A 54795-nucleotide genomic window follows, 5' to 3' on the forward strand; every position below is an offset into this window, starting at 1 on the left:
TTGAGGCCGATAATATAGTGAACCCGGGCCAGCGAACTGTCGCCGAATTGCGGATAGAAGGCCGACAAACGCCCGCCAAAAGCCTCGCGTATCAGCTCGCCGGCCTGTTCGCGGACCTTCGAATTGTAACGGTCGCGCGGGACAAACAGCAGGGCAGAAACGAAACGGTCGAACTGATCGCGACGGATGAAAAGCTTCGTTCGCGGCCGATCGTGCAGGTGCAGGATGCCGAGCGAGATTTCCAGCAGATCATTCTCGTCCATCTGGAAGAGTTCATCGCGCGGGAAGTTCTCGACGGTATTTCGCAGCTTCTTGGCCGAGTGGGTACCCGGCGTCTTGCCGGCCCGTTCAAGCACGCGCCGCACCTTGCGACGGATCAGCGGGACCGCGCTGGCAGACTGGTCATAGGCTTCAGCGGTGAACAGGCCGACAAAGCGAGCCTCGCCAATGACGGCACCGTCCTCGCGGTACCGCTTCACGCCGATATAATCCATGTAGACGCGACGATGGACGCGCGACTTCATGTTGGCCTTGGCGACGATGATCGGGCTGGGTTCGCGCAGGAATGTCTCGATGGCCGGCGTCAGAACGGCCGGTTCGGAAGCCTTGCGCAGGACATGGCGATCCGGGTCCCGCAAAACGCCGCGGCCGGTTTCCGGCCGCACGCGCGGATGGCGTTGGGCCATAGAGCCGCCATCATCGACCTCGAAGTCGTAGACCCGGCAGCCGAGGAAAGCGAAATGATCGTCTCGCAGCCAGCGCAGGAATTCCATCGCTTCGGCCAGCTCGTCCGGTGCGGCATGGGTGCGGGCCGCCGAGAGGTGGGCAATGGCCTCATCCATCTGGGCGCGCATGTCGGTCCAGTCCTCGACAGCAACACGAACATCGTCGAGCGTCGCAGTGACGCCCTCGATCAGCGTACGCCGGGACAGCTCGTCGAGGGGCGGCAGGTGGACCTGGATCATGGATTCGGCGAGGCAGCGCCCGCCTTCGCCGACCCGGTCACCGGCATTGTCGCGACGGACCTGCACGATCGGGTGGAACATGGCGATGATGTCGTGACCCTGCGCCCCGACCTCGCCCATCACCGAGTCGACGATGAAAGGTCGGTCGCGGCCGATGATTTCGAGCACGTCGCGCGGCAGGTCAGAGCCGTCGACCCGGGTCGCCGTTCGCATCCGCACCAGGATGTCGTCACCCGGCCGGCTGTCGCCAAACTGCCAGAAATCAACGCTCAGTGCGGCGAGGTCGCACGGGCCAACCCGTTCGAGATCCTCGGCCAGCGCATCATCATAGATTTGTGAGAAGAAGGAATTTCCGGGCTCACCGCATTCGGCGCCGAAAAGCTCGAGCCAGCGCTTTCGCGCCGCCTCCATGAAATCTGCGCGGCTGTAAGCGTGCGCGACTCCGACGACCGCCCCCATGTGGCGCTCCCTGGACTGTTATGTTTGTGATCCGACCCTAGTCCTGTTTGAAATGCGTGCAACCCGCCTACGCCGTTGAAAACGCAAACATGCCATTCTTTTTCTCAAGTCTTGAAAAGGTAGCGATAACGGCGCCGCCGGGTAGGGACAGGGGAACCCGGCGGCGCCTGGCAGACCTCATAGGCAGGCTGGGGGGACGCACATTGAGGCCTGATCTTCGCGAGCGGCCACCGGCAGGCGGGAATGGGGGGACACCACGCCGACCGGTTTGCCGCTACGACTTCCATGTAGAAAGCCCGTCCGGGATTTAAAGCCCGGGACGGGCTGATTTCACATGAATTCGCACCGGGTGCGGCAAAATCACCCAGATGTGATCGGGAGTACGGTAACCGGCGGCGCAATCAAGCGGTCGTTGCCTCGACCGGCCAGTCACGCGTCAGACTCTGCCAATCCATCAATGGCGCCATGCGGGCGACAAGGTCGAAGGCCATCGCCCGCGTCTCGCCGACATCCCGGGGCTCTACCGCAAGGGCCCCGACAGCGTCGGGCACCACGGTGATCGCCTTGTCGCGATTGGCATCGTCAAAAACGGTCGCGAGGATCGAGAAGGGCGCAGAGAAACCGACAAGCAGGGCGGTCGACCCGGCGCTGCGCGCCAGCACCTGGTGAAAATACGGGTCCGAGAAGGCGGACAGGCCGCGACGCTGGAAGACCGCTTCCTGGGCCGTCGGGCGAAGTCCGTCGATCGGCGCGCGGCCAGCGGCCGACCCCTCGCCCTGGAACTGGCAATGGCAGACCCGCCAGCCCGATTGACGCGCATGACGCAACAGCTCGCGAATGCGATCGAGGACAACGCGGTTCTCCGGATCGATCTTGCCATTGGGACCGGTGACCTGGTCGCGCTGGCAGTCCAGCAGGACCAGGCAGGGATCAGAGAAGCTCATGCGGCCTCCTCAGGCTTGCGGGCATCTTCGTCCTCTTGCATGCGCGCAAGCGAAAGGTCAAACGGGCCGGGCCGATCCCAGTCGCCATCCGGGCGGATCACCATCATCGGGTCGGCATCCATCGTGATCGCATTGGCCGGCGGCACGAGATCGCGCTCGATCTCGACATATTTATAGTCCGAGAAGCCGAATTCCGGACGATCGGCGCGAATCCGGAAGCCATGCGTCCGCCAGTATTTCACCCGGTTGAGCTGGGCATGCCCCAGCATTTTCCTGTAGCCGCGCCGCGCCGCATAGCGTTGCGCCTCCTGCATCAAAACCCGCATCACCCCGAAGCGGCGGTACTGGCGAAGGACAGCGGCACGCTCGACCTTGGCGAAACCAGCAAAGAAGCGCAGCCGCAGCACGCCGACCGGCTCGCGGCCCCGCCAGGCGATGAGGTGAGAGGCGCCAACAAAGTCATTGCCGTCATATTCCTCGGCAAACGGTGCGAACTGTTCGCCCAGATAAATTACGCCGCGCAGTGTCATCGCCATCACGACATGGTCGAGTGAACGGGCGATGGTCACTTCAAGACTATCGGGTATCGCGTTTTTCACGAGCGGGACTCCCATTCACCGAGGACTGTGCGCTTGAGCAGCATGTCGCCAAGCTTCTGCGGAAAGCCGGTGCTGCCATAGAGCGGGTTTTCGCCGTCCGGATAGGAACAGATTTCGAAATTCAATTTCCGCATCAGGGCTTTGCCCTCGGTTGTGCGAGCTCGAGCATAGACCCGGACATCGGAGTAGAAGCCGCGCCAGCCGACGAGCAGGGCGCGCAGGGCGGCGGCCTGGGCATGCGGCGTTCGGCCAGCCAGACCCCAGGACAGCAGGGCGGCGGCCCGCTCCCCGGTGCCACAGACCCACTCGCGACGTGCATTTGCAAAGCCGAATTCGCCCCGAAGCAAGGCGGAAACGCCGGAATCGCTCAGCGGGATTGAAGCAACGAAACCGTCAGGTCGGCCATTCCATCGGCGCATATGGAGCGATCTGCGGGTCCATTCCTGCACACGGCCAATATCCGTGGCGCTTGCGATCTCGCCATCAATCAGCTCATTGGCCAAGGCGTGAAACTCGTCGATTTCGGTCAGCTTTACAGGCTTGAAGTCCAAGGAACCAAAGGCTTGGTCGAGACGTTCGAGCGGAAACTCGAACCCTGTTTCTGTCGAGCCGAACCGCAGCTCACTGCCCACCATTACGCACACTCCGCCCTGTAGTTAATTCTTCGTTAACACCGGCGAGCTAGCTGTTCTTCTGCAAAGTTGGAATATAGGGTAGTCAGAACTTGGATAACGACCTTCGGCGGAACGTGTTCGACTGGGATGATCTGCAGATCTTCCATGCGGTCGCCACCACCGGCTCGATGAGTGCGGCGGCAACTGTGCTCGGCTGCCAGCAATCGACCGTGTCGAAACGCATGCGGCAGCTGGAAAGTCGCCTGTCCGCACAGCTGATCGAGCGACGCGCCGATGGCGTCGTCCTGACCCGGGCCGGCTCTGCAGCGCTTGACTATGCCGTCACCATGCAGCGCTCGGCCCAGCGTCTGGAGACCGAGCTCGCCGGCATGGACCGCAGCCTCGCCGGACAGGTGTCCCTGCGCGTACCGGACGGGCTCGCGACCTATTGGCTCGCTCGCCACATCCCTGAATTTCAACGGGTAAATCCGGAGGTCGTGCTCAAACTCATCAATGACCGCTCGGCCGCAGCGAGCGATACGGCCGCCGCGCTGAGCCTGACTTTCACACCGGACAAGTCGATGGATACCGAGGCCCGCGCCCTGGGCAGCGTTCACTACATGCCGATGGCTTCGCGCGAATTCATCGCCACCTATGGCGCGCCGCGCTCGCTGGAGGACGTTCTGACACTGCGCTTTCTGCGCCTCGAACAATATGATCCATCACTCCACCTATGGCAGCGAAAGGCCACGGCGACTGATGAGGTTGTAAGATATTCATTCACCGCGGATATCAGTTCGGTGTTATTTGAAACCATACGTCATGGCGGTGGTATTGCCATGGCCCCGACCTACTTGGCGTCCTTGTACCCGGACGAACTGGTTGTTCTTGACTATGACTTCCATCAAGACGTCCGGTTCTGGCTCAAGAACTCGCCTGGCAGCCTTGGAATAACCAGAATAAAGTGCGTTGCTGACTGGATTGCCGAACTGTTCAACCGTAGACTCCATCCTTGGTTCCGCGAAGAGTTCTGCCATCCGAGCGAGTTTTGCGACGTGGAAGTCATCAAACCACAGACGTGAGGACGCAATGAGTGCACGAGGCCCAACCAGTATTGATCAGCATGTAGGGGCCAGATTGCGCCTGCGGCGCAGCCTGCTCGAAATGAGTCAGTCTGAACTGGGCGAGAAGCTCGGTGTTACCTTCCAGCAAGTCCAGAAGTATGAGCGTGGCACCAACCGGATCGGCGCCAGCCGCCTGTTCCATGTTGCCAAAGTCATGGAAGTGCCGGTCGCCTATTTCTTCGAAGGGCTCGAAGAAGACGGCTCATCTGAACTCAAGGGCGGCGATTCCGACACGCTCTATGATTTCATCGCCAGCCCCGACGGCCTGGCCCTGGCGTCAGCCTTCTCCGGCATCAAGGACCAGACGGTCCGTCGCCGTGTGATCGACCTGCTGCGTTCGCTCGCTGTCTGAAGATCCAGCGCCCGGCCGACCGTGCCGGGCGCTGTCCTCAGGTGAGGGCAGCGCGATTTCTGATGCCGCGATGAACGCAATCGCCGGAAAATGGCCTTGACCGCGCCCCGTGATCGCCCCCGTGACGCGCGATTATGTCTCCTCAACGCAGAGGAGGCCGACATGACGATCCGCCCGCAAAAACCGACCCGCCCGATGATCCAGGCGCCCGCAGCCCTGCGGATCGGGCTGCCCCATCTCCTGTTCAGCCGACGCAAGCCACTGCCCGCCATCGATGTGCGGCACGAGACCTATGTCCGCCTGCGCGAGCTCAAACTGTCCTAGAGCGCCGGATGATGTCCGCTCGGCTCGTCACGGACCGGGCAGACAGGACTACTGGACAAGGAAGAGAATGGAGCGGGCGATGAGATTCGAACTCACGACATTCACCTTGGCAAGGTGACGCTCTACCCCTGAGCTACGCCCGCTCACGATTTGCGGGGCATGGCCCCGCCGGGGAGCGGGGTATATCGCGCAAAGCTTGGAAGATTGCAAGCGTCTGTTTCCGTCCTCTTGCACATGGGCTGCAGCCGCGCTTCAACAGGGGCATGACAGCCAACCGGACAGATCTCCTCGCGCGCCTCGATGCTCTGGGCATTGCGCACAAGACCTATGAGCACGCGCCAATCTTCACCGTGGCCGAAGGCGACGGCATGAAGGACGATATGCCCGGCGGCCACAGCAAGAATCTTTTCCTCAAGGACAAGAAGGGCCAGCTCGTCCTGATATCGGCCCTGGCCGAAACCACCATACGGATCAACCGCCTGCACGGCGCGATCGGCTGTGGGCGCCTGTCCTTCGGCAATCCCGACCTGCTGTTCGAGACCCTGGGCGTACGGCCGGGATCGGTGACCGCCTTCGCCTTGATGAATGACCCGGACGGAAAGGTCCGTTTCATCCTCGACGCCGCGCTGCTGCAGCACGAGATCGTCAACTTCCACCCGCTGAGCAATGACGCGACGACTGCCTTGCGCGCCGATGACCTTGTCCGCTTCGCGCGCGACACCGGCCACGAGCCGCTCATTCTCGATCTCGCCGCGCTTGCTGCAGCAGAGGATGCGGCGCAGTGACCGCTTGCATCGCGCTCCGCCAGGGGCCACTTAGACTCTCCCAAACACGATATCTGGCAATGACAAGGAATCCGGCATGACCCTGATCAGCGGCGCCAACGGACAGGACACCCAGGCGAACGATCTGGTTCGCGACAGCTCCGACCAGACCTTCATGCAGGACGTGATCGAACCGTCGCGCGAAGTCCCCGTCCTGGTGGATTTCTGGGCACCCTGGTGCGGCCCGTGCCGCCAGCTCGGCCCGATGATCGAAAAGACGGTGCTCGCGGCAGGCGGGGCCGTCCGCCTGGTCAAGATCAATATCGACGAGAATCCCGGCGTCGCGCAGCAATTGCGCGTGCAATCCATTCCGGCCGTCTTCGCCTTCAGGAATGGTCAGCCGGTTGACGGTTTCACCGGGGCGCTGCCGGAAAGCCAGATCAAGGATTTCATCGCCCGCATTTCCGGCAAGGGTCCCGGCGAAGCTGAAGTTCGCGCGCTCATCGAGCGCGGGCTCGCCGCTATCGAGTCGGGCGATCTCAACGGGGCCTCGCAGGACTTTGCCACGGTGATCCAGGCCGACCCCGGCCATCCCGGCGCGATGGCCGGCCTGTGCCGGATCTGGCTGAAGGCAGGCGATGTTGAGAAAGCGAAACAGATTCTCGCACAGATCCCCCAGGATCGGGCGGATGATCCGGCCGTCGATGGTGCCCGTGCCGCCCTGGAACTGGCGACGGGTGTCCCGGCAGACGACGCGGCAACCGCCGCTCTGCGCCAGGCCGTTGCCGCCGATGCCAGCAATCTTGAAGCCCGCTTTGAGCTTGCCGAAGCGCTGGTCGCTGCCGGAGACCACAAGGGAGCGGTCGATCAGCTGATCGCCATTACGGCGCTTGATCGTGAATGGAATGATCAGGCTGCCCGAACCCTGTTGCTGAAAGTCTTTGACGCGGCCGGACCCGCGTCTGACATCACGCGCGACGGACGCCGTCGGCTGTCCGCCATCCTGTTTTCCTGAGGCGCAACACCATGAGCGATACCGAAATCCGTGACGTCGACCCGAAGCTGCTGGAAATCCTGGTCTGCCCGGTGACGCGCGAAACCCTGCACTATGACCGCGACGCCCACGAACTGATCTCCAAGGGTGCCGGCCTGGCCTATCCGGTCCGCGATGGCATCCCGATCATGCTGCCGGAAGAAGCCCGGCAAATCGAGGATTGACCATGTCCCGCCCCTGGCCCGAAAAACTCGACTTCTCCAGTCGCGACAAGGCCTTGCACGCCCGTTTTGACGATGGCTGCGCCTTCACCATCCCCTATGAGACGCTGCGGGTCGAAAGCCCCAGCGCCGAGGTCCAGGGCCATGGTCCGGGCCAGAAAAAACTGATCACCGGCAAGCAGAATGTCGACATCACGAAGGCCGAACCGGTCGGCCGCTATGCCGTCCGCCTCACCTTTGATGACGGGCATGACAGCGGCATCTTCACCTGGGACTATCTCTACGCGCTTGGCGAAGCAGCCCGCTGAGCCTCTGGCGACTGGCATGCAGCGCGCGGTTCCAGGGCCCATGCGCCGAGGCCATGGCGGCCGGCAGACAGGACAAGATGACCGCACATGGCTAGGCTGGCTTCAAATCACATCGGAGCTCGTCATCATGCCTGTTTTCAAAGTTCGCAGCCTGCCGCTTGCCGCACTCGGCCTCGCCTTCACAACGCCCGCCCTCGCCGGTCCGGATGATTTCGGTCCCGGCCCCCTGATCCCGGAATACGGCCAGATCGCCCGTGTCGACACGACGACAGCCTTGCCCGACGGGCTCACCTTGCAGATTGCATTTGACACCGCAACACGGTCGGAGACGGACAGCCTCAACCGCACCCTCACCAGCGCGGCCCGCCTGCTCAACATGCACGTCGCCAATGGCGTCGCAGCCGGTGACATCCGCATCGCCGTCGTCATCCATGGCGGCGCCGTGCACGACGTCACCGCGGCGTCCGCCGGCCCCAACGCCGAGCTGGTAGCGGCCCTGCAGACGCAGGGTGTCCGTGTGATCGTCTGCGGCCAGAGCGCGGCCTATCTGGATGTCGACCGCGAGGACTTGCTGGCCGGTGTCGAAATGGCCCTGTCGGCCATGACCGCCCATGCCCTGCTGCAACAGGGTGGCTACACGCTCAATCCGTTCTGAGCCTGCCTGCTTCAGGCGGCGTCGAGACGACGGCCTTTCAGGAGGCGTGGCGGATCGCCGGTTTCGCCGCCCGCCTGACGCATGAAGAAGCGGCGGGCCGGGCCGATCCTGTTGACCAGCGACAGGCCGAGACCGCGGAGCTGGCGGATCGGTTCGATATCGTTTGAAAACAGGCGGTTGAACATGTCCGTCCCCGCTGCCAGCGAGGCACTGTCAAATTTCCGCCAGTCCTCATAGCGCCGCAGGGTGATCAAGGCGCCGATATCGAGACCAACACGTTTGGCTTCACCGGTCACTTCCGCGAGGGCCGCCGCATCGCGGATACCCAGATTGAATCCCTGACCCGCGAGCGGGTGGATGCCGCGGGCGGCATCGCCGACAAAGGCAATCCGCTCATCGCAGAAACGCTCGGCATAACGCAGCCCCAGCGGGTAGGCGAAGCGCGGCCCCTCGGCGCGGACATCCCCGAGGAAATCACCGAACCGGTTCTCGAGTTCTTCCTGGAAGACCGCTTCCGGCGCCGCCTTGAGGGCATCGGCGATCGCATCCGGTTCGGTCCAGACGAGGGAGGCCCGATTGTCAGGAAGTGGCAGGATGGCAAAGGGCCCGGACAGCAGAAAATACTCATAGGCGACGCCATGATGCGGCTCGGCATGGCGCACTGTCGCCACCAGACCCTTCTGGCCGTACTGCCAGCCGGCGGTACGGATGGCGGCCCGCCGGCGAAGCCGGGAGAATTTGCCGTCGCAGGCGACCAGCAGCTGGCCGGACAGGATGCGGCCATCTTCGAGGAACAGGTCCACCCCGTCGCCGCGTGTCTCATATCGATCGGCGCGGGCTGGCGCGATAACCGTTATGCCGCGCCGCGTCCGGATGGCCTGGATGAGGGCATGCCGGGAATGCCGGTTCTCGGCCATCCAGCCCAAGGGCTCGCCATCCTCGCCCTCGGAGATCTCGCGGCGATCGAAATGCAGCGTGTGCGGACCGGGACCGCCCGGCTTGTCGCCGCCATAGGGGCGACCATCACAGACCAGGATATGCTCGATGCGCTGGGTGAAGGGCTTGAGGTGCTCGGCCACACCCAGCGCCTCGAACATGCGCCACGAAGTGTAGGCCAGCGCCGAAGCCCGGCCATCAAAGGTCGGGGCCAGCTGGTCGTCAATTTCCAGCGCGTCCACGAGCGCAACACTGAGACCGGCCTGGTCCATCGCGAGGGCGAGCGTCATTCCGGCCAGACCGCCGCCGGCGATCACAACATCGCCATCAAAATATGCTGTCTTGTTCATGGCTGCAGAATAGGCGCTTTGATGCGGGTGAAAAGCGGCCAGAGCGTCGCAGTGCCGTTAACCTTTGTTTACCGACCGGGAAGACTTGCAGCGTTAGGAAGTGAGTATGAGCCGCAAACCCTCGACCCGCAAAGCCAAGGCGCCCGCATCCGCGCCCAGACCGACACCGCGCTGGCGGCTGCGTCTGGCTGACCTTGTCTTCGGCAGCATGATGCTGGTTGCCGGCGCCTTTCTTATGCTCGCCCTGCTGTCACACAATGTGCTCGACCCGAGCTGGAACGTGGCATCCGACGGCGAAATCGGGAACTGGATGGGTCGCCCGGGCGCCTCGGTCAGCGATGCCTTCCTGCAGGCACTCGGCTGGGCCGCTGGCGGACCGGCCATCGCGCTGGTGATCTGGGGCGGCATCCTGGTCTGGCGCACGCCGGACATGCGCGGCGGATCGGTTGCCGTCTTCCGGTGGATTTTCGCCGCGCTTGGAACCACCGGCTTTGCCGCAGCCGTGGCATCCCTCCCCGTCCCGCAGGCCTGGCCGCTGGCGCCTGGCCTTGGCGGCGTGATCGGCGACGCTGCGCTTGGCGCGTTGGCCGCACTGCCGGCGCGCCTCGACCTGCCGGCGCCAGCCGCGATTGCGGCCGGGTTTGCCCTGCTTCTGTCGATCGCCGGAATCTTTTTCACCTTCGGCCTGCGTGCCCGGGACCTCAGCGCAGCGGTCGATGCCGGCGGTCTGGCCTGGGCGACGCTGCGGGTCTGGATCGACCAGATTCGGGGTCAGCTCGGTGGCTGGGGTGAGGGCCGCCGCGAAGACCCCGATGAGGACGCCGCCGAAGACGCGGGCATTGCCCGCAATGAGCCGGTACTGAAACGGGCCATGCGCGCTGCCGACAGCGATCCCGTTCAGGCAGCCGACCGCGACAGCGAGCTTGATGGTCCAGGTTACAATCCATCGGTGAAAGTTGCTCCATCGCGCAAGTCCAGGGCCTCCGACCGCGATGTCCGCGAAGCCCAGGGCGCACTCCCCTTCGCCCGCAGCGAAGGCTTCAAGCTGCCGCGCCTCGACCTGCTGGCCAAGCCGGCGGTTCGCAATGACGCGATTGACGAGCTGGCGCTGCGTCAGAATGCCGAATTACTACAGGGTGTCCTGTCGGATTTCGGGGTCAAGGGCGAGATCGTCCAGGTTCGACCCGGCCCGGTGGTCACGCTTTATGAATTCGAACCGGCGCCCGGCGTGAAATCCTCACGCGTGATAAATCTGGCCGACGATATCGCCCGCTCGATGAGCACGATGGCCGCCCGGGTTGCTGTCGTGCCGGGGCGCAATGCGATCGGCATCGAACTGCCCAATCCCAAACGCGAGACGGTCTTCCTTCGCGCCCTTTTCAACTCCAAGGCCTTCGAGGATGCCAAGGCCGAACTTCCCTTTGCCCTCGGTGAGACCATTGGCGGCGAGCCCTTCGTGGCCGACCTCGCCCGCATGCCGCACCTCCTGATCGCCGGCACTACCGGCTCGGGCAAGTCGGTCGGCATCAATGCCATGATCCTGTCCCTGCTCTACCGGCTGCCGCCGGAGGATTGCCGGATGATCATGATCGACCCGAAAATGCTGGAACTCTCGGTCTATGACGGCATTCCCCACCTGCTGAGCCCGGTGGTCACCGATCCCAAGAAAGCCGTAGTCGCCCTGAAATGGGCGGTCCGGGAGATGGAAAGCCGCTATCTGCGCATGTCCAAGGTCGGCGTCCGCAATGTCGCCGGTTTCAATGAACGCGTGGCGGAAGCCCTGGCATCCGGCGACGAACTCTCGCGCACGGTCCAGACCGGCTATGACAAGGAGACAGGCGAACCGGTCTTCGAGACGGAAACGATTACCGCCGAAAAAATGCCCTATATCGTCGTCGTCATCGACGAGATGGCCGACCTGATGATGGTCGCCGGCAAGGAAATCGAAGGCGCCGTCCAGCGCTTGGCGCAGATGGCTCGGGCTGCGGGCATTCACCTTGTCACGGCAACCCAGCGCCCGTCAGTCGATGTCATTACCGGTACGATCAAGGCCAATTTCCCGACCCGGATCTCCTATTCAGTCACCTCGAAGATCGACAGCCGCACCATTCTGGGCGAGCAGGGAGCGGAACAGCTTCTGGGCATGGGCGATCTGCTTTACATGGCCTCCGGCGGACGGGTGCGCCGTCTGCACGGCCCCTTTGTGTCGGACAAGGAAGTCGAGGACGTCGCTGCCTTCCTCAAGCGCCAGGGCGCACCGGAATATCTCGAAGCGGTAACGGCGGGCGGTGAGGACGATGAGGGCGGGCTGCCGGGCATGGAAGATGGCGAGGGCAGCGGCGATGCCCTGTTCGACCAGGCCGTGGCCCTGGTTGCCCGCGATCGCAAGGCTTCAACCTCCTATATCCAGCGCCGGCTGCAGATCGGCTATAACCGCGCCGCGACCCTGATCGAGCGGCTCGAGGAAGAAGGCATGATCGGCCCTGCTGATCATGCCGGCCGGCGCGAGATCTATCTGCCCGAGCCCGGCGAGGGCTGACCGGGCACCGGCTTCCGGCTCACCTGATCGTGACTGGCCGTGCTGTCTCCTGCCTGCAAGTTTCTCGCGGCCCGGGGGGCTTGAATTCGGGGAGATCCATGAGAGAGATTGTATTGGCCGCCGGGCTTGTATTGGCAGGGTCCACTGCCCAGGCGCAGGACGTACCGCAGGCGACCGCCCTCTGGCGCAGCGAGAATTTTGCCCGCCCGGAAGCGGTCCACGTCCCGCCGGGCAGTGACTGGGCCTATATCGGCAACCAGTCCGGAGACGGTGAGGAAACAGACCCGCCGGGACAGGGCTATGTCTCCCGCCTCAATCTGGTGACCGGTGAATGGCAGGCCCGCTGGGCAGCCGGATTTGATGATCCGCTGGGCATCGTCTCACAGGGTGATCGTCTCTACATGATCGATGCGGGCCGGCATGTGGTCATGCTCGACCTGGAAAGCGGCATCGAACTCGGTCGCTGGACGATCAGCCAGGACAATGTCTTTCTCAATGACATCGCGATCGAGCCGGATGGCCGCCTCTGGGTGACCGATACGCGCGGCGGTGCGCTGTTTGATCTTGTCGGAGGTCGCTGGCGGCAATTGTTCGAAGGCGAGCCCTTCACCGGCGCCAATGGTGTCGAATATGCCGATGGCTGGATCTATGTTGTCTGCTCCGGCGGCGAGGGCAATCTGATCCGGATTCATCCCGACACGCTTGAAACAACACTACTGCTCGAGGACGAGGGTTCGCTCGACGGCGTCGTGACTGACGGTCGGGGCGGACTGGTGCTGAGCGATTTGCGCGGCCGATTGCTGCACTGGTCGGAAGCAGGCGGCGTGACCGTGCTGGACGGATTTGAGGGCGAGGACATCATGCTCAACTCGATCGGCGGCACACCGGACGGACGGTTCATTTTCGCGCCGCACTGGCGCAGTTCGCAATTGTCGGCCTATGAGATCAGCTACCCGCCATCACCGGGCGGCTGATAAGCCGGCTGCAAGCTGATACAATGATGAACATGAGGGTCTTGCTCATGCCGCAATCCCGGGCCAGCTTGGTGGCATGATCACTCTGCTTGCCACCCTCGCCCTGTTTCAGGCGACCGACCCTGCACCTGCCAGCGAACCGCCTGTCACAGAGCCTGTGGCCACGGCCGAAGCTGCCGCAGCGGTTGAACTCGACCGCGAGCGGGTCCTGTCAGGCATCAATGACTATCTCAACTCGGTCGACACACTGCGTTCGCGCTTCATCCAGATCGCGCCGGACGGATCCATGGCGGAGGGCAATCTGGCGCTCGCCCGGCCGGGCCGACTGCGCCTCGATTATGATGATCCCAATCCGCTGCGCATTATCGCAGACGGAACCACAGTTGCCGTCGAGGACCAGGCGCTTGAGACGGTGGACCGGATTCCGCTGCGATCAACCCCGCTCTGGTGGCTTCTCAAGCCGGAAATCGACATCGCCGAAGATGCTGCCATCGTCTCGATGGAGCGGGAATTCGGCTTTCTCTACCTCACCCTGCGCGACCCGTCCGAAGAGATGGAGGGCGAGATCATGTTCGTTTTCGCCGAGCCAAGCTATGAATTGCGCGAGTGGTATGTCACGGATGCACTTGGGGAAATTACCCGAGTCACGCTCTCCGGTGTTCAATCCGGCGAAGCACTTAGCCCGCGTCTGTTTGTGATCCCAGAGCCGGAGAGCCGGCGCGATTCCCGGCGCGGCCGCTAAAAGGTTGCGGCTTTTTGGACACACGCAATTTCTTTCTCATTTTTTATTTGTAAAAGACTGGACGCTGTGGCGTTATTGTAACGCTGACTGAGAGGCAATGGATCGGCGTCGTCCCCCCGCTTGCGGATCCTTATCTCAGTCGCGCCGGATTGATCCCCTCCCGGCGCTGCGCTCTTACAGACAAGCGCATGGCTTTGCGCCCGGTCTCCTCCCCCTCGAGACCGGGCGCAATTCGTTTTGCCCCCTGGCCACCGCGACCCGTTCCCCGCTTCTCGCATCTACACCCCTGTTGCGCGGCGGGATTGAAGGTTAAATACGGTCCATGCAGTTCCACGATGACCCCGACGACGCGGACATTCCGCGCCTGCTCGAAGAAATCCCGCTTCTCTACAAGGCCAAGGCCTTCGCGGAGAGTCTCAATTCAAATTCCTGGTTTGCCCGTCTCGGTGAACCGCTGGATGAGCGCGAGCTATTCCTCGCCCGCGCCTATCTTGACGGGCTGGGCTTTCCCGACGCCGAACCAGCGGCTCTGTCAGACTGGGACGAAGCCGCCGGTGCCGCTGAAACCCTCGACCGCGACCCGGTCAGTTGGGAAGCCGAGGAAATGTTGCGTACCGGCCTGGTTTCCCGGGTCCTGGAACGCCTCGATGAAGAGGCGGTGCACGCCGCCCTGTCCATGGTCGCGCAGAAGACCGGTGACAGCGCTCGCGACATTGTCGAGGACGCCGCCTCGATGGATGATGTCGAAGACATGACCCTTGTAAATGCCGCGGCTGGCGCCCTTGCCCAAGCCGCCAATGGCGCCGCCCTGGTCATCCTTGCGGAGGCCGAGGCCGATGACCCGCCCCACCCTTTCCTCGCGCGCTGGCGGCTATTTGCCCGCGGGCGCTGGCCTGTCGGCCTCGCCGGCTCGACCTACAACATTCTGTGATCCCAACTCAGATCCCAATTTGAAAGACCGTCATGCCGCTTACAATTGCCAGCTGGAACATCAACTCCGTGCGCCTGCGCGCTGTGCCGCTCGTCTCGGACTGGGTGCGTGAAGCCGATCCGGATGTGCTTTGCCTGCAGGAAATCAAGTGCCTGGAGGAGCAATTCCCGGAAGACGCCTTCCGCGAGATGGGGTTCCGGCATTTCCACATTCGCGGTCAGAAGGGCATGCATGGCGTGGCTGTCGCGTCAAAATACCCGCTTGAGGATCTCGGCGACGCCGGACTCTGCCCGCGCGGCGAAGCGCGCCACCAGCGAGTGGGTGTGGAAGGCCTCGAGCTCCACAATTTCTATATTCCCGCCGGCGGCGACGAGCCGGATCCGGCGGTCAATCCGCGCTTTGCCCACAAGCTGGAATTCCTCGACCGGATCGAGGCCTATTTCGCCGGCCGCGCGGCGGAAAATGCGCCGATAATCCTGGTCGGTGATTTCAACATCGCCCCCTATGAGCACGATGTGTGGTCACACAAACAACTGCTGAAAGTGGTCTCGCACACACCGGTCGAGGTGGACGCGCTCGAACGCATTCGCCTGGCCGGCCAGTTTTCGGATGTGGCCCGCGAGCTCATCCCCATGGATGAGAAAATCTACACCTGGTGGAGCTATCGGGCGAAGGACTGGCGGGCGGCGAATCGCGGTCGTCGCCTGGACCATATCTGGGCCTCACCTGCCGCCCGCACGCGCGCCCTGGCCGGCGGCCGCGACGCCTTCCGCGTCTGGGAAGACGAGCGCAGCCGTGACAAGCCGTCAGATCACGCGCCGGTAGTGCTGACGCTTGGTGATTAGAGGCGTTCGCCCTGGCCCGAACTGCCGCTAGTCAGTTCTGCAGCCGGTAGCCACCGCTTTCGGTGACCAGCAGGCGAGCATGGGCAGGATCGGGCTCAATCTTCTGGCGCAGCCGGTAGATATGGGTCTCCAGCGTGTGCGTGGTCACGGCCGGATTATAGCCCCAGACCTCGTGCAGCAGCTCGTCGCGCGGAACCGGCTTGCCACCGGCGCGATAGAGATATTTCAGAATATTGGTCTCTTTCTCGGTGAGCCGGATCTTTTTCTCGTCCGCGGTCAAAAGCAGCTTCATCGCCGGGCGGAATTCGTAGGGTCCGACCTGGAAGACCGCATCCTCACTTTGCTCGTGACTGCGCAGATGCGCCCGCACACGCGCCAGCAGGACCGAGAACTTGAAGGGCTTTGTGACATAGTCATTGGCGCCGGACTCAAGACCAAGGATCTGGTCGGCATCGGTATCCTGACCTGTCAGCATGACAATCGGGGCGGTGATACCGTTCTTGCGCATCAGGCGACAGGTTTCACGCCCGTCCATGTCCGGCAGGTCGACATCAAGCAGAATGAGGTCAGCCCGTTCATTGCGGGCGATCGTCATTCCGCCGCCGGCGGTTTCGGCGGACAGGGTCCGGAATTCCTCGTGCAAGGCGAATTGCTCGGCCAGGGCTTCCCGGAGATCTTCGTCATCATCGACGATGAGGATGGTTTTTTGCGCGTTCATGCGTTGATCATGCCCATTTCGTTTCACAAGGCAATTCCTGCCGGGTGGCAGTTTTTGCCCGGCAGTTTTTGCTGGTTGGTGGAAAATTGTCCTGCGGCGACTTGGCTGACATCTGGTCCCGAAATTGCTTGGTTAATCGCAGGTCCGCATTTGCGGACAATCCTCCGTGGTGGGGGAGGCGAAGTGGACGCCTGCGCACTCGCTTGTGCTGGATGTCCCTCGCCGACCACCGCGTTTTCAGATACGTTTTTCGAATGGAATGGCAAGTCAGCCGGAATGGCAGCCTCGTGCTGGAAAGCTGCACAGTACGCGCAGCGCTCGGTCGTTCGGGAGTCACGAAGGCGTCAAACAAGCGTGAGGGCGACGGGGCGACGCCACTCGGACAGTATCCGCTGCGCCGTGTACTCTATCGCGCAGACAGGGTAGCGCAGCCCCAAACCAGCCTGCCATGCCGGGCGCTGCGCCGGGATGACGGCTGGTGTGATGCCCCGGATGATCCTGCCTACAACCGACCGGTCCGCCTGCCCTACCCGGCCTCACATGAGGTCCTGTGGCGCGAGGACGGGCTGTACGACATCATTCTTGTGATCGGTCACAATGACGACCCGCCCGAGCCCGGTGCAGGCTCGGCGATTTTCCTGCACTGCAAACGCGATGATTATGCGCCAACCGAAGGGTGTGTGGCCCTCGACGCGGGCGATGTCCGCAGCCTGCTCGCCACGGCCCGCCCCGGCGATCTGCTCCGGATCGACTAGTCGATCCGCGGTCCGAAAAAGCCCGTCCCGACCCGGATCGAGGTCGCCCCCAGACCAATAGCGACCGGGTAGTCGGCACTCATGCCCATCGACAACTCGGCAACGCCGCTATCGGCAGCCAGTTTGGCAAGCAGGGCAAAATGCAATCCGGCCGGCTGTTCAGCTGGCGGGATGCACATCAGCCCGTCAATCGCAAAGCCATACTGGTTTCGCATGCGCGCCACGAAATCCGGCACGTCGGCGGCGGCGATGCCCGCCTTTTGCGGCTCATCGCCGGTATTGACCTGGACCAGCAGGCGCGGCGTCCGGTTTTGCCGGTCCATTTCCTTGCGCAGGCTGGCGGCAAGCTTCTCGCGATCAAGGGTTTCGATAACATCGAACAAGGCGACAGCCTCGGCCGCCTTATTGGTCTGCAACGGACCGATGAGGCGAAGCTCAAGATCCGGATAGGCTTCACGACGCGCCTGCCAGTGCGCCTGGGCTTCCTGGACGCGGTTTTCTCCGAATACCCGCTGTCCGGCCGCAAGGGCAGCCTCGAGCCGCTCTTCGGGCTGGCGTTTCGAGACCGCGACCAGTTTGATGGCCTCAGCTGGTCGCCCGCATTCACGTGCGAGCGTGCGTATTTCGGCGAGCAGGGCGCTACGGCGGTCGGCGATATCAAGGGAAACAGTCATGACGTCGCCCTACGATGCAGTGACCAGATTGGCAAGCATGGCTGCGCGCGTCCGGGGCCGGGCGTGGACATCTCTGCCGCCTCTGCTGGCGCTGACCGATCCCGATCGGCAACCGGATCCGGTCGCGCTCGCCGAGTTGTTACCGCCGGGCAGCGGGCTTGTCTTTCGGCATTTCGGCGCCCCGGATCGGGCCGACCAAGCGATGCAGGCACGCGAAACCACGAGTCGGCGCGGAGTATGCTTCCTGGTTTCAGCTGATCCTGAACTGGCCCGGCGGTGCGGCGCCGACGGCATTCACTGGCCTGAGCATGACCTGCCCTCGGCAGCGCGGGCGCGAGCCCGGGGCGATACCCGCCTGTTCACGGCATCCGCGCATTCGCCGCGAGCCTTGCGTTGCGCCGCGTCGGCCGGCATTGATGCGGCGCTGGTTTCGACCGTATTCCCCAGCGCCAGTCCGAGTTCGGGGCGGGCCATGGGTCCGTTTGCCGTTGCGGCTTGGGCAAGGCAAAGCCAGGTGCCGGTCTATGCCCTTGGCGGCATTAATCCGCACACAATCAGCCGCTTGAATGGATTGGGGATTTCAGGGGTTGCTGTCGTCGGCGCGATCAGAAGCGCAGGGCCGACTCGAACTTGATTTCCGGCTGCCGCTCTTCATCGTCGGCATTGCGGACAAAGAAGCTGTCATCCGGCGAAGCAAAGCGAACCTGACCGCCAAGCCGGATACGATCACCAAAGGTCACGAAGGCACCCGCGCTGAGATCACTGCTGAGGCGGGTATCGCTGCGGTCCTGGAAGCCCAGCGTGACGCCCCAGCGCTCGCCCAGCTCAAGATCATAGGTCGTGCCTTCTTCCAGCTCGGGCGTTGGCGCTTCCGCCATCGAGAGCGTGAAAGCCTCATACCAAGGCGCAACGACTTCGGTATCCGGAGCCGGCTCCTGGGCCATGGCGGCAGGCGCACAGAGAAAAATCGCCGCGGCAGCACCTGCCACAGTCGACTTTCGACCAATGATTTCAAACGGCTTCACCCGCCAGATCATTGCTTTTCTCCCTCACGCCCTTCTGTTCTAGCGCAGCGCAGCTGGCCACCCCAAACAGAATCTGCGGAAATCATGAAAGAAGTCCGAGTCCTGTGGCGGATTTATCAATACCGCCAACCAAGCTCCAGGAAAGCGGTCATCGTATCGATTTCGCCTTGTCGGCGCCCGCCTGGCCGAAGCTGCGGCGCGGTTTGCCGCGCCGATTGCACGCCGAACGCCACAAGACCGTGATCGCCGACCAAACGGGAAGTCCCGGCCTGCCAGACCGACCCGTCGCTGTGGACCAGATCATCGCTGTAGGCGGCATATTCCAGAGTGGTCAGCCAGTTGCCCTGCTCCCAGCCAACCGAGCCCGACAGCGCTTCATGGTCACCGGACGCGGCGACCCCGTTATTGCTGCGTCGCCAGCGCGCACCGGCTCGCCAGGCTCGCCAACGCCAGGACAGGCCGGCATCCAGCCCGGAAACCGGCTCGAATCCCTGGACACCGTCATGCCCCCCCGCCTGGCTGGCAGCGGCGCTGATCGCCCATTCATGCTCACCGCGACGGACCTCCCAGTTCAGTGCCAGTTCGGTAATTGCGGTTTGAACCGCCCCGACCTGACCGCCGGGCAGGGTCCGGCGTGGACAGTAGTCAATGCCACACTGGCCGGCCCCGGGCGTGTATGAACCGGCCACGCGGAAAGTGCCGACAGTGCTTGCCTGGCCAAGCGCGATCGATCTGAACACCAGTTTGGGATCATGACCCGAGAAAGGCGTTTCTGTCCGGATGGCCTGGCGAGCAGCCGCGAGAAGATGGCCGCCATCAGCGCGGATCAGACGGGCCGTAGCCGGTCCGCCTACCGGATCCAGCCGCGCGGCGCCCGGGCCATAGCCCAGTCGAACCTCTCCCCAGCCGGTGTCGGCAAAGACATAGGCGTCCGACAGCATCGAGCGGTGCCGGTCACCGGCTTCGCTGCCGGCACTGTACAGTCCACTATCTGTCGCGACCGGTACAAGCGGCGCCGTGTCCGCACCCACCCTGGCACAATCGGCGGCCCCGGCCGGGCAATCGCCAACGCGGCCGCCCTGTGGCGCATTTAGCAAATCGCGCTCCGCATGAGCCGTCAGCACAAGACCCCAGCGCCGACCGCTGTCGGTGAAGCTTTCGAAATCGAGGCCGACCTCAATATCCGAAAGCCATTCCGGATCGCTGTCCGGCGTGTCGCCCGCCAACAGAACAAGGCCGAGATCCACGCGCCAGGCAAGGCTGTGCACTTCGTCTGTGTCAAAGGAATTATTTGGAAAATCAACGGCCTGGGGGAATGCCGGCGGGCCCGCAAGTGCTCCGGACAAAGCGGCGATGAGTATCGCGCTGATTGTCCGTTTCATCGCTCGCGGTCCCGCCGATCGGCCCCGTCCCCCCGGACGTCGCGCCTTAAAGGAGGCGAGGCCGGTCGTCTGGTCAAGCGCCGGGAAAGCGTCGATAGCGTGTTCACGTAAACATGTTGCAGGTTTGCCACGCTTGTGCGGGTGCCTTTCATCGCTGGCGCGTACGATTTCGCGTGTTATACAAACCGTTCAAAACCTGAGGCGCATTCGCGTCCTGCAGTTTCTCGTGCGTTTTCGCCGTTTGTTTCGAAGGAGTCACGGCACATGTCGGACCGTCGGATTCTTGGATTGATCCTTTCTGCCGCAATTCTTGCCCTTCCGGCCTGCGCCTCGCGCAATGCCGACGCGGCAGACTCGTCTTCAGAGTCGTCCGGGCTGCGCCTGCCCTCCATTCCCAACCCGCTGGCCGGCAATCGCGTGGTCGAGCCGGAAGGCATCGGGGTCAATGGTTTCCTTTGGCGCGCAAGCCTCGACACGATCAGCTTCATGCCGCTGGCCGAACTCGACCCATTTGGCGGCGTGATCGTCACCGACTGGTATGCCAATCCGCAGATGGCGACCGAGCGTTTCAAGCTCACGGTCTATATTCTCGATACCCGACTGCGCGCCGACGCCCTGGCGGTCAGCGTTTTCCGTCAGGTTCGCAGCGAGAGCGGCGAGTGGATCGACGCGGAAACAGGCGCCGAGACGGCCTATGACATCGAGAACGCCATCCTCACCCGTGCACGCCAACTGCGTATCTCGCAGCTGGAAAACTAGTCCGACTGCACAGGCTGACTGATTACCGGGGGCGCGGCGCGGCCGCGGGCCAGACATGACACGATACAATCCTCGCGAAGCCGAACCCAAGTGGCAGTCGGCCTGGGAAGCCTGTGACGCGTTCAGGGCCATCGGCCCGAGCGCCGGCAATGACAAGCCGAAATACTATGTGCTCGAGATGTTTCCCTACCCGTCGGGCCGGATCCATGTCGGCCACTCCCGCAATTACACGATGGGTGACGTGGTGGCGCGCTACAAGCGCGCACGCGGTTTCGATGTCCTTCACCCGATGGGCTGGGACGCGTTCGGCCTGCCGGCCGAGAATGCGGCACGCGATCGCGGTGTCCATCCCGGCGCCTGGACTTACGACAATATCGACGCCATGCGCGGCCAGCTTCAGCGGCTGGGCCTGGCGCTCGACTGGAGCCGCGAGATCGCGACCTGCGATCCGGCCTATTACCGGCACCAGCAGGCGATCTTCCTGAAACTCATGGACCGCGACCTGGTCTATCGCAAGACCGCCAAGGTCAATTGGGATCCGGTCGACCAGACCGTACTGGCCAATGAACAGGTCATTGACGGTCGCGGCTGGCGTTCCGGTGCCCTGGTGGTGCAGCGCGAACTGGACCAATGGTTCTTCAAGATAACCGATTATGCCGATGAGCTCACCGATGCGCTTGATGGCCTCGATCGCTGGCCGGACAAGGTCCGCACCATGCAGTCCAACTGGATCGGTCGATCGCGCGGGGCGGAAGTCAGCTTCCCGCTGACCGATACGGAGCTGGCCGCCCGGTTTGGCGCCAATATCGATGTCTTCACCACCCGGCCCGACACCCTGTTCGGCGCCAGCTTCCTTGCGCTTGCGCCCGACCATCCGATCGTCCGGGCGCTGGCCGCGGATGACTCGGAAATCGACCGGTTCATGCATGAGTGTGCCCGTATGGGCACCACCGCTGAAGAGATCGAGAAAGCCCCGAAGCGCGGCGTCGACCTCGGCATTACTGTTCGACACCCATTTGATGAGACTTGGGAATTGCCGGTCTGGTCGGCGAATTTCGTGCTCTCCGGCTATGGGACGGGTGCCATTTTCGGTTCCCCCGCCGGCGATCATCGCGACCTGGAGTTCGCCCGCAAATATGACCTGCCGGTCAATCCGGTGGTCCTGCCGCCCAATGCCGATGCGGCCAGCCACGCGATCAGCGATGAGGCCTATACCGGACCCGGGACGATCTACAACTCCCGCTTTCTGGACGGGCTTTCGACGACTGATGCGATCGAGCGCGCGATTGCCGAGCTGGAGGCCCGTCGCCTCGGCAAGGGCGCGACGAGCTATCGCCTGCGCGACTGGCTGGTCTCCCGCCAGCGTTATTGGGGCTGTCCGATCCCGGTCATCCATTGCGATGATTGCGGCGTTGTCGGCGTGCCGCAGGACCAGCTGCCCGTCAAACTGCCGGACGACGTCACCTTTGATCATCCCAGCAACCCGCTCGAACGTCATCCGACCTGGAAGAACACCGACTGTCCCTCGTGCGGCAAGCCGGCCCGGCGCGAGACCGATACGCTCGACACCTTTGTATGTTCGTCCTGGTACTTCCTGCGCTTCACCTCGCCCTGGTCGGAAGACACGCCTTTCCTGGCCAGTGAGGCCGAACACTGGATGCCGGTCGACCAGTATGTGGGCGGGATCGAGCACGCGATCCTGCACCTGCTCTACGCGCGGTTCTTCACACGGGCTCTCAATGATGCAGGCCTGATGAATATGAGCTCGGGCGAGCCTTTTGCAGGCCTTTTTACGCAAGGCATGGTGACGCACGAAACCTACAAGTCGGCCGATGGCAAATGGCTCTCTCCTGAAGAAGTTGAGCGCAGCGGCGACGGCATGGTGGAGATCGCGACCGGCAAGCCGGTTACCGTCGGCTCGATCGAGAAAATGTCAAAGTCGAAGAAGAATGTGGTCGACCTGGACGCTTTCATCGAAAGCTATGGTGCCGACGCAGTTCGCTGGTTCGTCCTTTCGGACTCGCCGCCCGAGCGCGATGTTGAATACACCGATAGCGGCGTTGAAGGCGTCTGGCGCTTCATCCAGCGCCTGTGGAGCACGGTGATCTCGCTTCCGGAAGGCGCGCCGGGTCCGCTGAGTGTGGCCGCAAACGCCGATGGGGCTGCCCTGGACATCCGTCGCGCCGCTCACAAGACCTTGCATGCTGTCACAGATGCCATTGAAGGCTTCCGCTTTAACTCGGCCGTCGCCCAGGTCCATGATCTCGTCAATGTGCTGCGCAAGTTCGAACCGACCGACAGCCATGGCGTGGCGGCCAAGGCCGAGTCGCTTGGCATTCTGGTCAGGATCATCGCGCCCTTCGTGCCGCACCTTGCGGAAGAATGCTGGGCAACACTTGGCGGAGACGGTCTTGTGATCGACGCCGCCTGGCCGGAAGTCGACGCCGCGCTGCTGGTCGAGGATACTGTCGTCATGCCGGTGCAGGTCAATGGCAAGCGCAGAGCCGAGATCTCGGCGCCAAAGGGCGCCAGCCAGGACGCGGTCCGGGACATGGCCATCGCCGACGAAACCGTGCAGCGGGCCCTGGAAGGGCTTACCGTCCGCAAGGTTATCGTGGTACCTGATCGTATCGTGAATATCGTCGCAGGATAATCTCATGGGTCCCAGCCGCCGCGTCCTTCTTGCCAGCCTCGCCCTGACGGCAGGCTTGGTCCTGTCCGGATGTGGCTTTTCGCCCATGTATGGTGGCGGAAGCGTCCATGGCGCGCTGTCAGACATCCAGGTCGAGACAGGCCGCGAGCAGGTTGATTTCCATCTCCAGGAAGCCTTGCTCGACCGGATGGGCGCACGCCATGCCCGCGGTCCGTACACACTTCGCACCGAAAGCGAAACCACGCGCACGCCCCTGGGCGTGGGCGCCGACGCGGCCGTGTCTCGCTACGCGATCGGGCTGACCGTCGATTACGGCCTGTTCCGCGACGGGGATGTCGATCCGGTCATGACCGGGTCAGTCAACACGGAAGCCTCCTACAACCTGCCTCGCGAGATCTATGCCTCGGTCACGGCGGAACGCGACGCCACGGAACGTGCCGCACAACTTGCCGCCGAGCGCATTGCCAACCAGCTCGTCCGGGCGTTGCAGGACGCCGACACCCAGTGAAGGCGACCGCGCGCGATGCGGACAGGCGGGTCAGCAGGCCGGACCCGTCCATCCGGGCCTATCTGATCTATGGTCCCGATCGCGGCCTGACCCATGAACGGGCCCAGACGCTCGTCGCTGCGATTCTGGACGATCCGAATGATCCGTTCGCCCTGACCCAGCTGACAGAAGAAGATCTGAAATCCGACCCCGCCGGACTCGCCGATGCGATGGCCGCGATGTCGCTCACTGGCGGGAAACGCCTGGTACGTGTTCGGTTGAATGGTGAAACCGGAAGCGGTCCCGTCATCGAGCTGATCGCGGCCCTCGAGAAGGGCTCTCTCGCTGCGGAAGCAGTGCTGCTGGTCGAATCCGGGGATTTAACGCCGCGAGGGAAGCTTCGAAAAACCTTCGAACCGGCAAAAAACGCAATTGCAATAGCATGTTACGCTGATACAGCTCATTCACTCGAAACGCTGTGTGAAGACATGCTCAAGGTTGAAGGCCTCAGCCTTGCTCGCGACGCGCGTGATGTGTGGTTGCCGCGCCTTGAAGGCGACCGAGCGCTCGCCCGCGGCGAGATCGAGAAACTGATCCTGTTCAAGGGACTTCGCGAGCAGCGCCGGGACGGCGATGATGTCGTCACCCGCGAGGATGTCGAGGCTGTCGCAGCAGACCAGGGCGAAGCGCAGCTCGATTCCGTTCTGTCGCCCGCCCTGCTTGGACTGCTCGAACAGGCCGATAATGCCTATCACCGCTCGATCACGGCCGGCGGATCGGCGGTTGGAATTCTTCGCGCCCTGCAAAGACGGCTCGACCAGCTCGGAGCGGTTCACGCTGCAGGCGGCAATGACGGGGCCATGGCGCGCAGCGGCGCGCCGCGTTACGGACCGCAGGCCGACGCTTTCAAACGACAGCTTTCACTGTGGCGCGGGCGCCGCCTGGATCATGCGCGGCAATTGGCCTTCGACGCCGAACGGGCGGTCAAGCGTTCCGGGGCGCCGGCCGAGGCGCTCGTCGGTGACCTCCTGATCCGGTTGGCTCGCGGCGCGGCACAGATGGGCCGCTAATGCGACCGGGCTGCATCGGCGCTCAGACGCCGGCAAACATCATCCAGCTGTTCCAGCGTCTTGTACTGCACCCGCAGCTCTCCGCCCTTGGCGCCGTGACGGATATCGACCGCCAGGCCGAGGCGCGCGGTGATATCGGCTTCCAGGGCCCGGGTATCAGCATCCTTGCTGCCACCAGCTGACACGGCCGCAGACTTGGTCTCGGGCGCCGCCGGCGGATTATTGGCCTCGCGCGCCATTCTCTCGGCATCACGGACCGACAGGCCCCTGGCTACAATCTCTTCTGCCAGCACGCCCGGGTCTGGCGCGTTGGCGATCGCGCGCGCATGGCCGGCCGAGATCGCGCCACCTGCCAGGAGTTCAAGCACACTGTCAGGAAGCGACAGGAGACGCATCATATTGGCCACATGGCTGCGGCTTTTCGAGACCGCATGGGCAACATCTTCCTGGGTATGGCCAAACCGGTCGATCAGCTGACGATAGGCCTGGGCCTCTTCAACCGGGTTGAGATCGGCCCGCTGGACGTTCTCGACAATGCCTATCTCCAGCGTTTCGCGGTCAGTCAGCTCCCGCACAAGCGCCGGGACCTCGTGCAGACGTGCCCGCTGCGCTGCCCGCCAGCGGCGCTCGCCGGCGACGATCTGGAAGCTCTGTCCGCCATCGGCCGGACGCACCAGGATAGGCTGGACAATGCCCTTGTCGGCGATCGATTCTGCCAGCGCGTTGAGTTCAGGTTCGCTGATCGTCTTGCGCGGCTGGTCCGGATTGGGCGCAATCAGCTCAATCGGGATCATCCGCACGCCATCGCGCGACTTCGCCTTGCCAGGCGCGTGTCCGCCATCCTGAGCCGGGGCGCTATATCCCTCGGTATCAGTTTCTCCGAGCAAGGCCGACAGGCCGCGGCCGAGACGTTTGTTCTTATCGCTGGCGCTCATGCCACTTCACCCTGTTCTTCGCGACGACGCTTGCGTTCCTGCTGGACGATCTCCTTGGCCAGGCTGATATAGGCTTGAGATCCGGAGCACTGCAGGTCATAGAGCAGGACCGGTTTGCCGACAGACGGCGCCTCGGAAACCCGCACATTGCGCGGAATGACTGTCTTGTAGACCTTGTCGCCGAAATGCTCGCGAACATCTGCCGCGACCTCGGCCGACAGATTATTGCGGCTGTCATACATGGTCAGAACCACGCCCTGGATATCCAGGCGTGAATTGAGATGACCCCGCACCCGGTCGATCGTCTTGAGCAGCTGGGACAGGCCCTCCAGGGCAAAGAACTCGCACTGCAGCGGCACCAGGATGGCATCTGCGGCTGTCAGGGAGTTCACCGTCAGCACATTCAATGATGGCGGGCAGTCGATCAGGATATAGTCGAGCGCGGCCGCATCCGGTCCCAGTGCTTGCATGCTCTGGTCGATCGCGCGCTTGAGGCGATAGGAGCGACGCTGGTCATCAGCCAGTTCCAGCTCGGCTCCTGACAACAGCTCGTCCGACGGAACAATGCTCAGTCCGGGCACCACGGTCGGAACCATGGCTGACTTGAGGGAATCCCCGCCCACCAGGACATCATAGGATGTCAGCGTTCGCTTTGCCGGCGGTACGCCAAGCCCGGTCGAGGCATTGCCCTGCGGATCGAGATCGATGATCGCGACCTTCTGTTTGATCGCCGCCAGGGCCGTTCCCAGATTGATGGCGGTCGTGGTCTTGCCAACTCCGCCTTTCTGGTTGGCGACAGCGATGACACGGGGCGCCTTGGCGCGCTGGACGTCAGTTGGCACGTTCCACCTCATGAATGCGCAGGATCACCCCGCCACTGGTCCGACTGGGTATGACTTCATGATCGAATGTCCAGTGTTTAGCGGCCTCGGTCAATTCATCGCGATAGTTTTGCCCTTTGAAGAAAAGGCCTTGTGCCCTGTTTTTCAACAAGGGCTCCACATAGCCCAATAATTTATTCAAGGGCGCGAAGGCCCGGGCCGTCACCAGATCAAAGCCTTCAGCCGGATCGAGAGTCTCAACCCGCACGGATCGGGCCTCGGCGTCGAGATCCAGGGCGTTGATGGTCTTGCGCAGAAAGGCCACCTTCTTGCCCACGGAGTCGACCATTATCACCCGCGCGGCCCGGCCCCGATCGCGAAACCCGAGCGCCAGCGCGATACCAGGAAAGCCGGCACCGGCTCCGAGATCCGCGACACGGCTCACACCCGGGGCGATATGATCAAGCAGCTGGAAACTGTCCATGGCATGGCGCTCCCAGAACTGGTCAAGGGTGGAGCGACCAACCAGATTGGTGTGCGTATTGGTTTCAACCAGCAGACGCCGCCACTCATCAAAACCGTCGAGTGTTTCACGTGAAACACCGGTTTCGCGTCCGAAAGCCGCTCGATCCATCTAGCCCGCCTCCTGCGAACGCCGTTTCACGTGAGCCAGTACCGCCGTCAAAGCCCCGGGCGTCACACCTTCAATTCGTGCCGCCTGTCCCAGCGTTTCCGGGCGGGCGAGTTCGAGCTTCTCGCGCGCCTCATTCGAGAGGCCGCCGATCCGGCGATAGTCCAGATCACGGGGAAGCCGCACGGATTCATCACGACGGAAGGCCAGAATGTCGGCCTGTTGCCGCTCGATATAGCCGGCATAAAGCGCGTCGATTTCGATCTGCTCGGCAACCCCGGAACTGACCCTCATCAGCTCCGGCCAGATTTCGCAAAGCCGGGACCAATTGACATCCGGATAGGCCAGGAGCTCGGAAACGGTGCGACGCTTGCCATCGGCATTAACGACAAGCCCCCGCGCGTTCGCTTCATTCGGAGTGAGGGAAAGCCCTGCCACGCCATCCCGCACTTGGGATAATTCTTTCATCTTGGCATCAAAGCGAACCTGGCGGCCGCCGGCGGCCAAACCGAGGGAAACCGCCTTCGGTGTCAGTCTCTGGTCGGCATTGTCGGCCCGCAAGGTCAGCCGGTATTCCGCCCGGGACGTGAACATCCTGTAGGGCTCACTGACACCGCGGGTGATCAGGTCATCGATCATCACGCCGATATAGGCGTCGGATCGGCTCAACACGAAAGGCGCCCGCCCGGTCGAGGCCAGGGCCGCATTGGCACCCGCCATCAGTCCCTGCGCCGCGGCCTCTTCATAACCGGTGGTGCCATTGATCTGGCCGGCCAACCAGAGACCAGGCCGCTTGCGAAGCTGAAGGGTCGCATCCAGCTCACGTGGATCGACATAATCATACTCGATCGCATAGCCGTACCGCTTCACCTCGACCTGCTCGAGCCCGGGAATGGTGAGGAGGAAACGCTGCTGCACATCATCGGGCAGCGAGGTCGAGATCCCGTTGGGATAGACCGTGTCATCGTCGAGACCTTCGGGCTCCAGGAAGATCTGGTGCTGCGACCGATCGGCAAAACGCACCACCTTGTCCTCGATCGATGGACAATAGCGTGGACCACGCCCGGCAATCGCGCCCGAATAGACTGCTGACTGGCCGAGATTATCGGCGATGATCTTGTGTGTCGCTTCAGTTGTCCGGGTCACGGCACAGCTAATCTGCGGCACGCGGATCGCATCCGTCATGAAGGAAAAGGGTATGGGTGTCTCATCGGCTGCCTGTTGCTCGAGCGAGTCCCAGTCAATCGATGACTTGCGCAACCTCGCCGGCGTTCCTGTCTTCAACCGGCCCATCCGCAGATCGAGACCGTAAAGCGTATCCGACAGACCAATCGAGGGCGCTTCATCCACCCGACCCGCCGGGATACGCTGAGACCCTTTGTGGATCAGGCCACGAAGAAAGGTTCCGGTCGTCAGCACGACGGCGCCGGCATGATATTCGCACCCATCGGCGTCGATAGCACCGACACAGGTCTCACCGTCGAACATCAGGTCTTCGACGGCGGCGGCACGGATGTCGAGATTCGCTATACCGTCGAGTTCTGCCTGCATCCCCGAGCGATAGAGCGCGCGATCCGACTGGGTCCGGGGACCGCGAACAGCGGGTCCCTTTGACCGGTTCAAGAGCCGAAACTGGATACCCGACGCATCCGCGATCCGGCCCATGACACCATCAAGCGCGTCAATCTCTCGAACCAGATGACCCTTGCCCAACCCGCCAATTGCCGGATTGCAGGACATCTCGCCAATCGTTTCGCGCCTGTGGGTCAAGAGAAGGGTGCGCGCACCCAGGCGCGCCGCGGCTGCGGCCGCATCACAGCCGGCATGACCGCCACCAATGACTATCACGTCCCAGCTCTGCATGAGATGACATCCGTTCAATCTGAGCTCGAATTGAGGCCGGACTACATAGGACCTTCACCCGTCTGAGTCGAGCCAGACCGGCGGATGTTTCACGTGAAACACGACTCAGGCTTAACCCGTGGCTATTTGCCGATGCAGAATTGCGAAAAGACGCGGTCCAGCACGTCCTCGACATCCACGCGACCGGTCAGGCTTTCCAGGGCGCGGACGGCAAGCCGCGCATCCTCTCCCGCAAGCTCCGGCGCCTGAGCAAGATTGTCACGACAGCGCACCAAGGCCTCAAGCGCGCTTTCAACAGAACGCCGGTGACGCACACGACTGAGCGCCGGCATCTCTCTGGCCGAAAGCCGGTCGCGCACGATCGCCTCAATCCGCGCTTCCAGCTTGTCGACACCCTCTCCCGACTTCGCGCTCAGGCGATAGGCCCCATCGCGATCCGTCCGCGGCGCCAGGTCCAGCTTGTTGAGTACGAGCAGATCACCATCCACCAGGCGGCCCTGGAGGTCCTTGAGCTCCTCATCAGACCGCGCGTCCGCAACGCCGATCCGGAGATCGGCATGCTCCGCCCGGTCGAGCGCCCGGCGCACGCCCTCGGCCTCAATGGCATCGACCGCTTCACGCAGGCCGGCAGTGTCAGAAATCACGACCGGAAATCCGGCCAGGGTCAGCTGCACCTCAACGATATCCCGCGTGGTGCCCGGGATGTCGGTAACGATCGCGGCCTCACGCCGGGCCAGCCGGTTGAGCAAGCTTGATTTACCGGCATTGGGAGCGCCGATGAGCGCGATCGAGAATCCGGTCCGGATACGCTCGCCACGACGACCGTCATCAAGATGAGACATCATTGACGCGATCAGCGAGCTCAGCGGCGCATAGGCCGAATGGGACAGGGCATCCGGGACGTCCGCCTCGTCGGGAAAGTCGATTTCACCCTCGATTGAGGCCATCGCAGTGATCAACTGCTCGCGCCACCCCTCATAGAGCTGGCGCAATGACCCCGACATTTGCGACAAGGCCTGGACCCGCTGACCCTCGGTTTCCGCTTCAATGAGATCGGCAAGGCCTTCGGCTTCGGTCAGGTCGATCTTTTCGTTTTCGAAAGCTCGTCGCGTGAACTCACCGGCCTCCGCAGGATACCCGCCCGCCTCGTCCAGCGCCTCAAGCACAGCCTCGACCACGGCCGGACCGCCATGCACGTGAAATTCCGCACTGTCCTCGCCCGTAAAACTTCCCGGCCCCGGGAACCAGATGACCAGCCCGCGGTCCATCAAGGCACCCTGCCCATCACGAAGCCCCCGCAGCGCTGCATGGCGGGCCGGAGGGCGCGGCAGACCGGCGATCGCGTCAAGAATACCCCCGGCGCCAAGCCCGGACAGCCGAATGACCGCCACCCCGGAGCGGCCGGCAGGCGTGGCAAGAGCGTAAACTGTTGTATTCAAGGGATTACCGGTCCTTGCCACCACCGGAAACACCGCCAGCCTGACGCATCATCTCCATGAATTGATTGGTCATTTGCCCACCGACCGCAGACCATTGCCGCATGAGAGCTTCCGGTTCCATCGATTCCAGGTTGGCCTCGGTCCGGCGGACGACCTCGTCGACCATGGCATCATTGATGCGTGACACATCGGGAAGGCCCAAAAAGGTCCGGGCTTCTTCCGGCGTACAATCAATGTCGATCTTGACCTTCATAGCGGCCTCGCTTGAACTGGCTTCGAGAGCACTCAACAGGAGCCCCCCATGGCAGGTCAATATATCCCCATCAGCACGCCCGATGGAACGTTTTCCGCCTATCGCGCCCTGCCAGCCTCCGGAAAAGGCCCGGGCGTGCTTGTACTGCAGGAGATTTTCGGGGTGAATGCCGGTATGCGCAAAATCTGCAACGGGCTGGCAGAGGCCGGTTTTGTCGCTCTCTGCCCGGACCTGTTCTGGCGGATCGAACCCGGTATCGAACTCGATGACGGTGTCGAGGCCGACCTCGAACGTGCCTTTCAATTGTTCTCGGCATTCGATGTCGAAACCGGCATGCAAGATATCGCAGTGGCAATTGCTCACCTGCGAGCGGACGACGCCTGCACCGGACGGGTCGGAGCCATGGGTTATTGCCTCGGGGGACTGCTGGCCTTTCTGACCGCGTGCCGTACCGACAGCGACGCCACGGTTGGCTATTACGGCGTCGGTATCGAGGATCGACTCAAGGAAGCGGACGGGCTGGACCGGCCTCTCCTCCTGCACATCGCCGGCAAGGACCAATTTGTCCCGCCCGCTGCGCAGGCCAAGATCCACAGTAGTTTCGATGGTCATCCGATGATCCGTTTGGAAGACTATCCCGAGGCGGACCACGCTTTCGCCAGGCCGGACGGATCGCATTATTCCCGGGCCAGCGCTGAAAAGGCCAATGGCCTGTCCCTGCAATTCCTGCGTGAAGCGCTCGCTTGACACGGAGCGTCACGCGGGCGTGATTACCGACTCCGGGCAATATGAGTCACACTGCAGTCCTGTGACCCTGTCCCAACCGTACAGACAACCGGATAACACCGTGGCCCTTGTCGACGATCTCCGCGAAGTCCGCCTCGCCGGCTTTCCACTTCGCCTCCCTTTCCTCGCCATGACCACGCTGGCTTGGGTCGCCTGCCTGCTCGTGTTTTCAGGAGCGAGCTGGATCGACGCGGTTCGGGCGTATCCCGAAGCCAGCTACGGCCGTTACCTGCGCGGCTGGTCAATCGGGCTCCTGCCCTGGCTCATCCTGTTTCCGCTGGTCTTCAAGCTTGGCGCGCGCCACGTAAATTCAAGCGTCCGGCAAACATTCAGATCTGCCCTGACCGCGGGCTTTATCTCCATGATCGCAGTGACCGCCTACGCGGCGATCGCCTTCTCGATCGGTACCGACCTGACACCGATTGAGACCCTCGCCGATCTCGGAATGCGGGCCTTTTTGTGGGATATCGTGTTTTTCGTCATGACCTTCCTGATCGGACGTCAGATGCGACCAGTCCAGGATCCGCTGGAGTTTCGGGAACGGGATCTGGGTTCAGTGGCCGTCAAATCCAGCGGACGGGTCGAATACATCCCCGTACGCGACATTCTCGGAGCAACAGCGCAGGGCAATTACATCGCGCTTCACCTTGAAGACCGGGATGTTCTGCACCGGACAACCATGGCGCAGCTCGAGGATGCCCTCGGCAATGCCGGCTTTGTCCGCATTCACCGTTCACACCTGGTCAATCCGGCCTGCATCAGCATGGCAAGGTCACGCGGCGAAAGCTTCCGGATTGTCGAACTCACAAACGGTACACAGCTGCCCGTATCCGACCGCTACCGCAACGAGGTCCGCGCCCAGCTTGACCAGCGCGTTCTCGCGTGATTGCACGCCGATTACTCCTGACCTTGTGAACCGGTCCCCCGGTCAGCCCGCACCCAAATCAACCCGCGACTGGGTCCATGGCACTGGCGACCGACCAGCTCGGGCGTGCGGTCAGCCGCGCAAAATAAGCCTTCACCGCAGCCGGAGCATCATCAAACTGTTTGATGATTTTCAGAAGAAACAACATGTAGCCTACTGAAATATCCGCCGCTGTGAACCGGTCCGCCGCCAGATAATCACGGCCTGCCAGCCCATGGTCTGCCAGCATGGAAAGCGCCTTCACGGTATCACGCTTGGCAGATCGCGCGATCACCGGGCTACGGGCCTTCTCGGGCAGCAGCATGGTGTGGGCGAGCAGCAGGGTCACCGGCAGGATCATGCCGCTTTCCCCATAGTGCAACCATTGAAGAAAGAGGTCGTAGTCGGCTTCATCAGGCGTGACTTCAAGATCCGTCGGCCCGTACCGGCCCATCAGATATTGCAGGATGGCAACCGACTCGAACATGACCCGCCCCTTGTCCTCAAGGGCAGGCACCTTGCGCAGCGGATGGATTTCGCCATAAGCCTCATCGCCAGCCGGACGCTGGGCAAAAGGCACAGTTTCAAGCGTATAGGGCAGGTCCATTTCCTCAAGCAGCCAGCGAACACGCACAGAGCGCGTCCGCGGCGCATGAAAAAGACGCAGTCCGGATGTATCGACCATGACATTTCTCCCCGTTCCGGGTTTTCGTTTCTCGACCTTGCACCAGCACCAGCAATCAATACACAGAGGGCACGGTAGATCGTCACTGAAACACATAGGCCTGCAACGCGATCCTGCGATGCGATAGGATACCGCGACACCCAAAAAGACCAGTCCAATCCGTGGGAGCCCCCGATGCGAAACATGCTGATCACCCCTGTCCTGATCGCGCTGCTCGGCCTCGTCGGCTGCTATGTCGCGCCGACGACCGCCAGCGACAACCCTGCCGCGCCGGCCGCGGCGCTGACCTGTTTCCGTGAAAACGGTCACGCCATGCTGGCCGCACATCGCGGCGGTCCGTCAACCGGATACCCCGAGAACGCGCTGTCCAGCCTGCGACGCCTGGCCGATCTCGGCGTTCTTTATGCCGAGATCGATGTGCGCCGCGCCGCCGACGGCACGCTCTTCCTGCTGCACGACGACACGCTGGACCGGACGACCAACGGCACGGGAGATCTGACGGGGCGCACCTGGCCGGAGCTCGCGACCTACAGACTGCGTGACAATGAGGGTCATGATGTTGAAGAAGGCATACCAAGCCTTGCCCAGGCCTTTGAAGTCGCGCGGACCAATGGTCTGATCCTCAATCTTGATCTCAAGGATGTCGATGCGACGGAGATTGTCGCGCAAATCCGCGAACATCAGGCGCGCGACCTGGTCGCCATCATTGCCTATTCCGTCGAGGATGCTGCCGCGCTGCACGCGCTAGATCCCGGCCTCGTCCTGTCAGTTCCTCACGATATCAGTGCGTTGACCAATGCCGGCGTCAATCTGGCAACGAGCTATGTCTGGCTGGGTACCGGTCCGGTCAATCCGGCGGCCGACGCCGCTCTGGCCGAGCTCGGCATTGAAACATCCGCAGGCCTGTTCCGCCGCGAGAATGGCGGCGCTGCCCCCTATCTCGAAGCCAAGGCAGCCGGCATCGAACTTCTCTCGATTGACAATGTCGAGGCTGCCGTCGCGGCCCTGGGCGGATCCGAGCACCTCAGACACCAGATTGCCACCTGCTCGCCCTAGCAAGCCCGGCGCGATTGGGCTCATACTCCTCGTCCTGACGCACTCAAGAAGGCTTGCAGCATGTCAAAGGCCATCCGGATCACTGAGGTCGGCGCGCCAACCGTCATGACCCTCATCGATCATCATGCACCCTCACCCGGCCCGGGCCAGTTGCTCATCCGTCATGCGGCAATCGGAGTGAATTATATCGATACCTATCACCGATCCGGCCTTTATCCGGTCCCGCTGCCAAGCGGAATCGGGCTCGAGGCGGCCGGTACGGTGGAAGCGGTCGGTGCCGGGGTCGACGATTTTGCCCCGGGTGATCGTGTCGCCTATGGCAGCGGCCCGATCGGCGCCTATGCGACGTACAATAACGTGGCCGCCGGCCGCGTCGCGAGACTCCCCGATACGGTCGGTTTCGACCAGGCTGCAGCAATCATGCTCAAAGGCATGACCGCGCGTTATCTGCTCAAGGAGACCTTTCCGGTCCAGCCCGGCGATACGGTCGTCTACCATGCCGCTGCCGGCGGCGTCGGCCTGGTCATGTGCCAATGGGCACGTGATCTCGGCGTATCGCTGATCGGTACGGCCAGCACCGACGAGAAATGTGACCTCGCCCTTTCGATGGGCGCGACCCACATGATCAACTCTTCACGTGAGAATGTCGTGGACCGGGTTCGCGAGATCACTGGCGGTGCCGGGGTTCCGGTCGTCTATGATGGTGTGGGAAAATCCACCTTCCACATCTCGCTCGATTGCCTGCAACCACGAGGCTTGCTGGCCACTTTCGGAAATGCCTCAGGCCCGGTCACAGGCGTCGATCTAGGCCTTCTTACCCAGAAGGGTTCACTCTACGTGACCCGGCCATCGCTGGGACATTATGTGGCCAGTGATGCGGCACTGGCCGCCAATACAGCGGATGTCTTCGACGCTGTAGCGCGTGGCGCCATCAACATCACGATCAATCAGCGCTATGGCCTGGATGAAGCCGTGCGGGCGCATGAAGCGCTTGAGGGCCGGCAGACGACAGGAGCCAGCATCCTGATCCCCTGACACCCTACGAGCCTAGGTGTCCATCGGGCGCTAGGTGTTCATCGAGTCGAAGAACTCGTCATTGGTCTTGGTCTGACGCAGCTTGTCGAGCAGGAATTCAATGGCATCCTGAGCGCCCATCGGATTGAGAATCCGGCGCAGGACATACATTTTCTGCAACTGGCTACGATCGACCAGCAGCTCTTCTTTCCGGGTACCGGATTTGAGAATGTCGATGGCGGGGAAGACGCGCTTGTCGGCAACCTTCCGGTCCAGAACGACTTCCGAATTACCCGTACCCTTGAACTCCTCGAAGATGACTTCATCCATCCGCGAGCCGGTATCGATCAGGGCCGTTGCAATAATGGTCAGCGAACCGCCATGCTCGATGTTCCGAGCCGCGCCGAAAAAACGCTTCGGACGCTGCAGCGCGTTTGCGTCAACGCCACCGGTCAGCACCTTGCCCGAGGACGGCACCACTGTGTTGTAGGCTCGTCCCAGACGGGTGATCGAGTCCAGCAGGATCACCACATCACGGCCATGTTCGACGAGACGCTTGGCCTTTTCAATCACCATCTCGGCGACCTGGACGTGACGCGTGGCGGGCTCGTCGAAGGTGGAGGAGATGACCTCACCCTTCACAGTGCGCTGCATGTCAGTCACTTCTTCCGGACGCTCATCGATCAGCAAGACCATCAGATAGCAATCCGGGTGATTGCTTTCGATCGCGTGCGCTATGTTCTGCAAGAGAACGGTCTTGCCGGTCCGTGGCGGCGCAACAATCAGGCCACGCTGTCCCTTGCCGAGCGGGGCGACAATGTCGATCACACGACCGGAGCGATCCTTCACCGTCGGATCGGCCAGCTCCATGTTGAAGCGGCTTTCGGGGTAAAGCGGGGTAAGATTGTCGAAATGGACCTTGTGGCGTGCTGATTCCGGGTCCTGGAAGTTGATGGTCGAAACCTTCAGCAAAGCAAAATAGCGTTCGCCATCACGCGGGCTGCGTATCTCGCCTTCCACGGTATCACCGGTACGAAGTCCGAACTTTCGGATCTGGGTCGGTGAGACATAGATATCATCCGGACCGGCCAGATAATTGGATTCCGGCGAGCGCAGGAAGCCGAAACCGTCCTGCAGCACTTCCAGCACTCCACCACCATGAATCTCGACATCCCGCTCCGCCAGGGATTTGAGAATGGCGAACATCATGGCTTGTTTGCGGAGAGAGGAGGCGTTCTCGATCTCGAGCGCCTCGGCAAACTCCACCAACTCGGTTGGCTTCTTCTCTTTGAGACCCTGCAGCGTCATGCGCTCCAGACCTTCAAGCAGAGCCGGAACGGGAACAGTTGCAGGTGCGGGTGAGGAAATTTCGTCGGTCATGGTGTTACTATCAGCTCAAGCACAAGAGCGTGGCCGGACAGGGCCTTACGCGATCAAGCAAGTCGGGTGCCGCCAATGCGGAGGTAACCCGTTAATTGAGGAGCAGACGGGCGCGCTGGGATGTACGCGTCTCACGTCACGAAAGAAGGGATCCTGGAAAAGGAGTCGAGAAACCCTTGCCATGCAGCCCGCCCAGCGTCAAGCGCAAGCAGGTGATTGCCTGCTAATTCAACGCGACGACAGCGATTATAACTATCGCTATGGCGAGCACGAAGGGCAGCTCATTGAGCAGGCGATAGCGCTTGTCGCCCCAGTCATTTGTACCAGCCTGGAAATGCTTGAATCGCGTGGCAAAAACATGGTGCAAACCGGTCATGCCGACAATCAGCAGGAATTTTGCAAGCCAGGCCCAGCCCAGAAAGACAGACCAGCTGCCCGCGCGATCCGCGTTTGACCAGACGAGCGCCAGGCCAAAAATCCAGGCCACGATCATGGCCGGGTTCATGATGATTTTGAGCAGACGTTGTTCCTGCAGTTTCAGTGTCTCATCCAGCTCGCCGCCAGGCGTCGCGTCACAATGATAGACAAACAGCCGCGGCAAATAGAGCAAGCCGGCCATCCAGGCGATTACCGCCAGGATGTGAAAGGCCCGCAACCAGTCATATGCCGCCAGCAACATGTTAGCCCCGCTTGATCAAACCTTGCCTGCAAGCTTGCACGGACATGCGCTGCAGTCAGCCGGACAAATCCGCTCACCTCGCTCCGAACGCAGCCCGCCGGGACCACGCAAGGCACCCCCAACCAGATTGGCCAGGGCTTCGATGAACACCGGATCACAACCGAGAGCCGGCACCCGAATATATTCCTTCACCCCCAGCTCGTGGGCAATTTCGGCATATTCTTCGTCCAGCTCGACGAGGGTTTCGATATGTTCGGATACAAAGGCGATCGGGGTCAGCATGATGGATTTTCCATCCCTGGCCGCTTTTTCGATCGCGGTTTCGGTCGATGGACCGATCCATTCCAGCGGCCCGACCCGGCTCTGGTAACAAATCTCCACATCCGGAAACTCCGGCAATTGCTGGCGCACGGCCGCAACAGTCTGCTCCACCTGCCACTGGTAGGGATCACCCGCATCAATAATCTTCTTGGGCAGACCGTGTGCGGAAAACAGGAGCCGAACATTGTCCGGTCGCCCTGCCTTCTCCCAGGTCTTGCGGATCAACGCTGCATGAACATCCAGGAAAGCGGCCTCCGTCGGATAGCAGCAGATCGCGTGGGTCTCCGGACCGCCGGCATCCCGCCAGGCTTTCAGGGACGACCCCGTTGTCGTGGTCGAGAAGTGCGGATAGAGCGGCAAAAGCACAGTTTCATCCGGCTGCCAAGCTTTCACCTCATCAGCCACATCATGGGTGAACGGGTGCCAGTAACGCATCGCCGGCCAAATCCGGATATCATGATCAGGCCACTGTGGAGACAAGTGTTCAGCCAGAGCATTCGCCTGGCGGATGGTTTCAGGCAACAAGGGGGATCCGCCGCCCATCTTGGCATAATTGGCCCGGGCCTCCTTGGCGCGGGTCGTCGAGATGAGCAGGGCCAGCGCTTCACGGATCAGACCCGGTGCCTGGATAATGGCCGGATCACGGAACAGGTTACGCAAGAAGGGTCGCACGGCCTCGGGTCCGTCGGGACCGCCGAGATTGAACAGTATTACTGCGAGTTTCTTGCGCCCGTTATTCACGACCTGCCCCCAGACATCAGGCGCGTGACCGGATTCGCGCCAGTAATTGCTCGACATGACTCACCGGCACGTCCGGCGTTATCCCGTGGCCGAGATTGAAGATATGGGGCCGGCCCGCCCAACTATCCAGCAAGCGATCCACCTCGCTATCCAGAGCCTTGCCGCCGGCCCGCAAGGCGGCAGGATCAAGATGGCCCTGGACGGGCATGCCGGCCGGAAGCACGGACTGGATCCAGGCCGGGTCCACTGCCGTATCGATGGCGATCGCCGTGACCCCGGTTTCGCGGGCATAGCGCGGGTAAAGCGTTCCGGCGCCACGCGGAAAGCCGATGATCGGGACATCAACGCCAGCAGCCCGGACCGCCTCGATGATCCGTCGCGTCGGCCGGATGATGACCCGCTCGAACAGGGGCTCCGGAAGGCCTTCGGCCCAACTGTCGAACAGCTTGAGGACTTCGGCCCCACAGCGCGCCTGCATGACCAGATATTCTGCCGTGACATCGGCAATCCTGTCCATCATGGCATCAAAGGCCTCCGGATGCTCCCAGGCCGCCACGCGGGCGCGGAACCGGTCCTTCGAACCGCCGCCCTCGATCATGTAGGTCGCGACGGTCCAGGGCGATCCGGCAAAGCCGATCATCGTCGTGGTCTCGGGCAATTGTGGCACGACCCGTTTGAGGGTTTCGCCAATCGGGGCCAGCACGGCTTCCGTCTGGTCCGTCCTCAATTCCTCGAACAGCCTCGGATCGAAGGGTTCCAGCTGCGGACCCTCGCCGGTTACGAACCAGACCTTGCGGCCCAGCGCGATCGGCACCAGCAGGATATCGGCAAACAGGATCGCGGCATCAAAGCCGAAGCGCCGGATGGGTTGAAGGGTCACTTCTGCGGCCAGATCGGGCGAGAAGCAGAAATCGATGAAGTTCTTCGCCCGGGAGCGTACTTCGCGATATTCCGCGAGATAGCGCCCGGCCTGACGCATCAGCCAGACAGGCGGGGGCGAGACGGCTTGACCGGCGAGAACCTGAAGGAGGGGTTTTTGGATCATGTCATTCATCCGCCCTGCTTAGGCATGTCTTATCGACGGATCAATCAGTCCCTTTCATCTCTCTAAAAAGATTAAATAGATTGTTGAAGTTTGTTGGGGCGTTGATGACGTGGATGACCGGGTTTTTACCCGTTATCCGGCGAGGTATGGCCGGGTTTTCTCCCTCCACAACTGGCGATATTCGATGAACGGCAAAATTGATTTCAGCAAATTAAAACAAAGCGTTACTGATCTGAATAGATGTGGAATGACAGTGGAAAACCGTTGCGCCGACGGCCATCAGCCAAAACATGATCCACAAACCTTTCCACGAAGGGATGAGATGTGGACAGCGCTGTGGGTTGTTCATGGTAAGACCGGGTACTACTCACAGTCTTCCTCTGCTGATTGCCGAGTTGGGGAAAACAGCCCTATTTATTAACAATTGGTAAACGCTATCCCGGTGCCCGGCCCCATGCCCCCCACGAATTCGCCTTTTGATACCTGCTTCCACATCCACATGGTTTCCGATTCGACCGGCGAGACCCTGATGGAGGTAATGCGTGCGTCGGTTGCCCAGTTCGAAGGCACCAGTCCGCTTGAACATCTCTACGCCTTGGTTCGATCCTCGAAACAGCTTGATCGTGTCCTTGATGAAGTGGCTGCCTATCCCGGCGTTGTGATGTACACGATCGTCAATGCTGATCTGCGGCGTGAGCTGGAAACCCGCTGCGTCGAACTGGGTGTACCGGCGATTGCCATTCTCGATCCGATGCTGGCCACGCTCAGCGCCTATCTGGGCCGACCAGTGGCCAGTCGTGCCGGCGCACAGCGGTCGCTGGATGCTGATTATTACCGCCGCATTGATGCGCTGAACTATGCCATGGCCCATGATGACGGCCAGGGTGATGATTTCGAGGGTGCCGACATTGTTCTGTTGGGTGTCAGCCGGACCTCGAAGACGCCAACGAGCGTCTATCTCGCCCATCGTGGTTTCCGCGCCGCCAACATCCCGCTGGTCAAGGACGTCCCCCTGCCGCCGGATATTTTTCACTTGCGCAATCCGCTGGTTGTCGGACTGACGGCCTCGCCGGAACGAATCGTCCAGATCCGGCGAAACCGCCTCCTCAGCCTGAATGAGGACCGGGACACGAATTATATCGACGATTTTGCAGTGCGCGAGGAAATCCTTTTCGCCAAGCGCCTGTATGCCAAACATAAATGGCCGACCATCGATGTCACGCGACGCTCGATCGAGGAGACCGCTGCCAAGATCATCAACCTCCTCATGGAAAAACGGAACCTCACGGCATGACCCGGTTTATCCTGGCCTCGGGCAGTCAGATACGCGCTCAGATCCTCAAACAGGCCCACATCCCTTTCGAGGTTATCAAGGCGGATGTGGATGAAAGCGTGATCAAGTCCGAACGCACCGATCTCGACCCGCGTGACATGGCGTTGTGCCTCGCCGAAGCGAAGGCCATCCCGGTTTCGCAGGACCATCCCGAAGCCCTGGTTCTCGGCGCTGACCAGACCATGGAGCTTGATGGCGAGTTGCTCGACAAACTGCCTGATGCTGCCCTGGCTCGTGAACGTCTCACCCGCATGCGGGGTCGCCCGCATTTTCTCCATTCCGGCCTCGCAATCCTGCAAGCGGGACAGGTGATCTGGTCCTTGCAGCAAACATCGACGATCCATGTCCGTGATTTCTCGGATGATTTTCTCGACGGTTACCTCCAGAACGCCGGTGATGCGCTGACAGCGAGCGTCGGGGCCTATGCCTATGAGGGTCTGGGCGCGCAATTGTTCGAGCGGGTCGAGGGCGACTACTATGCCATTCTCGGTCTGCCGCTTCTGCCGGTGGCCGCTGTTCTGCGGGACCAGGGAGTGCTCACCTCATGACGGTTTCAGGCGCAGCCCGGATTGCCGGGGTAACGGGAGACCCGGTTTCACATTCGCTGTCGCCTATCCTCATGCAGATATGGATCGAGGCAGCCGGCCTGGATGCGCTTTATGCACCCTTTCCCGTCTTGCCCCAGGATTTCGAGACAGCGATCCGCGGTCTGGCCAAGGCGGGGTGTCGCGGCGTCAATGTGACCTTGCCCCACAAGGAGGCCGCCCTCGAATTCGCCAATGCATCCTCGTCGATCGCCCGTGCCGTGGGTGCGGCTAACCTGCTGACATTCACATCAGCCGGCATTCATGCTGACAATACTGACATTGCCGGTTTCCTGGCCGCCCTTGAGCCCGCCAATCTTGATTACGGAAAGACCCGGGCGCTGGTTTTCGGCGCTGGCGGCGCTGCGCGTGCGCTCGTTTATGCCCTCCTGACAGTCGGGGTTACCAAGCTGGCCATCTGCAATCGCAACATGACCCGGGCCCAGGGCCTCGCGCGTGATATTGCCCCGGACGCTGACATCATTCCCTGGGATGCGCGGGATGACGCCCTTTCCGGCAGCAATCTGATCGTCAATGCAACTTCGCTCGGTCTCAATGGGAACACCGAGCTTGTGCTGGACTGGCAACGGGTCGCACCAGGTAGTGTTGCCTTTGACAGTGTCTATACACCCTTGAATACAGGGTTTCTGGCCGGTGCGGCCGGGCGTGGTCTGACCGCGATTGACGGGCTGGACATGCTGATCGGACAGGCTCGTCCCAGCTTTCAGGCCTTTTACGGCCGACCGGTGCCGCACGTAGCGGATCTCCGCAACCGTCTGATCCGCGTGCTCGAGGCCCGGTGATGTTGCGCGTCGGACTCACCGGCTCTATCGGGATGGGGAAGTCGGCGACGGCGCAGATCCTGCGCGATGCCGGCATCCCCGTTTTCGATTCCGATGCGGCCGTGCATGCGCTTTATGCACCGGGCGGGGCGGCGGTTGAGCCGGTTGGACGGGCCTTCCCCGGTGTCGTGATCGATGGCGCGATTGACCGCGCCCGGCTTTCCGAGCTCCTCAAGGCTGACCCGGACGGGTTCGAAACCCTCGAGGAGATTGTCCACCCACTGGTCAGTGAGGCCCGGGAGGCCTTTGTTTCAGAGCACGAAGCCGCCGGACACACGATCCTGGTTTTCGATGTGCCGCTTCTGTTCGAGACCGGCGGTGAAAAGCGCGTGGATGCGGTTATTGTCGTGCATGCCCCTGAAGAGATTCGGCGCGCCCGCGTGATGCAGCGCCCCGGCATGACGGAGGAGAAGCTCAACGCCATAATCGCCCGGCAGCTCGACGATTCGATCAAGCTGCAACGGGCCGACCATGTGGTGGAAACGTCAGGCGGGATCGAGGATGCACGGCGCCAGGTCGCCGACATCATCACGGCATTGAAGCGACGGGCACACGGCGAGCAGGGCTGAGGGCTGGGCGGAACAAAAGGGCGGGCGAAATGCGGGAAATAGTTTTCGATACCGAGACCACGGGTCTGGATCCCAATAATGGCGATCGGGTCACCGAACTTGGCTGTGTCGAGATCATCGACTTCATCCCCACCGGCAAGACCTTCCATGCCTATGTGAACCCACAGCGCACGGTGCCCAAGGAAGTGGTCGACATTACCGGCCTCACCACCGAATTCCTTGCTGACAAACCCTTGTTTGATGAAGTCGGTCCGCAATTCGTGGCCTTCGTCGGCGACGCGACAATGGTTGCCCACAATGCGCCCTTTGATCGTGGCTTCATCAATATGGAGCTCGCTCGGCTGGGTATGGAGATTTATCCGGACAGCCGCTTCAAGGACACGGCCCGGATCGCCCGCGCCAAGTTTCCCGGCTCCTATGTGTCACTGGACGCACTCTGCAAACGTTTCGACATATCGCTCGACACACGCGACAAGCACGGCGCCCTCGTCGACAGCCTGCTGCTGGCGGAGGTCTATCTCGAGCTGATGGGGGGGCGTACCCGGGCGCTCGACCTGTCAGGCCAGGGCGCCGGTGGTGACGGCAAGGTAATGTTCCCGGCCCGCGCGCAGCGCCCGGCAGGACTGCCCTCGCGCCAGACAGACTCAGAGCGCGCCGCCCATGCCGCCTTTATCGACGAAATGGGCGAAAACGCGCTCTGGAAAAAACTGACAATTCAGTAATATCAATCAGTTGACAGCGGCCGGGTCACCATTGCCATTGCTTTCCGAACCCGGAGCCGCGGCCGCGCGTTTGGCAATCTGGGCGCGGTAGAGACCGGCGAAGTCGACGGGGTCAAGCATCAGCGGCGGGAAATTGCCGTCGCGGGTCACGTCGCCGAGGACACGACGGGCGAACGGGAAGATCAGGCGCGGGCATTCGATCAGCAGGAAAGGTTCACGCTCGGTCTCGGCCACATTGGCCATCTGGAACAGGCCGGCATAGGACAGTTCAGCGATGAAGACGACCGTGTCCTCGCGGACGGCCTTGGCATTGATCGTCAGCACGACTTCGAATGTGTCTTCGCCGGCGGTACGGGCCTGGACGTCGATCGCCAGATCGATACCCGGGGTAGGCTGGCCGGGACGCAGCGTGTCCGGAGCGCCCGGGTTCTCGAAGGACAGGTCCTTCACATATTGGGCGAGAACGCGCAGCTGGGGCGCTTGGGCCGCAGCGTTGTCAGCGGGCGTGTTGGGTGCGTCGGTCATGGAACTCCCCGGATGGGTCTGTAAACGGCTGGCCAGGTTGGCCGGGTCTTATGAGAGCGCGCCCGTTAACATGCGGACCGGTCTGCGGCAAGCTGGCAAGACCACAGCGGGGAGGCTGACGAAAGTGCAAATTGAGCCTATATCTTGGTGAGAAACCGGATCGAGGCCTTGAGGGTCACGATGCAACAGCGCTGAAAAGGTAAGACGGTCCGCATGGATATCTGGACTCTCATTGGCGGCATTGCTGCAATTTTCTTCGCCTATCGCTTGTATACGGCGCTCGGTCGGCGCGAGGGACACATGGAGGCGCCGGCGCCCCGGGGCAATCCGGCGGGCTCGTCGGATCCAGCCAATGCGTCCGGCCTGCGTCCGGCCTTTGAGGGCCCCGCTGCGGCCGGACTGGAAGCGATTGCTGCCGCTGATTCCCGTTTTGATCCCGACAGCTTCCTGGAAGGTGCCCGCAGCGCCTACACGATGATCGTCCAGGCGTTCGCCGCTGGCGACCGCAAGGCCCTTGAGCCATTGCTGGCGACCAGCGTTCTGGACCGCTATACGGCAGCGATTGATCAGCGGGCCGATCGCGGCGAGACCGTCAAGACCGAGATCGAGCGCATCAAGTCAGCCGAGATTACCGAAGCCGGTCATTCCGATCACATCGCCCGCGTGAAGGTTCGTTTCGTGGCCGAGATCGCGACTGAAACACGCGATCAGGACGGCGTGCTCGTGCAAGGCGATCTGGGACACCTGTCGACGGTGACCGAGGACTGGCAGTTCGAACGGCGCACCGATACCGGCAATCCGAACTGGGTGCTGACCCGTGTCGCAGCGGTTTGACCGCCTCTGTCTGATTGGCGTCGTGCTGCTGGCGGCCTGTCAGCCGCGCGCCCCTGAACCCGAGCCCGAACCGCTGCCCGACACGGTCGAGCTCGTCCGTCCGGAAAGCCTCGATTTCCGGCCCGCCATGTGGACCGAGCTGTCCGGCTGGGGCGAGCGCGATCTCGAACCGGCCTTGCTGGCATTCAGGCGCAGCTGTGACCGGCTGGGGCGCAGGGCGGACGCCGACTGGCTCAATCCGCAAGCCCCCTGGGCAGGACGGGTGGAAGACTGGCGCGGTGCCTGCGCGGCCGCGGCCATGACCCAGCCGGGCGAAGCCTCGGCGCGGGCCAGCCTTGAAGCGGTCTTCACGCCGGTCCGCCTGTCGGCGCGCGATGCGGAAACCGGCGCCATTCGCGAACAGGGTCTCCTGACGGGCTATTACGAACCCTATGTGGAAGTCCGGCGCAGTCCGCAGGACGAGTTTGTCCAGCCCTTGCGCCGCCGGCCCGATGATCTGGTGACGGTTGATCTCGGCCGGTTTGACGAAAGCCTGGCAGGCCGCCGCATCGTCGGTGAGGTCGAGAATGGCGAATTGGTGCTCTACAAGGACCGCGCCGAGATCGAGACCGGCAATGCCGGCGAGGTCTTTGCCTGGGGTCGCCCGGTTGATGTCTTCTTCCTGCAGATCCAGGGGTCAGGCCGGCTGGTCTTTGCCGACGGGCATGAGGAACGCGCGGCCTATGCGGCCCATAACGGACTGCCATACCGCTCGATCGGGCGTGAATTGGTGCGACGCGGCGAACTCGAGGCTCATGCGGCCTCCAAGCAAGGTATTGAAGCCTGGCTCAATGAGCGCGGCCCGGAGGCGACGGCCGAACTGTTTGGCGTCAATCCGCGTTATGTCTTCTTCGCCAGCGAAACGCTCAGCGATCCGGACCTCGGTCCGCGCGGTGCCGAGGGCGTTGCGCTGACACCCATGGCCTCGATCGCGGTCGACACGCGCATCATGGCCCATGGTGTACCTGTCTGGCTGAGCGCGGATCTGCCCGAACTGTCCGGCTGGAATGGCCTTGTCATCGCGCAGGATTCCGGGGGTGCCATCAATGGACCGCTGCGGGGTGACTTCTTCTGGGGCTGGGGCGAGACGGCAGAGCGCCGTGCCGGGACAACGCGGGCGCAGGCGAGCTGGGTCGTGCTCTTGCCGCATACTGTGGTTGCCCGGCTTTTTGCCGATACCGAGCCGGCCTGACCGGTGTCGCGCAAACGGACCATGCGACCGGATGAGCGGGCGCTGTGGGCGCATGTCGCCAAATCAGTGAAACCAATCGCCGAGGACCGGCTCAAATCACTGCAGGAACCTGACGCGGAACAACCGGAACGGACGCGTAAGATGGACACATCCGCGAGCGCCTACGGGTCCGGTGTCCGCCTGCCGCCGGTGCAACGCAGTCGGGCGGTCTATGATCCGCCCACTCCGCATGACCGGTCCGGTGAGAAGCGCGTGCGCCGCGGTCGGCTGGAGATTGATGGACGGGTCGACCTGCACGGTCTCACCCAGGACCAGGCGCTTCGGACCTTGCGGCATTTCCTGCAAATGGCCTTCGCCAGCGGCTACCGCACCGTGCTGGTCATTACCGGCAAGGGGTTCAAGTCGCGCGAGCGCGATGTCGCCCCCTGGGAGCAGGTAGAGGAGCCCGGTGTTCTCAGACGCAAGCTGCCGGAATGGTTGGGTCTTCCGGAGTTTAGTCAGTATGTGTCAGGGTTTGCGAAATCGCATGCCCGCCATGGCGGCAGCGGCGCTTTCTATGTCACGCTGCGGACCCGAAACCGCGACTGACCAGACCGGTTGCCAGCGCGGCTAAAGGATGAATTTCGACAGGTCGGCATTCCTGGCCAGCTCGCCGACATGCGCCGCGACATAATCGGCATCGATGGTGATCGCCTGACCGGACTTGTCGGACGCGGTGAAGGATATCTCCTCGACCAGCTTTTCCATCACGGTCTGAAGCCGTCGGGCGCCGATATTCTCGACGCTGGCATTGACGTCGGCGGCCAGCTTGGCGAGGGCGTCGATGGCATCATCGGTGAAGTCCAGCGTGACACCTTCGGTGCCCATCAGCGCGACATACTGCTTGATCAGGCTGGCCTCAGGTTCGACCAGGATGCGCTTCAGATCGGCTTCCGTCAGCGCTGACAGTTCGACCCGGATCGGCAGGCGACCCTGCAATTCCGGCAGCATGTCGGACGGCTTGGCGACGTGGAAGGCGCCGGAGGCGATGAACAGGATGTGGTCGGTCTTGATGGCGCCGTGCTTGGTTGCCACGGTCGTGCCCTCGATCAGCGGCAGGAGGTCGCGCTGGACGCCTTCGCGGGAGACATCGCCGCCGCGTGCATCGGCCCGGGCCGCGATCTTGTCGACCTCGTCGAGAAAGACGATGCCATCATTCTCGGCCAGCTTGATCGCCTCGGCCGCGATCTGGCTGTCGTCGATCAGCTTGTCGGCTTCTTCATTGATCAGGGGCTCGTAGGCGTCCTTGACCTTCAGGCGCACGGTCTTGGTCTTCTGGCCGAACCCCTTGCCGAGGATGTCACCGAGATTGATCACCCCGGCACCGCCCGAGGGCATGCCGGGAATGTCCAGCATCTGCATGCCGGACCCGGTATCGGCCAGCTGGATCTCGACATCCTTGTCGTCCAGCTCGCCGGCCAGCAGGCGTTTGCGGAAACTCTCGCGCGTGCTCTCAGAGGCACCCGGACCGACCAGGGCCTCGACAACGCGGTTCTCGGCGGCCGCATGGGCCTTGGCCTTCACGTCCTCGCGCTTTTTCTCGCGAACGATGGAAATGGCGACTTCCACCAGGTCGCGGGCGATCTGGTCGACATCGCGTCCGACATAGCCGACTTCGGTGAATTTGGTTGCCTCGACCTTGATGAAGGGGGCACCGGCCAGTTTGGCCAGGCGGCGCGAAATCTCGGTCTTGCCGACCCCGGTCGGTCCGATCATCAGGATGTTTTTCGGCGTGACCTCTTCCGCCAGATCCTCGTCGAGCTGCCGTCGGCGCCAGCGATTGCGCAAGGCAATGGCGACCGCCTTTTTCGCGTCGGCCTGGCCAACGATGAAACGGTCGAGCTCGGAAACTATTTCGCGGGGCGTAAAATCGGTCATTATTGTCTTTGCATTGCTTGCGCGGTCCCCTGATGTAATCAGGGGTGACCGCCAAAACCAGTCCTGAAAGGCATAACCCGATGACCCGCCCGCGCTTCCACCTCGCCTTCCCGGTTGATGATCTGGCCGAAGCCCGGCGTTTCTATGGCGAATTGCTGGGATGTCGCGAGGGGCGGTCCTCGCCGGCCTGGGTGGATTTTGACCTGTTTGACCATCAGATCGTGGCCCATCTGGCGCCGGAGGAATGCACCCCGGTCGAGGCCGGCGCCGTTGACGGCAAGCAGGTGCCTGTCCGGCATTTCGGTCTCCTGCTGGACTGGCCCGACTGGGAGGCTCTGGCTGAACGCTTCAGGGCCGCCGGCCAGGCCTTCATCATCGAGCCCTATGTCCGTTTTGAAGGCCAGGCAGGCGAGCAGGGGACTTTTTTTGTTCGTGATCCGGCCGGCAACGCCCTGGAATTCAAGACGTTTCGCGATGAAGGCCAGATTTTTGCGCGCTAGCTAGCGAGGATTGGCACTGAGGCTCTCGCGCATCCGGGCGAATTCCTGAGCGGGCTCATCCGCGTCGTCGCAACTCTCTCCGCGCACGATCAGGCTCACGACGATCTCGTCATTATAGTTGTTGCCCGAGAGAAAGTGCTGCTCGATCCACATGGCACCGACCGGGCTGAAGCCGTGTCGGTCGAGCCAGGCCAGGTCGTGCTCTTCCGCGACCACACTTGCGGGAAACTCGTGACATTGCGCTTGTTCACCGCGAAAGCCGCCCACCGGCCAATCCGTCGCCGGGAAACGATCGTAATTGGCCGCACCGGACTGGTCGGCGACATGCTCGGCATGAATCATGATCGCCTCGTCATCGCGCAGGAAGGCAGAGAGTGACACCTCGAAGGGGACATCGTTGAAACGGGCTGACCGGTGGGCTGGCTCCGTCATTCGCCAGCCATCACCCGCCGAAAAGTGAAAGCGCAGGGTGTGGCGGGTCTCATATCCACGCGCGCCCAGCACAAGATATTCAGCCCCGTCCTCCGATCCTGCGGCCGGGGCCGTCAGGAACAGGGTGGGGGTGAGTGAAAGAAGGGCGACCTGTAACAGGCGGGCAGACATGGCTTGGCTCCAAGCTGGCGTTGGCAACACCCGCTAGATGCCGGCCATGGCAGATTCGGATGCGGAGCCGGCGCGAGCGCCGCCTTCACCGGGCGTGCTATCCGCCCAGAGTCTCGACCGTCAAATTCTCATTCGTGTAGACGCAAATCCGCGCCGCGATCGCCATCGCCTTGCGGGCGATGACTTCCGGGTCGGCCTCATACTCATAGATGGCGCGGGCGGCGGACAGGGCGAAGTTTCCGCCTGAGCCGACGGCGACGACCCCGTCTTCCGGTTCCAGCACGTCGCCGGCGCCGGTGAGCAGGAAGGTCTCGGTCCTGTCGCCGACGATCAACATGGCTTCGAGGCGGCGCAGATAGCGGTCGGTGCGCCAGTCCTTGGCCAGTTCGACACAGGCCCGGGCGAGTTGTCCGGGATATTGTTCGAGCTTGCCTTCAAGGCGCTCGAACAGTGCGAACGCGTCGGCGGTCGCGCCGGCAAAACCGGCAATGACCTCGCCGCCAGCCAGGCGCCGGACCTTCTTGGCATTGCCCTTCATAACGGTCGGGCCGATCGAGACCTGTCCGTCACCGGCGACCACCAGGCGGCCATCCTTGCGCACGGCGATGATCGTGGTGCCGCGCCACAGGCTGGCATCGGCATAATCGGGCGAGGAAGCGTGCGTCATGGACCGGTCTCCGGATGATGTCGTCCACACGATGTGGCCGACCCGGGAGGGCGGATCAAGTCTTCACGCTGAATTGCAGGCCGGATTACTCGTTGACGGCGCGGTCGGTATGGCTGTCCGAGGCGAAGGCGACGAAGTCGCTGGCCGGCATCGGGCGGGCAAACAGGAAGCCCTGGGCCAGGGTCGCGCCCTGGGACCGCAGCATCTCGTACTGTTCCGGCGTTTCCACGCCTTCGGCGACGGTTTCCAGCTTCAGCGACTTGGCCATGGCGAGGATGGTCTCGACCACGATGCGGGCGTGGTGATCCGTTGTCATGTCACGCACGAAGCACTGGTCGATCTTGAAAACGTCGAACGGCATGCGGGTCAGATAGGACAGCGAGGAGTGGCCGGTGCCAAAATCATCGATGGCGAAATTGACGCCACGATCCCGCAGCGGCTGGACCTGTTCGATCACCCGTTCCGGATTTTCCATGGCGATGGATTCGGTCAGCTCGAGTTCCAGCAGGTGCGGCGGAAGATTGGCCGCGGCGAGGGCTTCCAGGACCGAGTCCGAGAAACCGTCACGGTCAAACTGCATGGCCGATACATTGACCGCGACCGGGATTTCCAGACCGAGCTCGCGCCAGGCGGCGGCTTCCCGGCAGGCCGCGCGCAACACCCAGTCACCGATCTCACCGATCAGGCCACATTCTTCGGCGGCTTCGATAAAGGCGCCGGGCGACAGCAGGCCGGCGGTCGGATGCTGCCAGCGCACCAGCGCCTCGGCACCGGCGCAGGCGCCGTCCTTCATCAGGACCTTGGGCTGGTAAAAGACGACCAGCTGATCCTGGGCGACGGCATCGCGCAGCTCGTTCTCCAGCACCAGGCGCTCGAAGGCGGACTGGTTCATGGTTGGCTCGAAGAATTGCGCCGAAGATCCGCCGGCGCGCTTGGCATGGGCCATGGCAAGGTCGGCGTGACGCATCAGGGTTTCCGGATCAGCCCCGTCCTGCGGGAAGACGGCGACACCGATCGACACGCCCAGGAAGACCTGGTGGCCGGAAATCTCGAAGGGAAGGCGGATCGCATCGACCAGCTTGTTGGCGATACGGGCCGCATCCGCACTGTCCTTGATACCCGGCAGGAGCACGGTGAACTCATCGCCGCCCAGGCGGGCCACCATGGACGCTTCGTCCACATTGCCGGCAGCCAGGTCACAGCCACGCGTGACTTCGGACAGTCGGCGGCCGACCATTTCCAGCAGGCGGTCGCCCTCGCCGATACCCAGCGAGTCGTTGACGCGCTTGAAACGATCGAGGTCGAGGAAGAGCACAGCGCCGGACGTGCCTTCTTCCAGGGACTTGCGGGCAACCCGTTCGGTTTCCTTGCGGAAGCGTTCGCGGTTCGGCAATTCGGTGACAAGATCGACATAGGCCAGGCGGTGGATCCGCTTCAGATTGCCGTCCAGGCGCGCGAACATGCGATTGAAGGCGTTGGCCAGGACTTCCAGCTCGTCGCCTGTCTTGACCTGGATGCGCATGTCGAGATTTTTCGACGAGGCGAGACGGGCGGCATCGGTCAGAGTCTGGACCGGGCGCAGCGCGCGACCGACGATCAGCGCGGCCAGCGGCAGAAAAATGCCAAGGGCGAACAGCGCGATCAGGGTCTGGCGCTGGATCGCGGCATTCCGCGATGCGGCCAGTTCGACAAGCGGTTGCTGCATGTAGACGACACCAACCAGGCGGCGCGACTGGGTGTAGACCGGAGCCGCGACTTCCAGCATGCCGTCACGCAGGCCATAGCGCAGGTCGCCGGCGCCCAGCGCCATCACGGCAAGGTCGGCAGCGCGCAGCTGGCCCTGGTCGCGACCATCATCATAGGCTTCGCCCAGGACTTCCCGGCGATTGTTGAGGACGTAGAGCTCCGACGCGCTGACCGACGCGATCAATTCCTCGGTATAGGCGTCCACATAGGTCGCATCATTGCTTGAAATCGGATTGGCCAGACGGCTCGCCGTTGCCTGCAGCGTCGCCACAGACCGGTCGATCAGGAGATTGCGTGTCTCGCGCTGCGCGGCCACATTCTCCAGCGTCATCAGCATGAGTGTCGTCGCGAAGATAAGTGCACCTGTCAGAAGCGTGAACTTCATGACCAGTGATCGCATTACCCGCGCCACCGCTTTGCGGATGGGTGCCATGTTAACCCCTGAACGCTCCCCCGAGAGGTCGCGAAATCGCCACCGAACACCAGGTGAATGTTGTCACTCACCTGCTCTCAACGGTCAGGATGTCAGCAAGCACTTGAATTGTGGTTAAAATGCCGGAGTTGTTTCGTTAAGTTTTTAGACAAATGCCCGAAATGCCTTTATTCAAAGGCAATCCCGGCCGATTCAGCGAGCAATTTCAACGCAGTTTCAGGTCTCGCACCATAGTGGGAGATGATTTCCGCGGCACAGATCGCGCCCATTTTGCCTGCCTCGGCCAGGCTGAGGTCTCTTGCGATACCGAGCAGGAAGCCGGCGGCGAAAAGATCACCGGCGCCTGTGGTGTCGACCAGCTGGCTGACCGGCTGGGCGGCAATGGTGATCATCTCGTCGCCACGCGCGATCACGGCGCCCTTTTCCGACCGCGTGACGGCAATGATGGCGACGTCCTTTCGGGCCAGGGCCATGGCGGCGTCGAAATCATCGGTCTCGTAGAGCGCCTTGATCTCGGCCTCATTGGCCAGAAGGATGTCGATATGGTGGGCGACCAGGTGGCGGAAAGCGGCCCGGTGACGCTCGACACAAAACAGGTCGGACAAGGTCAGCGCGGTGCGGCGCTTGTGGGCGGCGGCCATCTCGGCGGCGGCCACATAGCCGCGCTTGGCCTCTTCGCGGTCGAAGAGATAGCCTTCCAGATAAATGATTTCAGAAGCTTGCAGGGCGGCCGCTCCGGCGTCCACATCCTTTTCCGTGACCAGGGCGGCTGCACCCAGGAAGGTCGACATCGAGCGTCCGGCATCCGGCGTCACATTGATCAGGCAGCGCGCGGTCGCCGGCCCGTCCTTGAGCGGCGGCGTGTCGAAATGGACGCCGACGGCGCGGATGTCATGGGTGAAGATCTCGCCCAGCTGGTCATCGGCGACCTTGCCGATATAGGCCGCCTTGCCGCCCAGTGATGCGATGCCGGCGACAGTGTTGGCGGCGGAACCCCCGGAGGCTTCCTTGCCCGGCTGCATGCGACCATAAAGCGTGCGGGCGCGCGCCTCGTCGATGAGTGTCATGGCATCCTTGGCAATGCCTTCGGCGGCCAGGAAGGCATCCGTTGCGGGCGACAGGACATCGACAATGGCATTGCCAACGGCAAGCACGTCAAAACGGGCATCGGACATCTCAAGCATCCATTTCAGCTGGTATCCGGCGCAGGGTTAAACGCAGCGCCGGGCAAGGACAAGGCTTGCCGTCACGGCGACGCGGCGCTAGCCAGCAAACCATGACCCGGATCGCCTTCCTCACCGCCAGCTGCATGCTGCGCGACCATCCTGATGCCCGCAAGGATTATTGGGAGTATGAGCTTGAAATTGCAGCCCTTCAGCCCGCCTGCGCCGCGCGCGGACTGAGCCTTGAACCGGTGATCTGGGACGCGCCGGACTTCGATCCGTCCGGCTTTGACGCCATCATGATCGGCACCTGCTGGGATTACATGGAGAAACCGGATGCCTTCATGGCCATGCTGGAGCGATGCGATCGCGAGAGCCGACTCCTCAACCCGCTCGACATTGTGCGTTGGAACAGCCGCAAGACCTATCTCAAGGAGCTCGCGGCGCGTGGCGCGCCGATGATTCCGACGGTCTGGGCGGACAAGGCGGACGCAAGCTCGATCGCACAGGCCTTCGACACGCTGGGGGCCGACGATATCGTGGTCAAACCGGTTCTGGGCGCCGGCGCCTGGCGCCAGGCCCGTATCCGTCGCGGTGAAGCCCTGCCCGCCGCCGACGCCCTGCCGCCGGCCGAGTGCATGATCCAGCCCTTCCTGCCGGCCGTGTCCGAGGAGGGCGAATATGCCTTTCTCTTCTTCAATCGCGAATTTTCCCATTGTGCCCGCAAGATGCCGGCAAAGGGCGATTATCGCGTCCAGTCCGAATATGGCGGCCATGAAGAAATCCATGTACCGGGCGCCGACGAACTCGCCCTCGCCCGATCAGTCCTCGACTGCATTGACGGCGATCTTCTCTACGCCCGGGTCGACATGCTGCGCGGCCTCGACGGTCATCTCGCCCTGATCGAGATCGAACTCATCGAACCTTATCTCTACCCGGAACAGGGTCCGCAGATCGGTGCGGTCTTCGCCGACGCGCTGGAGGCGTTGCTGGGATAGGACGGGCCTATTTATCCCCCACCGTTCCCCCTTTCCTTCTCCCCTGGGAGACGGTGGCCGGAGGCCGGATGAGGGGGAAACGCCTGCTGGCACCGGGACTTACCCCTCACCCTGGCCCTCTCCCAAGGGAGAGGGAAAGCGGTTGCGACAGGAAAATCTGCCAAACTTATCCTCCCCCTCCAACGCCGGGCGATAATGCCCTCGGTTTTCGGGACGGGAGGCACGAGCTCAGTCACTTGTGCCCGGAAGCGAGCGGAGCCTGTCCGCGTCTCGGGGGTGACAGCCCGAAACTCCGGCAGGGCCTGCGAACCGGTCCAGGGGCACTAAACGACCGACCCCATGTACCGGCCGCATTGGAAACGGGGTGGAGACAGCCCGGGAAAACTCCGCGAACGGGATGTCGGCGATGTCA

The 54795-nt window shown here is 62.5% G+C and carries 59 protein-coding genes and 1 tRNA gene (1 of these 60 running past the window's edge); 33 read left to right on the plus strand and 27 right to left on the minus strand.

Annotated elements, in window-relative coordinates:
* From QZZ02_RS08610 to QZZ02_RS08625, 4 genes are all read right to left on the minus strand, one after another.
* Positions 1–1424: the 5' portion of an NAD-glutamate dehydrogenase gene (locus QZZ02_RS08610; protein WP_291843691.1), read on the minus strand. The gene continues 3502 nt to the left of window position 1, outside the view; the window shows 1424 of its 4926 coding nt (coding positions 1–1424); its start codon is at positions 1422–1424; the stop codon falls past the left edge of the window.
* Positions 1425–1825: 401 nt separating this feature from the next.
* Positions 1826–2368: a cysteine hydrolase gene (locus tag QZZ02_RS08615; protein ID WP_291843692.1), complete on the minus strand. Its 543-nt coding sequence runs from the start codon at positions 2366–2368 to the stop codon at positions 1826–1828.
* Positions 2365–2967, minus strand: coding sequence for a GNAT family N-acetyltransferase (locus QZZ02_RS08620; protein WP_291843693.1), 603 nt, complete (start codon positions 2965–2967; stop codon positions 2365–2367). The genes QZZ02_RS08615 and QZZ02_RS08620 overlap by 4 nt, the downstream gene beginning before the upstream one ends.
* The gene (locus tag QZZ02_RS08625) at positions 2964–3602 is read right to left on the minus strand and encodes a hypothetical protein (protein WP_291843694.1); all 639 of its coding nucleotides are present in this window, start codon (positions 3600–3602) and stop codon (positions 2964–2966) included. The genes QZZ02_RS08620 and QZZ02_RS08625 overlap by 4 nt, the downstream gene beginning before the upstream one ends.
* Positions 3603–3691: 89 nt before the next feature.
* On the opposite strand from QZZ02_RS08625, the gene QZZ02_RS08630 reads away from it, so the two are divergent.
* The 3 genes from QZZ02_RS08630 to QZZ02_RS08640 all read left to right on the plus strand — a co-directional run bounded on the left by QZZ02_RS08630 (position 3692) and on the right by QZZ02_RS08640 (position 5381).
* The gene (locus tag QZZ02_RS08630) at positions 3692–4663 is read left to right on the plus strand and encodes a LysR family transcriptional regulator (RefSeq protein WP_291843695.1); all 972 of its coding nucleotides are present in this window, start codon (positions 3692–3694) and stop codon (positions 4661–4663) included.
* A 7-nt stretch (positions 4664–4670) separates the two neighbouring features.
* Complete coding sequence (locus QZZ02_RS08635; protein ID WP_291843696.1) at positions 4671–5057, plus strand: helix-turn-helix transcriptional regulator; 387 nt, start codon at positions 4671–4673, stop codon at positions 5055–5057.
* A 162-nt stretch (positions 5058–5219) separates the two neighbouring features.
* On the plus strand, positions 5220–5381 hold the full coding sequence (locus tag QZZ02_RS08640; RefSeq protein WP_291843698.1) for a hypothetical protein: 162 nt from the start codon (positions 5220–5222) through the stop codon (positions 5379–5381).
* Positions 5382–5449: 68 nt separating this feature from the next.
* Here QZZ02_RS08640 and QZZ02_RS08645 read toward each other — a convergent pair.
* Positions 5450–5524: transfer RNA gene (locus QZZ02_RS08645), tRNA-Gly, on the minus strand.
* 120 nt (positions 5525–5644) lie between these two features.
* Between QZZ02_RS08645 and QZZ02_RS08650 the strand changes: the two genes are divergently transcribed.
* The 5 genes from QZZ02_RS08650 to QZZ02_RS08670 all read left to right on the plus strand — a co-directional run bounded on the left by QZZ02_RS08650 (position 5645) and on the right by QZZ02_RS08670 (position 8323).
* Positions 5645–6166, plus strand: coding sequence for a prolyl-tRNA synthetase associated domain-containing protein (locus QZZ02_RS08650; protein WP_291843699.1), 522 nt, complete (start codon positions 5645–5647; stop codon positions 6164–6166).
* 76 nt (positions 6167–6242) lie between these two features.
* Positions 6243–7160: a thioredoxin gene (gene trxA / locus QZZ02_RS08655; RefSeq protein WP_291843700.1), complete on the plus strand. Its 918-nt coding sequence runs from the start codon at positions 6243–6245 to the stop codon at positions 7158–7160.
* An 11-nt stretch (positions 7161–7171) separates the two neighbouring features.
* Complete coding sequence (locus QZZ02_RS08660; RefSeq protein WP_291843702.1) at positions 7172–7363, plus strand: Trm112 family protein; 192 nt, start codon at positions 7172–7174, stop codon at positions 7361–7363.
* 2 nt (positions 7364–7365) lie between these two features.
* Entirely contained in the window at positions 7366–7668 is a 303-nt protein-coding gene (locus QZZ02_RS08665; protein WP_291843703.1) for a DUF971 domain-containing protein, read from the plus strand.
* Positions 7669–7795: 127 nt separating this feature from the next.
* Entirely contained in the window at positions 7796–8323 is a 528-nt protein-coding gene (locus QZZ02_RS08670; protein WP_291843705.1) for a DsrE family protein, read from the plus strand.
* An 11-nt stretch (positions 8324–8334) separates the two neighbouring features.
* Here the strand turns inward: QZZ02_RS08670 and QZZ02_RS08675 are convergent, their stop codons facing one another.
* Positions 8335–9609 (minus strand): UbiH/UbiF/VisC/COQ6 family ubiquinone biosynthesis hydroxylase, encoded by a 1275-nt coding sequence (locus QZZ02_RS08675; protein WP_291843707.1) that lies wholly within the window; start codon positions 9607–9609, stop codon positions 8335–8337.
* A 106-nt stretch (positions 9610–9715) separates the two neighbouring features.
* Between QZZ02_RS08675 and QZZ02_RS08680 the strand changes: the two genes are divergently transcribed.
* From QZZ02_RS08680 to QZZ02_RS08700, 5 genes are all read left to right on the plus strand, one after another.
* Positions 9716–12148, plus strand: coding sequence for a DNA translocase FtsK (locus QZZ02_RS08680; RefSeq protein ID WP_291843708.1), 2433 nt, complete (start codon positions 9716–9718; stop codon positions 12146–12148).
* A 98-nt stretch (positions 12149–12246) separates the two neighbouring features.
* Positions 12247–13122, plus strand: coding sequence for a hypothetical protein (locus tag QZZ02_RS08685; RefSeq protein ID WP_291843710.1), 876 nt, complete (start codon positions 12247–12249; stop codon positions 13120–13122).
* A 76-nt stretch (positions 13123–13198) separates the two neighbouring features.
* A complete protein-coding gene (locus tag QZZ02_RS08690) occupies positions 13199–13864 on the plus strand; it encodes an outer membrane lipoprotein carrier protein LolA (protein ID WP_291843711.1) in 666 nt (221 codons plus the stop codon).
* A 322-nt stretch (positions 13865–14186) separates the two neighbouring features.
* On the plus strand, positions 14187–14795 hold the full coding sequence (locus QZZ02_RS08695; RefSeq protein ID WP_291843712.1) for a hypothetical protein: 609 nt from the start codon (positions 14187–14189) through the stop codon (positions 14793–14795).
* 32 nt (positions 14796–14827) lie between these two features.
* Positions 14828–15640 (plus strand): exodeoxyribonuclease III, encoded by an 813-nt coding sequence (locus tag QZZ02_RS08700; protein ID WP_291843713.1) that lies wholly within the window; start codon positions 14828–14830, stop codon positions 15638–15640.
* A 31-nt stretch (positions 15641–15671) separates the two neighbouring features.
* On the opposite strand, the gene QZZ02_RS08705 is transcribed toward QZZ02_RS08700, so the two are convergent.
* Positions 15672–16358: a response regulator transcription factor gene (locus QZZ02_RS08705; RefSeq protein ID WP_291843714.1), complete on the minus strand. Its 687-nt coding sequence runs from the start codon at positions 16356–16358 to the stop codon at positions 15672–15674.
* A gap of 254 nt (positions 16359–16612) precedes the next feature.
* On the opposite strand from QZZ02_RS08705, the gene QZZ02_RS08710 reads away from it, so the two are divergent.
* The gene (locus QZZ02_RS08710) at positions 16613–17113 is read left to right on the plus strand and encodes a L,D-transpeptidase family protein (protein WP_291843715.1); all 501 of its coding nucleotides are present in this window, start codon (positions 16613–16615) and stop codon (positions 17111–17113) included.
* Here QZZ02_RS08710 and QZZ02_RS08715 read toward each other — a convergent pair.
* Complete coding sequence (locus QZZ02_RS08715; RefSeq protein ID WP_291843716.1) at positions 17110–17787, minus strand: YggS family pyridoxal phosphate-dependent enzyme; 678 nt, start codon at positions 17785–17787, stop codon at positions 17110–17112. The two genes, QZZ02_RS08710 and QZZ02_RS08715, sit on opposite strands and share 4 nt — an antisense overlap.
* On the opposite strand from QZZ02_RS08715, the gene QZZ02_RS08720 reads away from it, so the two are divergent.
* Positions 17786–18421, plus strand: coding sequence for a thiamine phosphate synthase (locus QZZ02_RS08720; protein ID WP_291843717.1), 636 nt, complete (start codon positions 17786–17788; stop codon positions 18419–18421). The genes QZZ02_RS08715 and QZZ02_RS08720 overlap by 2 nt on opposite strands.
* On the opposite strand, the gene QZZ02_RS08725 is transcribed toward QZZ02_RS08720, so the two are convergent.
* Positions 18393–18824, minus strand: coding sequence for an NtrZ family periplasmic regulatory protein (locus tag QZZ02_RS08725; protein ID WP_291843718.1), 432 nt, complete (start codon positions 18822–18824; stop codon positions 18393–18395). The genes QZZ02_RS08720 and QZZ02_RS08725 overlap by 29 nt on opposite strands.
* 104 nt (positions 18825–18928) lie before the next feature.
* Positions 18929–20194: a hypothetical protein gene (locus QZZ02_RS08730; RefSeq protein WP_291843720.1), complete on the minus strand. Its 1266-nt coding sequence runs from the start codon at positions 20192–20194 to the stop codon at positions 18929–18931.
* 264 nt (positions 20195–20458) lie between these two features.
* Between QZZ02_RS08730 and QZZ02_RS08735 the strand changes: the two genes are divergently transcribed.
* From QZZ02_RS08735 to holA, 4 genes are read left to right on the plus strand one after another with little or no spacing between them, the layout of a single operon-like run.
* A complete protein-coding gene (locus tag QZZ02_RS08735; RefSeq protein WP_291843721.1) occupies positions 20459–20953 on the plus strand; it encodes a DUF3576 domain-containing protein in 495 nt (164 codons plus the stop codon).
* A gap of 55 nt (positions 20954–21008) precedes the next feature.
* Positions 21009–23606, plus strand: coding sequence for a leucine--tRNA ligase (leuS, locus tag QZZ02_RS08740; RefSeq protein WP_291843722.1), 2598 nt, complete (start codon positions 21009–21011; stop codon positions 23604–23606).
* Between the two features lie 4 nt (positions 23607–23610).
* The gene (lptE, locus tag QZZ02_RS08745; protein WP_291843723.1) at positions 23611–24114 is read left to right on the plus strand and encodes an LPS assembly lipoprotein LptE; all 504 of its coding nucleotides are present in this window, start codon (positions 23611–23613) and stop codon (positions 24112–24114) included.
* Positions 24111–25163 carry a DNA polymerase III subunit delta gene (gene holA / locus QZZ02_RS08750; protein ID WP_291843725.1) on the plus strand — a complete coding sequence of 351 codons (1053 nt, stop codon included), beginning with the start codon at positions 24111–24113 and terminating at the stop codon, positions 25161–25163. Before lptE ends, holA begins: the two co-directional genes overlap by 4 nt.
* Here holA and QZZ02_RS08755 read toward each other — a convergent pair.
* The 6 genes from QZZ02_RS08755 to QZZ02_RS08780 form a co-directional block, all read right to left on the minus strand.
* On the minus strand, positions 25160–26098 hold the full coding sequence (locus QZZ02_RS08755) for a ParB/RepB/Spo0J family partition protein (RefSeq protein WP_291843726.1): 939 nt from the start codon (positions 26096–26098) through the stop codon (positions 25160–25162). The two genes, holA and QZZ02_RS08755, sit on opposite strands and share 4 nt — an antisense overlap.
* Complete coding sequence (locus tag QZZ02_RS08760; RefSeq protein ID WP_291843727.1) at positions 26095–26952, minus strand: ParA family protein; 858 nt, start codon at positions 26950–26952, stop codon at positions 26095–26097. Before QZZ02_RS08760 ends, QZZ02_RS08755 begins: the two co-directional genes overlap by 4 nt.
* Positions 26930–27553, minus strand: a complete 624-nt coding sequence (gene rsmG, locus QZZ02_RS08765) for a 16S rRNA (guanine(527)-N(7))-methyltransferase RsmG (RefSeq protein WP_291843729.1) — start codon at positions 27551–27553, stop codon at positions 26930–26932. The genes QZZ02_RS08760 and rsmG overlap by 23 nt, the downstream gene beginning before the upstream one ends.
* Positions 27554–29413, minus strand: a complete 1860-nt coding sequence (mnmG, locus tag QZZ02_RS08770; protein WP_291843730.1) for a tRNA uridine-5-carboxymethylaminomethyl(34) synthesis enzyme MnmG — start codon at positions 29411–29413, stop codon at positions 27554–27556.
* 122 nt (positions 29414–29535) lie between these two features.
* Positions 29536–30852, minus strand: coding sequence for a tRNA uridine-5-carboxymethylaminomethyl(34) synthesis GTPase MnmE (mnmE, locus tag QZZ02_RS08775; RefSeq protein WP_291843731.1), 1317 nt, complete (start codon positions 30850–30852; stop codon positions 29536–29538).
* Positions 30853–30856: 4 nt separating this feature from the next.
* Positions 30857–31105, minus strand: a complete 249-nt coding sequence (locus tag QZZ02_RS08780) for a DUF6489 family protein (RefSeq protein ID WP_366511522.1) — start codon at positions 31103–31105, stop codon at positions 30857–30859.
* Between the two features lie 48 nt (positions 31106–31153).
* On the opposite strand from QZZ02_RS08780, the gene QZZ02_RS08785 reads away from it, so the two are divergent.
* Positions 31154–31852, plus strand: coding sequence for a dienelactone hydrolase family protein (locus QZZ02_RS08785; protein ID WP_291843733.1), 699 nt, complete (start codon positions 31154–31156; stop codon positions 31850–31852).
* A 100-nt stretch (positions 31853–31952) separates the two neighbouring features.
* Positions 31953–32777, plus strand: a complete 825-nt coding sequence (locus QZZ02_RS08790) for a LytTR family DNA-binding domain-containing protein (protein WP_291843734.1) — start codon at positions 31953–31955, stop codon at positions 32775–32777.
* 58 nt (positions 32778–32835) lie between these two features.
* Here QZZ02_RS08790 and QZZ02_RS08795 read toward each other — a convergent pair whose 3' ends face one another.
* Positions 32836–33480, minus strand: a complete 645-nt coding sequence (locus tag QZZ02_RS08795; RefSeq protein ID WP_291843736.1) for a glutathione S-transferase family protein — start codon at positions 33478–33480, stop codon at positions 32836–32838.
* A gap of 174 nt (positions 33481–33654) precedes the next feature.
* On the opposite strand from QZZ02_RS08795, the gene QZZ02_RS08800 reads away from it, so the two are divergent.
* Positions 33655–34536: a glycerophosphodiester phosphodiesterase family protein gene (locus QZZ02_RS08800; RefSeq protein WP_291843737.1), complete on the plus strand. Its 882-nt coding sequence runs from the start codon at positions 33655–33657 to the stop codon at positions 34534–34536.
* 60 nt (positions 34537–34596) lie between these two features.
* Positions 34597–35571 (plus strand): quinone oxidoreductase, encoded by a 975-nt coding sequence (locus QZZ02_RS08805; protein ID WP_291843739.1) that lies wholly within the window; start codon positions 34597–34599, stop codon positions 35569–35571.
* Positions 35572–35601: 30 nt separating this feature from the next.
* Here QZZ02_RS08805 and rho read toward each other — a convergent pair whose 3' ends face one another.
* The 4 genes from rho to hemE form a co-directional block, all read right to left on the minus strand.
* Entirely contained in the window at positions 35602–36930 is a 1329-nt protein-coding gene (rho, locus tag QZZ02_RS08810; RefSeq protein ID WP_366511518.1) for a transcription termination factor Rho, read from the minus strand.
* A 223-nt stretch (positions 36931–37153) separates the two neighbouring features.
* The gene (locus QZZ02_RS08815; RefSeq protein ID WP_291843741.1) at positions 37154–37609 is read right to left on the minus strand and encodes a CopD family protein; all 456 of its coding nucleotides are present in this window, start codon (positions 37607–37609) and stop codon (positions 37154–37156) included.
* A gap of 15 nt (positions 37610–37624) precedes the next feature.
* Complete coding sequence (hemH, locus tag QZZ02_RS08820; RefSeq protein ID WP_291843742.1) at positions 37625–38728, minus strand: ferrochelatase; 1104 nt, start codon at positions 38726–38728, stop codon at positions 37625–37627.
* Positions 38688–39725, minus strand: coding sequence for a uroporphyrinogen decarboxylase (gene hemE, locus QZZ02_RS08825; protein ID WP_366511519.1), 1038 nt, complete (start codon positions 39723–39725; stop codon positions 38688–38690). Before hemE ends, hemH begins: the two co-directional genes overlap by 41 nt.
* Positions 39726–40170: 445 nt before the next feature.
* Here hemE and QZZ02_RS08830 point away from each other — a divergent pair, with 445 nt between their 5' ends.
* From QZZ02_RS08830 to dnaQ, 5 genes are read left to right on the plus strand one after another with little or no spacing between them, the layout of a single operon-like run.
* On the plus strand, positions 40171–41010 hold the full coding sequence (locus tag QZZ02_RS08830) for a pyruvate, water dikinase regulatory protein (RefSeq protein ID WP_291843744.1): 840 nt from the start codon (positions 40171–40173) through the stop codon (positions 41008–41010).
* The gene (locus QZZ02_RS08835) at positions 41007–41597 is read left to right on the plus strand and encodes a nucleoside triphosphate pyrophosphatase (RefSeq protein WP_291843745.1); all 591 of its coding nucleotides are present in this window, start codon (positions 41007–41009) and stop codon (positions 41595–41597) included. Before QZZ02_RS08830 ends, QZZ02_RS08835 begins: the two co-directional genes overlap by 4 nt.
* On the plus strand, positions 41594–42436 hold the full coding sequence (aroE, locus tag QZZ02_RS08840) for a shikimate dehydrogenase (RefSeq protein ID WP_291843746.1): 843 nt from the start codon (positions 41594–41596) through the stop codon (positions 42434–42436). Before QZZ02_RS08835 ends, aroE begins: the two co-directional genes overlap by 4 nt.
* Positions 42436–43044, plus strand: coding sequence for a dephospho-CoA kinase (gene coaE / locus QZZ02_RS08845; protein WP_291843748.1), 609 nt, complete (start codon positions 42436–42438; stop codon positions 43042–43044). Before aroE ends, coaE begins: the two co-directional genes overlap by 1 nt.
* Positions 43045–43073: 29 nt before the next feature.
* On the plus strand, positions 43074–43766 hold the full coding sequence (dnaQ, locus tag QZZ02_RS08850; RefSeq protein WP_291843749.1) for a DNA polymerase III subunit epsilon: 693 nt from the start codon (positions 43074–43076) through the stop codon (positions 43764–43766).
* A 6-nt stretch (positions 43767–43772) separates the two neighbouring features.
* Here dnaQ and secB read toward each other — a convergent pair whose 3' ends face one another.
* A complete protein-coding gene (gene secB, locus QZZ02_RS08855; protein ID WP_291843750.1) occupies positions 43773–44291 on the minus strand; it encodes a protein-export chaperone SecB in 519 nt (172 codons plus the stop codon).
* A gap of 213 nt (positions 44292–44504) precedes the next feature.
* Between secB and QZZ02_RS08860 the strand changes: the two genes are divergently transcribed.
* The 3 genes from QZZ02_RS08860 to QZZ02_RS08870 all read left to right on the plus strand — a co-directional run bounded on the left by QZZ02_RS08860 (position 44505) and on the right by QZZ02_RS08870 (position 46944).
* Complete coding sequence (locus QZZ02_RS08860) at positions 44505–45125, plus strand: Tim44/TimA family putative adaptor protein (RefSeq protein ID WP_291843751.1); 621 nt, start codon at positions 44505–44507, stop codon at positions 45123–45125.
* On the plus strand, positions 45109–46356 hold the full coding sequence (locus QZZ02_RS08865; protein WP_291843752.1) for a murein transglycosylase A: 1248 nt from the start codon (positions 45109–45111) through the stop codon (positions 46354–46356). The genes QZZ02_RS08860 and QZZ02_RS08865 overlap by 17 nt, the downstream gene beginning before the upstream one ends.
* Before the next feature lie 141 nt (positions 46357–46497).
* Positions 46498–46944, plus strand: coding sequence for a Smr/MutS family protein (locus QZZ02_RS08870; RefSeq protein WP_291843753.1), 447 nt, complete (start codon positions 46498–46500; stop codon positions 46942–46944).
* A gap of 21 nt (positions 46945–46965) precedes the next feature.
* Here the strand turns inward: QZZ02_RS08870 and hslU are convergent, their stop codons facing one another.
* Entirely contained in the window at positions 46966–48273 is a 1308-nt protein-coding gene (gene hslU, locus QZZ02_RS08875) for an ATP-dependent protease ATPase subunit HslU (RefSeq protein WP_291843754.1), read from the minus strand.
* An 80-nt stretch (positions 48274–48353) separates the two neighbouring features.
* Here hslU and QZZ02_RS08880 point away from each other — a divergent pair, with 80 nt between their 5' ends.
* Entirely contained in the window at positions 48354–48773 is a 420-nt protein-coding gene (locus QZZ02_RS08880; RefSeq protein ID WP_291843756.1) for a VOC family protein, read from the plus strand.
* Here QZZ02_RS08880 and QZZ02_RS08885 read toward each other — a convergent pair whose 3' ends face one another.
* The 4 genes from QZZ02_RS08885 to QZZ02_RS08900 form a co-directional block, all read right to left on the minus strand.
* Complete coding sequence (locus QZZ02_RS08885) at positions 48774–49376, minus strand: hypothetical protein (RefSeq protein ID WP_291843757.1); 603 nt, start codon at positions 49374–49376, stop codon at positions 48774–48776. It abuts the gene before it with no gap.
* A 97-nt stretch (positions 49377–49473) separates the two neighbouring features.
* Positions 49474–50043: an ATP-dependent protease subunit HslV gene (gene hslV, locus QZZ02_RS08890; RefSeq protein ID WP_291843758.1), complete on the minus strand. Its 570-nt coding sequence runs from the start codon at positions 50041–50043 to the stop codon at positions 49474–49476.
* Positions 50044–50128: 85 nt separating this feature from the next.
* A complete protein-coding gene (locus tag QZZ02_RS08895; RefSeq protein WP_291843760.1) occupies positions 50129–52222 on the minus strand; it encodes an EAL domain-containing protein in 2094 nt (697 codons plus the stop codon).
* Between the two features lie 167 nt (positions 52223–52389).
* Positions 52390–53397 carry an adenosine kinase gene (locus QZZ02_RS08900; protein WP_291843762.1) on the minus strand — a complete coding sequence of 336 codons (1008 nt, stop codon included), beginning with the start codon at positions 53395–53397 and terminating at the stop codon, positions 52390–52392.
* A 101-nt stretch (positions 53398–53498) separates the two neighbouring features.
* Here QZZ02_RS08900 and QZZ02_RS08905 point away from each other — a divergent pair, with 101 nt between their 5' ends.
* On the plus strand, positions 53499–54383 hold the full coding sequence (locus tag QZZ02_RS08905; RefSeq protein WP_291843765.1) for a hypothetical protein: 885 nt from the start codon (positions 53499–53501) through the stop codon (positions 54381–54383).
* The last annotated feature ends 412 nt before the right edge of the window (positions 54384–54795 follow it).

The organism is Maricaulis sp., from assembly GCF_015665295.1.
GTDB lineage: Bacteria > Pseudomonadota > Alphaproteobacteria > Caulobacterales > Maricaulaceae > Maricaulis.

Bases quoted from the DNA above. Each gene is read 5' to 3' on its own strand.
- QZZ02_RS08615 (WP_291843692.1), bottom strand. From the start codon at position 2,368: ATGAGCTTCTCTGATCCCTGCCTGGTCCTGCTGGACTGCCAGCGCGAC.
- QZZ02_RS08625 (WP_291843694.1), bottom strand. From the start codon at position 3,602: ATGGTGGGCAGTGAGCTGCGGTTCGGCTCGACAGAAACAGGGTTCGAG.
- QZZ02_RS08635 (WP_291843696.1), top strand. From the start codon at position 4,671: ATGAGTGCACGAGGCCCAACCAGTATTGATCAGCATGTAGGGGCCAGA.
- QZZ02_RS08640 (WP_291843698.1), top strand. From the start codon at position 5,220: ATGACGATCCGCCCGCAAAAACCGACCCGCCCGATGATCCAGGCGCCC.
- QZZ02_RS08650 (WP_291843699.1), top strand. From the start codon at position 5,645: ATGACAGCCAACCGGACAGATCTCCTCGCGCGCCTCGATGCTCTGGGC.
- trxA (WP_291843700.1), top strand. From the start codon at position 6,243: ATGACCCTGATCAGCGGCGCCAACGGACAGGACACCCAGGCGAACGAT.
- QZZ02_RS08660 (WP_291843702.1), top strand. From the start codon at position 7,172: ATGAGCGATACCGAAATCCGTGACGTCGACCCGAAGCTGCTGGAAATC.
- QZZ02_RS08665 (WP_291843703.1), top strand. From the start codon at position 7,366: ATGTCCCGCCCCTGGCCCGAAAAACTCGACTTCTCCAGTCGCGACAAG.
- QZZ02_RS08670 (WP_291843705.1), top strand. From the start codon at position 7,796: ATGCCTGTTTTCAAAGTTCGCAGCCTGCCGCTTGCCGCACTCGGCCTC.
- QZZ02_RS08675 (WP_291843707.1), bottom strand. From the start codon at position 9,609: ATGAACAAGACAGCATATTTTGATGGCGATGTTGTGATCGCCGGCGGC.
- QZZ02_RS08680 (WP_291843708.1), top strand. From the start codon at position 9,716: ATGAGCCGCAAACCCTCGACCCGCAAAGCCAAGGCGCCCGCATCCGCG.
- QZZ02_RS08685 (WP_291843710.1), top strand. From the start codon at position 12,247: ATGAGAGAGATTGTATTGGCCGCCGGGCTTGTATTGGCAGGGTCCACT.
- QZZ02_RS08690 (WP_291843711.1), top strand. From the start codon at position 13,199: ATGATCACTCTGCTTGCCACCCTCGCCCTGTTTCAGGCGACCGACCCT.
- QZZ02_RS08695 (WP_291843712.1), top strand. From the start codon at position 14,187: ATGCAGTTCCACGATGACCCCGACGACGCGGACATTCCGCGCCTGCTC.
- QZZ02_RS08700 (WP_291843713.1), top strand. From the start codon at position 14,828: ATGCCGCTTACAATTGCCAGCTGGAACATCAACTCCGTGCGCCTGCGC.
- QZZ02_RS08705 (WP_291843714.1), bottom strand. From the start codon at position 16,358: ATGAACGCGCAAAAAACCATCCTCATCGTCGATGATGACGAAGATCTC.
- QZZ02_RS08710 (WP_291843715.1), top strand. From the start codon at position 16,613: ATGGAATGGCAAGTCAGCCGGAATGGCAGCCTCGTGCTGGAAAGCTGC.
- QZZ02_RS08720 (WP_291843717.1), top strand. From the start codon at position 17,786: ATGACGTCGCCCTACGATGCAGTGACCAGATTGGCAAGCATGGCTGCG.
- QZZ02_RS08715 (WP_291843716.1), bottom strand. From the start codon at position 17,787: ATGACTGTTTCCCTTGATATCGCCGACCGCCGTAGCGCCCTGCTCGCC.
- QZZ02_RS08725 (WP_291843718.1), bottom strand. From the start codon at position 18,824: ATGATCTGGCGGGTGAAGCCGTTTGAAATCATTGGTCGAAAGTCGACT.
- QZZ02_RS08730 (WP_291843720.1), bottom strand. From the start codon at position 20,194: ATGAAACGGACAATCAGCGCGATACTCATCGCCGCTTTGTCCGGAGCA.
- QZZ02_RS08735 (WP_291843721.1), top strand. From the start codon at position 20,459: ATGTCGGACCGTCGGATTCTTGGATTGATCCTTTCTGCCGCAATTCTT.
- leuS (WP_291843722.1), top strand. From the start codon at position 21,009: ATGACACGATACAATCCTCGCGAAGCCGAACCCAAGTGGCAGTCGGCC.
- lptE (WP_291843723.1), top strand. From the start codon at position 23,611: ATGGGTCCCAGCCGCCGCGTCCTTCTTGCCAGCCTCGCCCTGACGGCA.
- QZZ02_RS08755 (WP_291843726.1), bottom strand. From the start codon at position 26,098: ATGAGCGCCAGCGATAAGAACAAACGTCTCGGCCGCGGCCTGTCGGCC.
- QZZ02_RS08760 (WP_291843727.1), bottom strand. From the start codon at position 26,952: ATGAGGTGGAACGTGCCAACTGACGTCCAGCGCGCCAAGGCGCCCCGT.
- rsmG (WP_291843729.1), bottom strand. From the start codon at position 27,553: ATGGATCGAGCGGCTTTCGGACGCGAAACCGGTGTTTCACGTGAAACA.
- mnmG (WP_291843730.1), bottom strand. From the start codon at position 29,413: ATGCAGAGCTGGGACGTGATAGTCATTGGTGGCGGTCATGCCGGCTGT.
- QZZ02_RS08780 (WP_366511522.1), bottom strand. From the start codon at position 31,105: ATGAAGGTCAAGATCGACATTGATTGTACGCCGGAAGAAGCCCGGACC.
- QZZ02_RS08785 (WP_291843733.1), top strand. From the start codon at position 31,154: ATGGCAGGTCAATATATCCCCATCAGCACGCCCGATGGAACGTTTTCC.
- QZZ02_RS08795 (WP_291843736.1), bottom strand. From the start codon at position 33,480: ATGGTCGATACATCCGGACTGCGTCTTTTTCATGCGCCGCGGACGCGC.
- QZZ02_RS08800 (WP_291843737.1), top strand. From the start codon at position 33,655: ATGCGAAACATGCTGATCACCCCTGTCCTGATCGCGCTGCTCGGCCTC.
- QZZ02_RS08805 (WP_291843739.1), top strand. From the start codon at position 34,597: ATGTCAAAGGCCATCCGGATCACTGAGGTCGGCGCGCCAACCGTCATG.
- rho (WP_366511518.1), bottom strand. From the start codon at position 36,930: ATGACCGACGAAATTTCCTCACCCGCACCTGCAACTGTTCCCGTTCCG.
- QZZ02_RS08815 (WP_291843741.1), bottom strand. From the start codon at position 37,609: ATGTTGCTGGCGGCATATGACTGGTTGCGGGCCTTTCACATCCTGGCG.
- hemH (WP_291843742.1), bottom strand. From the start codon at position 38,728: ATGTCGAGCAATTACTGGCGCGAATCCGGTCACGCGCCTGATGTCTGG.
- hemE (WP_366511519.1), bottom strand. From the start codon at position 39,725: ATGAATGACATGATCCAAAAACCCCTCCTTCAGGTTCTCGCCGGTCAA.
- QZZ02_RS08830 (WP_291843744.1), top strand. From the start codon at position 40,171: ATGCCCCCCACGAATTCGCCTTTTGATACCTGCTTCCACATCCACATG.
- QZZ02_RS08835 (WP_291843745.1), top strand. From the start codon at position 41,007: ATGACCCGGTTTATCCTGGCCTCGGGCAGTCAGATACGCGCTCAGATC.
- aroE (WP_291843746.1), top strand. From the start codon at position 41,594: ATGACGGTTTCAGGCGCAGCCCGGATTGCCGGGGTAACGGGAGACCCG.
- coaE (WP_291843748.1), top strand. From the start codon at position 42,436: ATGTTGCGCGTCGGACTCACCGGCTCTATCGGGATGGGGAAGTCGGCG.
- dnaQ (WP_291843749.1), top strand. From the start codon at position 43,074: ATGCGGGAAATAGTTTTCGATACCGAGACCACGGGTCTGGATCCCAAT.
- secB (WP_291843750.1), bottom strand. From the start codon at position 44,291: ATGACCGACGCACCCAACACGCCCGCTGACAACGCTGCGGCCCAAGCG.
- QZZ02_RS08860 (WP_291843751.1), top strand. From the start codon at position 44,505: ATGGATATCTGGACTCTCATTGGCGGCATTGCTGCAATTTTCTTCGCC.
- QZZ02_RS08870 (WP_291843753.1), top strand. From the start codon at position 46,498: ATGGACACATCCGCGAGCGCCTACGGGTCCGGTGTCCGCCTGCCGCCG.
- hslU (WP_291843754.1), bottom strand. From the start codon at position 48,273: ATGACCGATTTTACGCCCCGCGAAATAGTTTCCGAGCTCGACCGTTTC.
- QZZ02_RS08880 (WP_291843756.1), top strand. From the start codon at position 48,354: ATGACCCGCCCGCGCTTCCACCTCGCCTTCCCGGTTGATGATCTGGCC.
- QZZ02_RS08885 (WP_291843757.1), bottom strand. From the start codon at position 49,376: ATGTCTGCCCGCCTGTTACAGGTCGCCCTTCTTTCACTCACCCCCACC.
- hslV (WP_291843758.1), bottom strand. From the start codon at position 50,043: ATGACGCACGCTTCCTCGCCCGATTATGCCGATGCCAGCCTGTGGCGC.
- QZZ02_RS08895 (WP_291843760.1), bottom strand. From the start codon at position 52,222: ATGGCACCCATCCGCAAAGCGGTGGCGCGGGTAATGCGATCACTGGTC.
- QZZ02_RS08900 (WP_291843762.1), bottom strand. From the start codon at position 53,397: ATGTCCGATGCCCGTTTTGACGTGCTTGCCGTTGGCAATGCCATTGTC.
- QZZ02_RS08905 (WP_291843765.1), top strand. From the start codon at position 53,499: ATGACCCGGATCGCCTTCCTCACCGCCAGCTGCATGCTGCGCGACCAT.